Origin of the sequence: Marinobacter sp. KM021 (assembly GCF_050707965.1) — a bacterium.
GTDB lineage: Bacteria > Pseudomonadota > Gammaproteobacteria > Pseudomonadales > Oleiphilaceae > Marinobacter > Marinobacter shengliensis.
In genome coordinates, this window is record NZ_CP136129.1 from 3,150,900 (window position 1) to 3,208,570 (window position 57,671).

General features: G+C 59.2%; 48 protein-coding genes (1 of these 48 only partly in view). 20 read left to right on the plus strand and 28 right to left on the minus strand.

Annotated features, from left to right (window positions below; translation table 11 throughout):
• A protein-coding gene (gene phoR / locus RVM24_RS14860; RefSeq protein WP_061330846.1) for a phosphate regulon sensor histidine kinase PhoR crosses the window boundary here: on the plus strand, positions 1 to 1,267 show its 3' portion. Its footprint begins 53 nt before the window's first position; the window shows 1,267 of its 1,320 coding nt (coding positions 54-1,320); its start codon lies off the left edge, out of view; it ends in the stop codon at positions 1,265 to 1,267.
• 28 nt (positions 1,268 to 1,295) lie between these two features.
• Here the strand turns inward: phoR and RVM24_RS14865 are convergent, their stop codons facing one another.
• Positions 1,296 to 2,186, minus strand: a complete 891-nt coding sequence (locus RVM24_RS14865; protein ID WP_152439272.1) for a response regulator — start codon at positions 2,184 to 2,186, stop codon at positions 1,296 to 1,298.
• 313 nt (positions 2,187 to 2,499) lie between these two features.
• Between RVM24_RS14865 and RVM24_RS14870 the strand changes: the two genes are divergently transcribed.
• From RVM24_RS14870 to RVM24_RS14885, 4 genes are all read left to right on the plus strand, one after another.
• Positions 2,500 to 3,636, plus strand: coding sequence for a lytic murein transglycosylase (locus tag RVM24_RS14870; RefSeq protein ID WP_374787518.1), 1,137 nt, complete (start codon positions 2,500 to 2,502; stop codon positions 3,634 to 3,636).
• A gap of 160 nt (positions 3,637 to 3,796) precedes the next feature.
• The gene (locus RVM24_RS14875; RefSeq protein ID WP_374787488.1) at positions 3,797 to 4,534 is read left to right on the plus strand and encodes a THxN family PEP-CTERM protein; all 738 of its coding nucleotides are present in this window, start codon (positions 3,797 to 3,799) and stop codon (positions 4,532 to 4,534) included.
• A 113-nt stretch (positions 4,535 to 4,647) separates the two neighbouring features.
• A complete protein-coding gene (locus RVM24_RS14880; RefSeq protein ID WP_431474279.1) occupies positions 4,648 to 5,676 on the plus strand; it encodes a metal-dependent hydrolase in 1,029 nt (342 codons plus the stop codon).
• On the plus strand, positions 5,676 to 6,377 hold the full coding sequence (locus RVM24_RS14885; RefSeq protein ID WP_431474280.1) for a pseudouridine synthase: 702 nt from the start codon (positions 5,676 to 5,678) through the stop codon (positions 6,375 to 6,377). The genes RVM24_RS14880 and RVM24_RS14885 overlap by 1 nt, the downstream gene beginning before the upstream one ends.
• Here RVM24_RS14885 and RVM24_RS14890 read toward each other — a convergent pair.
• Both RVM24_RS14890 and pbpG read right to left on the minus strand, forming a co-directional pair.
• Complete coding sequence (locus tag RVM24_RS14890; protein ID WP_061330852.1) at positions 6,374 to 6,862, minus strand: asparaginase domain-containing protein; 489 nt, start codon at positions 6,860 to 6,862, stop codon at positions 6,374 to 6,376. The genes RVM24_RS14885 and RVM24_RS14890 overlap by 4 nt on opposite strands.
• 16 nt (positions 6,863 to 6,878) lie before the next feature.
• Positions 6,879 to 7,808: a D-alanyl-D-alanine endopeptidase gene (pbpG, locus tag RVM24_RS14895; RefSeq protein WP_431474281.1), complete on the minus strand. Its 930-nt coding sequence runs from the start codon at positions 7,806 to 7,808 to the stop codon at positions 6,879 to 6,881.
• 335 nt (positions 7,809 to 8,143) lie between these two features.
• On the opposite strand from pbpG, the gene RVM24_RS14900 reads away from it, so the two are divergent.
• Positions 8,144 to 9,943: an EAL domain-containing protein gene (locus RVM24_RS14900; protein WP_431474282.1), complete on the plus strand. Its 1,800-nt coding sequence runs from the start codon at positions 8,144 to 8,146 to the stop codon at positions 9,941 to 9,943.
• Here the strand turns inward: RVM24_RS14900 and RVM24_RS14905 are convergent.
• Positions 9,930 to 10,220, minus strand: coding sequence for a type VI secretion system PAAR protein (locus RVM24_RS14905; protein ID WP_058091541.1), 291 nt, complete (start codon positions 10,218 to 10,220; stop codon positions 9,930 to 9,932). The genes RVM24_RS14900 and RVM24_RS14905 overlap by 14 nt on opposite strands.
• Before the next feature lie 194 nt (positions 10,221 to 10,414).
• Here RVM24_RS14905 and RVM24_RS14910 point away from each other — a divergent pair, with 194 nt between their 5' ends.
• On the plus strand, positions 10,415 to 12,835 hold the full coding sequence (locus RVM24_RS14910; protein ID WP_431474283.1) for a xylulose 5-phosphate 3-epimerase: 2,421 nt from the start codon (positions 10,415 to 10,417) through the stop codon (positions 12,833 to 12,835).
• 19 nt (positions 12,836 to 12,854) lie between these two features.
• Positions 12,855 to 15,617 carry a cation-transporting P-type ATPase gene (locus RVM24_RS14915; RefSeq protein ID WP_431474284.1) on the plus strand — a complete coding sequence of 921 codons (2,763 nt, stop codon included), beginning with the start codon at positions 12,855 to 12,857 and terminating at the stop codon, positions 15,615 to 15,617.
• Positions 15,618 to 15,651: 34 nt separating this feature from the next.
• Here the strand turns inward: RVM24_RS14915 and RVM24_RS14920 are convergent, their stop codons facing one another.
• Together RVM24_RS14920 and RVM24_RS14925 are read right to left on the minus strand one after the other, a co-directional pair.
• Positions 15,652 to 17,394: an alkaline phosphatase D family protein gene (locus tag RVM24_RS14920; protein WP_431474285.1), complete on the minus strand. Its 1,743-nt coding sequence runs from the start codon at positions 17,392 to 17,394 to the stop codon at positions 15,652 to 15,654.
• A 217-nt stretch (positions 17,395 to 17,611) separates the two neighbouring features.
• Complete coding sequence (locus RVM24_RS14925) at positions 17,612 to 18,223, minus strand: Yip1 family protein (protein WP_072676108.1); 612 nt, start codon at positions 18,221 to 18,223, stop codon at positions 17,612 to 17,614.
• A 245-nt stretch (positions 18,224 to 18,468) separates the two neighbouring features.
• Between RVM24_RS14925 and RVM24_RS14930 the strand changes: the two genes are divergently transcribed.
• On the plus strand, positions 18,469 to 19,272 hold the full coding sequence (locus RVM24_RS14930; protein ID WP_431474286.1) for a dienelactone hydrolase family protein: 804 nt from the start codon (positions 18,469 to 18,471) through the stop codon (positions 19,270 to 19,272).
• Positions 19,273 to 19,362: 90 nt separating this feature from the next.
• Here RVM24_RS14930 and RVM24_RS14935 read toward each other — a convergent pair whose 3' ends face one another.
• From RVM24_RS14935 to cysZ, 5 genes are all read right to left on the minus strand, one after another.
• Complete coding sequence (locus tag RVM24_RS14935; RefSeq protein WP_008172950.1) at positions 19,363 to 19,569, minus strand: cold-shock protein; 207 nt, start codon at positions 19,567 to 19,569, stop codon at positions 19,363 to 19,365.
• 261 nt (positions 19,570 to 19,830) lie between these two features.
• Positions 19,831 to 20,211, minus strand: coding sequence for a fluoride efflux transporter CrcB (gene crcB, locus RVM24_RS14940; RefSeq protein ID WP_431474287.1), 381 nt, complete (start codon positions 20,209 to 20,211; stop codon positions 19,831 to 19,833).
• Between the two features lie 14 nt (positions 20,212 to 20,225).
• Positions 20,226 to 22,673: an acyl-CoA dehydrogenase gene (locus RVM24_RS14945; RefSeq protein ID WP_197463800.1), complete on the minus strand. Its 2,448-nt coding sequence runs from the start codon at positions 22,671 to 22,673 to the stop codon at positions 20,226 to 20,228.
• 137 nt (positions 22,674 to 22,810) lie between these two features.
• Positions 22,811 to 25,672, minus strand: coding sequence for an RNA polymerase-associated protein RapA (gene rapA, locus RVM24_RS14950; protein ID WP_431474288.1), 2,862 nt, complete (start codon positions 25,670 to 25,672; stop codon positions 22,811 to 22,813).
• A gap of 18 nt (positions 25,673 to 25,690) precedes the next feature.
• A complete protein-coding gene (cysZ, locus tag RVM24_RS14955) occupies positions 25,691 to 26,440 on the minus strand; it encodes a sulfate transporter CysZ (RefSeq protein WP_106694004.1) in 750 nt (249 codons plus the stop codon).
• 95 nt (positions 26,441 to 26,535) lie between these two features.
• Between cysZ and RVM24_RS14960 the strand changes: the two genes are divergently transcribed.
• The gene (locus RVM24_RS14960) at positions 26,536 to 26,940 is read left to right on the plus strand and encodes a VanZ family protein (protein WP_152439286.1); all 405 of its coding nucleotides are present in this window, start codon (positions 26,536 to 26,538) and stop codon (positions 26,938 to 26,940) included.
• Between the two features lie 472 nt (positions 26,941 to 27,412).
• Here the strand turns inward: RVM24_RS14960 and RVM24_RS14965 are convergent, their stop codons facing one another.
• Complete coding sequence (locus tag RVM24_RS14965) at positions 27,413 to 28,072, minus strand: 50S ribosomal protein L11 methyltransferase (protein ID WP_319635745.1); 660 nt, start codon at positions 28,070 to 28,072, stop codon at positions 27,413 to 27,415.
• 106 nt (positions 28,073 to 28,178) lie between these two features.
• On the opposite strand from RVM24_RS14965, the gene mnmH reads away from it, so the two are divergent.
• The 5 genes from mnmH to RVM24_RS14990 all read left to right on the plus strand — a co-directional run bounded on the left by mnmH (position 28,179) and on the right by RVM24_RS14990 (position 32,756).
• Positions 28,179 to 29,288, plus strand: coding sequence for a tRNA 2-selenouridine(34) synthase MnmH (mnmH, locus tag RVM24_RS14970; RefSeq protein WP_431474289.1), 1,110 nt, complete (start codon positions 28,179 to 28,181; stop codon positions 29,286 to 29,288).
• Positions 29,289 to 29,424: 136 nt separating this feature from the next.
• The gene (locus tag RVM24_RS14975) at positions 29,425 to 30,258 is read left to right on the plus strand and encodes a mechanosensitive ion channel family protein (protein WP_431474290.1); all 834 of its coding nucleotides are present in this window, start codon (positions 29,425 to 29,427) and stop codon (positions 30,256 to 30,258) included.
• 160 nt (positions 30,259 to 30,418) lie between these two features.
• Positions 30,419 to 30,976 (plus strand): aminoacyl-tRNA deacylase, encoded by a 558-nt coding sequence (locus RVM24_RS14980; RefSeq protein ID WP_431474291.1) that lies wholly within the window; start codon positions 30,419 to 30,421, stop codon positions 30,974 to 30,976.
• Between the two features lie 77 nt (positions 30,977 to 31,053).
• Positions 31,054 to 32,349 carry an FAD-dependent monooxygenase gene (locus RVM24_RS14985; RefSeq protein ID WP_431474292.1) on the plus strand — a complete coding sequence of 432 codons (1,296 nt, stop codon included), beginning with the start codon at positions 31,054 to 31,056 and terminating at the stop codon, positions 32,347 to 32,349.
• Positions 32,350 to 32,390: 41 nt separating this feature from the next.
• On the plus strand, positions 32,391 to 32,756 hold the full coding sequence (locus RVM24_RS14990) for a histidine triad nucleotide-binding protein (protein WP_061330868.1): 366 nt from the start codon (positions 32,391 to 32,393) through the stop codon (positions 32,754 to 32,756).
• Positions 32,757 to 33,131: 375 nt separating this feature from the next.
• Here the strand turns inward: RVM24_RS14990 and phoU are convergent, their stop codons facing one another.
• From phoU to RVM24_RS15015, 5 genes are all read right to left on the minus strand, one after another.
• Positions 33,132 to 33,854 (minus strand): phosphate signaling complex protein PhoU, encoded by a 723-nt coding sequence (gene phoU, locus RVM24_RS14995; RefSeq protein ID WP_072676097.1) that lies wholly within the window; start codon positions 33,852 to 33,854, stop codon positions 33,132 to 33,134.
• Between the two features lie 30 nt (positions 33,855 to 33,884).
• Positions 33,885 to 34,772: a phosphate ABC transporter ATP-binding protein PstB gene (gene pstB / locus RVM24_RS15000; protein ID WP_374787246.1), complete on the minus strand. Its 888-nt coding sequence runs from the start codon at positions 34,770 to 34,772 to the stop codon at positions 33,885 to 33,887.
• Positions 34,773 to 34,783: 11 nt separating this feature from the next.
• Positions 34,784 to 36,061, minus strand: a complete 1,278-nt coding sequence (gene pstA, locus RVM24_RS15005) for a phosphate ABC transporter permease PstA (protein ID WP_061330871.1) — start codon at positions 36,059 to 36,061, stop codon at positions 34,784 to 34,786.
• Positions 36,054 to 37,442 carry a phosphate ABC transporter permease subunit PstC gene (gene pstC / locus RVM24_RS15010; protein ID WP_138435950.1) on the minus strand — a complete coding sequence of 463 codons (1,389 nt, stop codon included), beginning with the start codon at positions 37,440 to 37,442 and terminating at the stop codon, positions 36,054 to 36,056. The genes pstA and pstC overlap by 8 nt, the downstream gene beginning before the upstream one ends.
• 144 nt (positions 37,443 to 37,586) lie before the next feature.
• Positions 37,587 to 38,636 carry a substrate-binding domain-containing protein gene (locus RVM24_RS15015; RefSeq protein ID WP_061330873.1) on the minus strand — a complete coding sequence of 350 codons (1,050 nt, stop codon included), beginning with the start codon at positions 38,634 to 38,636 and terminating at the stop codon, positions 37,587 to 37,589.
• Between the two features lie 191 nt (positions 38,637 to 38,827).
• On the opposite strand from RVM24_RS15015, the gene RVM24_RS15020 reads away from it, so the two are divergent.
• Positions 38,828 to 39,232, plus strand: a complete 405-nt coding sequence (locus tag RVM24_RS15020; protein ID WP_061330874.1) for an acyl-CoA thioesterase — start codon at positions 38,828 to 38,830, stop codon at positions 39,230 to 39,232.
• 47 nt (positions 39,233 to 39,279) lie between these two features.
• On the opposite strand, the gene RVM24_RS15025 is transcribed toward RVM24_RS15020, so the two are convergent.
• From RVM24_RS15025 to RVM24_RS15055, 7 genes are all read right to left on the minus strand, one after another.
• Positions 39,280 to 40,281 carry a dihydroorotate dehydrogenase-like protein gene (locus RVM24_RS15025; RefSeq protein ID WP_431474293.1) on the minus strand — a complete coding sequence of 334 codons (1,002 nt, stop codon included), beginning with the start codon at positions 40,279 to 40,281 and terminating at the stop codon, positions 39,280 to 39,282.
• A complete protein-coding gene (gene nifJ, locus RVM24_RS15030) occupies positions 40,274 to 43,870 on the minus strand; it encodes a pyruvate:ferredoxin (flavodoxin) oxidoreductase (protein ID WP_431474294.1) in 3,597 nt (1,198 codons plus the stop codon). The genes RVM24_RS15025 and nifJ overlap by 8 nt, the downstream gene beginning before the upstream one ends.
• 82 nt (positions 43,871 to 43,952) lie before the next feature.
• On the minus strand, positions 43,953 to 45,044 hold the full coding sequence (locus RVM24_RS15035; protein ID WP_286921188.1) for a tRNA-queuosine alpha-mannosyltransferase domain-containing protein: 1,092 nt from the start codon (positions 45,042 to 45,044) through the stop codon (positions 43,953 to 43,955).
• A 42-nt stretch (positions 45,045 to 45,086) separates the two neighbouring features.
• A complete protein-coding gene (locus tag RVM24_RS15040; protein WP_286921187.1) occupies positions 45,087 to 46,322 on the minus strand; it encodes an MFS transporter in 1,236 nt (411 codons plus the stop codon).
• 17 nt (positions 46,323 to 46,339) lie between these two features.
• Positions 46,340 to 47,137, minus strand: coding sequence for an ABC transporter permease (locus tag RVM24_RS15045; protein WP_061330877.1), 798 nt, complete (start codon positions 47,135 to 47,137; stop codon positions 46,340 to 46,342).
• Positions 47,124 to 47,732, minus strand: coding sequence for an ABC transporter ATP-binding protein (locus RVM24_RS15050; RefSeq protein WP_061330878.1), 609 nt, complete (start codon positions 47,730 to 47,732; stop codon positions 47,124 to 47,126). Before RVM24_RS15050 ends, RVM24_RS15045 begins: the two co-directional genes overlap by 14 nt.
• A 7-nt stretch (positions 47,733 to 47,739) precedes the next feature.
• Positions 47,740 to 48,411 carry an SDR family oxidoreductase gene (locus RVM24_RS15055; protein ID WP_061330879.1) on the minus strand — a complete coding sequence of 224 codons (672 nt, stop codon included), beginning with the start codon at positions 48,409 to 48,411 and terminating at the stop codon, positions 47,740 to 47,742.
• A 115-nt stretch (positions 48,412 to 48,526) separates the two neighbouring features.
• Between RVM24_RS15055 and RVM24_RS15060 the strand changes: the two genes are divergently transcribed.
• Positions 48,527 to 49,153, plus strand: coding sequence for an outer membrane beta-barrel protein (locus RVM24_RS15060; protein WP_058091567.1), 627 nt, complete (start codon positions 48,527 to 48,529; stop codon positions 49,151 to 49,153).
• A gap of 7 nt (positions 49,154 to 49,160) precedes the next feature.
• Here RVM24_RS15060 and arsJ read toward each other — a convergent pair whose 3' ends face one another.
• The 3 genes from arsJ to RVM24_RS15075 are packed head-to-tail and all read right to left on the minus strand — an operon-like array spanning position 49,161 to position 52,170.
• Entirely contained in the window at positions 49,161 to 50,354 is a 1,194-nt protein-coding gene (gene arsJ, locus RVM24_RS15065; RefSeq protein WP_061330880.1) for an organoarsenical effux MFS transporter ArsJ, read from the minus strand.
• 1 nt (position 50,355) lies between these two features.
• The gene (locus RVM24_RS15070; protein WP_431474295.1) at positions 50,356 to 51,360 is read right to left on the minus strand and encodes an ArsJ-associated glyceraldehyde-3-phosphate dehydrogenase; all 1,005 of its coding nucleotides are present in this window, start codon (positions 51,358 to 51,360) and stop codon (positions 50,356 to 50,358) included.
• 45 nt (positions 51,361 to 51,405) lie between these two features.
• Positions 51,406 to 52,170, minus strand: coding sequence for a metalloregulator ArsR/SmtB family transcription factor (locus tag RVM24_RS15075; RefSeq protein ID WP_431474296.1), 765 nt, complete (start codon positions 52,168 to 52,170; stop codon positions 51,406 to 51,408).
• Between the two features lie 91 nt (positions 52,171 to 52,261).
• Here RVM24_RS15075 and arsH point away from each other — a divergent pair, with 91 nt between their 5' ends.
• From arsH to RVM24_RS15090, 3 genes are all read left to right on the plus strand, one after another.
• Positions 52,262 to 52,978, plus strand: a complete 717-nt coding sequence (gene arsH / locus RVM24_RS15080; protein ID WP_431474297.1) for an arsenical resistance protein ArsH — start codon at positions 52,262 to 52,264, stop codon at positions 52,976 to 52,978.
• Between the two features lie 9 nt (positions 52,979 to 52,987).
• Positions 52,988 to 54,052, plus strand: a complete 1,065-nt coding sequence (gene arsB / locus RVM24_RS15085; protein WP_342631334.1) for an ACR3 family arsenite efflux transporter — start codon at positions 52,988 to 52,990, stop codon at positions 54,050 to 54,052.
• Positions 54,053 to 54,186: 134 nt separating this feature from the next.
• The gene (locus RVM24_RS15090; RefSeq protein ID WP_431474298.1) at positions 54,187 to 54,984 is read left to right on the plus strand and encodes an undecaprenyl-diphosphate phosphatase; all 798 of its coding nucleotides are present in this window, start codon (positions 54,187 to 54,189) and stop codon (positions 54,982 to 54,984) included.
• A 332-nt stretch (positions 54,985 to 55,316) separates the two neighbouring features.
• Here the strand turns inward: RVM24_RS15090 and uvrD are convergent, their stop codons facing one another.
• Positions 55,317 to 57,482, minus strand: a complete 2,166-nt coding sequence (gene uvrD, locus RVM24_RS15095; protein ID WP_374812583.1) for a DNA helicase II — start codon at positions 57,480 to 57,482, stop codon at positions 55,317 to 55,319.
• Between the last annotated feature and the right edge of the window lie 189 nt (positions 57,483 to 57,671).

Here is a 57,671-nt window from a genome sequence, read left to right on the forward strand (position 1 = left end):
CACCACCCTGGTGGGCTGGTATTTCGGCTACCCATTGTATGGCCTGCTTGCGGGACTGATGGCCTACCTCTGGTGGACACTGGGCCAGGCACGCCACCTCTACCAATGGCTGGCCAACCCCAGCGCCACCGGCGAGCCCCCCAAAAGTATCGGCCTGTGGGGTGACATCTTCGACAACCTGCACAAACTTCACCAGGGTCACCTGCTAACCCAGGACCGCCTGCGTGCCCGGATCAACCGGGTGCAGGAATCCACCAACGCCATGCGCGACGGGGTCATCATGACCGACGCCCGGGGCGCCATGGAGTGGTGGAATGGCTCAGCGGAATACCTCCTCGGTTTCAGGCGCAGCACCGACCAGGGGCAATACATTCACAACCTGATTCGCACACCGGCCTTCAAAGCCTACTTCGACGCCCGGGATTACCGGGAGCCGCTGGAAATTCACTCTCCTGCCCGGCCCCACATCCACCTGCAGATACAGATCAGCCTGTTTGGCGATGACGACCGGCTGATCGTCGCCAAGGACGTCACCCGACTTTATCAACTGGAACAGATGCGCAGGGATTTTGTCGGCAACGTTTCCCATGAAATGCGCACCCCGCTGACCGTCATCAGCGGTTATCTGGAAACCCTGGTTGATCACGGTGACGAACTGCCCCCGAAGTGGCGACGGGCCATCAACACCATGGCGGCGCAGTCCTCACGAATGGAAGCCCTGATAACCGACTTGATCCTGCTGTCAAAGATTGAGACCGGAGAACACACCGGCGACGATGCCCTGACCGATGTCGAACATCTAATCAATCAAATCTGCCACGATGCCAGGGCGCTCAGTGGCGACAGAAATCACAAAATTCTGGTAGAGGTCACAGACCACCGGCTGTTACGGGGCGATGAGAGTCAGCTCAGAAGTGCCTTTTCAAACCTGATTTTCAATGCGGTGAAATACACCCCGGCCAACGGCAGCATTGAAGTCTCCTGGAGTACCAACCGGGACGGCGCGCACCTGCGAGTAAAGGACACAGGTATCGGCATTGACCCGGTTCATATTCCCCGACTGACCGAGCGCTTTTACCGGGCAGACCCGAGCCGACACAAAGATACTGGCGGTACTGGCCTGGGGCTGGCCATCGTCAAGCATGTACTGATCAATCACGACGGCAATCTCGAAATTCGCAGTAAGGTTGGAGAAGGCAGCGAATTCATTTGTCATTTCCCCCGGGAACGACTGGTGGAGCGGGTTCCGGAAACCAACGACAGCTGACTCGCCAGGCACCAGGATGCGCGAGCAACTACCTACCGGCGCGGAACCGCGCCACAAACCGTGACAGATCTTCCAGTTTTTTCGGGTCCTCATCGACAAACCGGATGGTGACACTGACAAAGTCGGTATCCTGGCGTTTATCGACTGCCTGCAGCTGGTGAACATAACCATTCAGCCGAGCCATCTGCCCGTCGCCAATATCAATATCCACCACCGCCTGATCCAGAATGCCGGGAAACTCCTGGTCCCGCTTGGCAATCACCCGAACTTCCGTCAAGTTGACATCTTTCACCACAGATTTCAGCGTGCTGTCGGAAAACCTGACCGAGGCCAGGCTCATGGGCCCGCGAGCAGCCGGTCTGGACGAGGCTTCTCGCCGCCCCCCGGCCAACAGCGGGTTGTCCTGTTCCGCGGCAGCAGCGGCCGGGTCTTTTCGAGGCTCCGGAGCATCCCGTTTCTGGGTTAGCAGCGCCGCGGATTCCTTGAAGGCATCCGCCGGCCCCTCCATGGATTTGCCGCCTTTCTCCATGGCGTCTTTCAGGCGCCGCCCCATAACCTTGATAATCTTCTTGCTCAACCCTTCGGGACTGAACGGCTTGCCCAGGTACTCGGACACCCCTTCCTTGACCGCCTCAATCACATGGTCCTTATCGCCCCGGCTGGTAATCATGATGAATGGCACTTTCTCGTACTGAGGCTGCTGGCGCATCCACTGCAGCAGTTCCAGCCCGGACATCTCGGGCATTTCCCAGTCACACAGAACCAGATCAAAATTGCTCCGGGACATCAGCGACTGGGCCCGGCGACCATTCTGGGCGTCGGTAGTCTCGATCACCGGGAACCGCTGGCGTACGGTGCGCTTTACCAGATCCCTTACAAAACTGGCGTCGTCCACCACCAGCGCTTTCAGTGTTGCCATAAAACCATCCACTCCGGGCTTGCGTGCATCCGTAAACTATAGAACATCACGGGCTCAGCGTGACCCACCCGCAACAAAAAGACGACAAACACGACAGATGCCATCAGGCATTAAAGAATTGTCACACACCTGGCCCTCAGGCAGTGTTTTCCCGGCTGGAAAACAGGCTAACATGGCGACATCGATCGCTTACCTTCGTCCCGAGAGGTTTACTGTGGCTCATCTGATTACACGGCCGAACATCCGCCGTACCCTGGCTGCCCTGTCGCTGTCGGCCCTGGCCTTTGGTGCTCAGGGCCAGAGCATACCGGTCATGACCGACGAGCAATTTGCCGAGTGCAAACAAACCCTCGAGGCCAGGGCTGTGGGTGCCGGCGTCAGCGAGGCTACCGCCCGGGACGTTCTGGCCAACGTTAACTATATTGAACGCGTGATTGAACTCGACCGTCGGCAACCGGAGTTCACCACCACATTTGCCGATTACTTCAACCGCCGCGTGAATGAGTCCCGAATTACCAAAGGCCGGGAGTTGCTCGAAACGCATCGGGATCTGCTCAACCGGGTTACCCGGGAAACCGGCGTTCCGGCGCCCTACCTGCTGGCGTTCTGGGGCCTTGAGACCAACTATGGCAGCTACTTCGGCAAGATGCCGGTGCCCAGCTCGCTGGCAACCCTGGCCTGCGACCAGCGTCGCAGCACATTTTTCACCGAGCAGTTCGTTGCGGCCCTGAAGATCATTGACGAAGGGGCCATTCCCGCGGAGCAGATGGAAGGCTCATGGGCCGGCGCCATGGGCCACGTCCAGTTCATGCCCACCGTGTTCCTGCAACATGCGGTCGATGCCGATGGCGACGGCCGCCGGGACCTATGGAACAGCCTGCCGGACGCCATGATGTCTGCGGGTAAGTTCCTCCAATCCATGGGCTGGGACGGCGAGTATCGCTGGGGCCGGGAAGTCCTTCTGCCAGCCAACTTTGACTTCAGCCTGTCCGATGGACGCCGCTTACCATTGGCTGAATGGCGTGGCATGGGCATCACCGATGCCTTTGGCAACGCCCTGGCAAGCGAACCTATTGAGGCGGCACTGGTGGTGCCCAGCGGCCATCGGGGCCCGGCGTTCCTGGTTTACAGCAACTTCCGGGTCATCATGGGCTGGAACCGTTCGGAGTTCTATGCCGTTTCCGTTGGCCACCTGGCCGATCGAATTGCTGGCGCCGGCGGGCTTCAGAATCCGCCGCCGGAAGATCAGCCCACCCTGTCCCGTGACCAGATCATCCAGCTTCAGGAGAACCTCAACACCAAGGGCTTTGCCAGCGGTAACCCTGATGGCATCCTCGGCTCAAACACCCGCAAGGCCATTCGCGAGTTCCAGAAATCCCAGGGCCTGATTGCCGACGGCATGCCGTCGGAACTCCTGCTCGAGACACTGAACGTGATCAGTGGGAGCTGACCCTTCCTGACCGTCAGCTATTTTTACACCTTGCCACCCAGCCAGAAAGCTAACCCCTAATTAACAAAGGGTTAGCTATCTGGCACGGATCTAGCTAAGTGTTCCAGCGATTCCCGAAGGTAACGGGAAAAACTGACTAGCTGGTAACAAGGTGAAGATCATGAACACATTGGTGAAAGGACTCGTTGCAAGTGCGGCCATGGGCTTTGCGGCGACAGCAGCAGCATTCCCGGTTAACCTTGAAAGCGTGGAAGGCACTTGGGGAACCCCCACGGGTGGTAGCAATATCCAGGGTGTGGGCACCAGCGAAATTCGCTGGGGTACCGGAGAAAAAACCTGTTCAGGATCCCTGTGGTGGAAACATTGTGAAAATGGCCCCCAAAGTGGTTACGGGTTTCAGGGCCCGGCCGACTTGCCGAAGGCTATCACCTCAGACGACGAGTTTGTCTTAGGGACCTTTACCCATTACAACAATCCAATCACCGGCGAAGCCATCACTGGCGTGAACCTTGACGTCTACGCTACCTTCGCAACAACTGGTGATAACGGTACTGTCACCGGCCCTTACACCTTCGAATTTCTGCACAACGAAACCCCTAACGTGGGGCAAAAGTGCATTCTCATTTTCTGCTGGGATGTAGAAAAGGATGTTGATGACATTGTGCGCCTGGACAACATGATCGAAAGCTCCGAGTTCCAGTTCGGCTCCAACATCTACTCCCTGTCCCTGCTGGGCTTCGCCACTGGCGAAGATGAACTCGAAACCGGGGAACGCAAAGCCACAACGGTTGACCTCCTGGCCAAGCTCAACGTTCGTTCAGTACCGGAACCCGGCACCCTGGCCCTGCTCGGCCTTGGCCTGGCCGGTCTTGGCCTGGCCCGTCGCCGTAAAGTCTGATACTCCCACACCGGCGGCCCGACCGCCGGTGTCTTTCCTCCCAACCAGTGACCTGATTCCGGAATCAGCGCATAATATCTGCCATATCCCTCACGATATTGTCGCGGAGATTCATGGATTCCATTACTCAAGCCGCTCTCGGCGCCTCCATTGCCGGTGCGGTTGCCGGCAAGACACTCGGTCGCTCTGCTCTGCTCACCGGCGCACTGCTGGGCACCCTGCCTGACCTGGACGTGGTCATCGACTACGGCAGCGCTGTGGCCAATTTCACCCAGCACCGGGGCTTCAGCCATTCCCTGTTTATCCTGATCCCGCTGTCGTTTCTGATTGCCTGGGGCTTATGGCGCTGGAAACCCCAGCTTTCCTATCAGCGGTGGCTGGCCCTGGTGGGCTTGATCCTTGTCACCCACCCCCTGCTGGATGCCTTTACTACCTATGGCACCCAACTGTTCTGGCCCCTGGGGGACCCGGTAGCCCTCCACAGCATTTTTATTATCGACCCGTTGTACACCCTACCCCTACTGGCAGGCTGCCTGGCCTTCCTGATTCGCCCCCCGGCAACAAACGCCGTTACCGCCGGCCTGGTGCTGTCGACCCTGTACCTCAGCTGGACCCTGGTTGCCCAGCAGTGGATCACCGACAGGGTTCAGCCAGCGTTGGCGGAGGTTGGTATGAAGGACGCGTCCTTGCTGGTTCAGCCGATGCCATTCAACACGATTTTATGGCGGGTAACCGCCATCACGGACAAACACAGGATTGAAATAGTCACCGGGTTTCTTGATGGCAGCGATGAACTGACCCTGGAGCACTTCCCCCGCCGGCCCGAACTGGCGCAATCGGTTGCCTCCTTGCCGGAAGCCCGCCGTCTTGAATGGTTTACCCGAGGCTTTCTGGACTACCGGCTAGCCGGCAACCAGATCACCGCCACAGACATTCGCCTGGGCATTCCCGGCGCTCACCCCTTTACCTTCATTCTGGCAGAAACCTCCGAATCCGGCGTAACCCCCATCCCCAGCGGTCGGATGCCGCGACCTTCGGTTAACCGAGACGCCCTGCCACTGCTCTGGTCAAGACTGACAGGGCGAACGCCGGTGCTCTGCCTGGCAACCTTGTCTACGCCTCCGCAAGGGCACAGCTGCTGATGCGACTGGATCAGTTTGTCAGTAACAGTAGCGGGCTTTCCCGCAAGGACAGCAAGCGAGCGATTTCGGCCGGGCGGGTCCGGGTGGATGGGAAAATGACCAAGGGTGCCAACAGCCGGGTGCCGGAGCACGCAAAGGTGACATTGGACAACCAGGCGCTGACTCTTCCCGGCGGCCTGTACCTGATGATGAACAAACCGGCTGGCGTTATCAGTGCCACCAACGACAGCAGTCAGCCTACCGCCATTGACCTTCTGCCCCCTGAGCTGGCGAGACAGGTTCATATCGCTGGCCGGCTCGACAAAGACACCACCGGACTGCTGCTACTGACCAGCGACGGCCAGTGGTCTCATCAGGTAACGTCACCACGCCGGGCTTGCCCGAAAACCTACCGGGTCACCCTGGCCGAACCGCTGGACGAACATGCCTGCCAGGCACTCGAGCAAGGCATCGAACTGAAAGGCGAGCAAAAACCGACGCTACCCGCCCAGGTGCTGCAACACTCGGCAACCGAGATCGAACTGACCATCCGGGAAGGCAAGTACCATCAGGTAAAGCGCATGCTGGCCGCGGTGGGCAACCACGTTGTGTCACTGCACCGACAGAGCATTGGCGATATCATTCTCGACCCGGCCCTGGCACCCGGACACTACCGCTCATTGACCGCGCAGGAAATACAGTCTGTGGTCGAGCCCGATTAGTCAGCGGCGATACGTTCGAATTTCTGGGCCTCGAGGTTTTTGCGCACTGCACCTGCCTCAAAAACTTCACCGTTCATGGCGATATAGACCCCCGATGGCAGAAGCTGCGCCGCCGCCCAGGCAAAACCGACGTTAAAGATGGCGTCGGTACGGCGCATGCGGGCGGGCTGCATGGCACCGGTCAGCACAATGGTGCGATCAGCCAACGGCTTCAGAACCTGGGCGGTTTGGGCCATGGTATCGGTACCATGGGTAATCAGGATTCTGGAGCAGTCCGAGGTACGAACAGCCTCCAGAATGGTCGCCCGGTCATCGTCAGTGAGCTCCAGGCTGTCCTTGCGCATCAGCTCGCGGATGATGTAGCCATCGTGGATATTGGACTCCCGGAGCAACTCCGGGAGCAGGCTCTCACCAATTTCAAACTTGCTGTTGGCATCAAAGTACACCTTATCGATGGTGCCGCCGGTCGTCAGTATCTGGATCATCGTCAGCTGAACCCTGTTATTGGTTGATACGCGCTGTCTGGCTTCCCTCGGTCGCCGCCCAGGCAGCGTTTCTCTCCTGCTCGTAGCGCTTGGCGGCAGCCGCCACAGACCCGGGGTCGCCACTCACCAGCCAACGTTTGATTCGGCCGGCGTCGCCCATCGGCGATCGGGTGCCCAACGAATCCAGCAGCACCGTAATCACCGGCTTGCTGTCCATGTCCGAAACCATGATCAGGCAGCGGCCGGCGTCCGTCAGGTAGCCTGTCTTGCTCAGCCCCACCCCCCAGCTTTGACGATGCACCAGGGCATTGGTGTTACCAAACGACAAGCTGTACCTGGGGTTTCTGAATTCAGCACGGTAATAGCCGGTGGTCGAGTACTCGCTAATCAGTGGGTGCGCCAGTGCCGCATTGGCAAGACGTACCAGGTCAGAGGCACTGGACACATTCTCGATAGACAGCCCGGTAGGATCAACAAACCGGGTGTTATCCATACCCAGTTCGACTGCCTTGGCGTTCATCGCCGCGACAAAGCCATCGAAACCATCGGGATAGGATCGCGCCAGGGTGTAGGCGGCAAAATTCTCTGACGACATCAGGGCAATTCTCAGCACGTCACTCCGCTTCAATCGCGAGTCCACGCGAATACGGGTCCAGGCGTTTGCTGCTGCGGGCACGTGGCGCTCTTCGAAGGTCAGCCATTCATTCATGTCCTGGCCGGATTCCACAACCACCAGGGCAGTCATCAGCTTGGTGATTGACGCAATCGGAACCGGCCGATCGGCATTCTTGCCAAACAGCAGCGCGTCGTCTCCAGCAACCGCGGCGGCGGCATTGACCGATGCCAGTGCCGGCATTCCCTGACTGCTCGCCAGTACCGGGTTTGCCGACAACAACGTGACCGCCAGCAGCACCGGCATGATGAATAACCGCTTGATGAAAATCATACTGCGTTGCACTCCCGAACCTTATCCTGTCGCCTCACCGAAACGCCTACTATACCAGCGCCAACCATCTGTTGCGCAGGTCTCATTTTAATCATGCGTTTTAAACAGCAAATGCAAAATACGATTAAATACATTAAAATTTGTTGAAATTCATATTGTTACAACGCGTTAACGGTTGTAATTTTAGGTAACCTTCAGCCGACCACGTTGCCAGGATGCTCACCGAATGGATTCCGAACCCGCAAACCAGACCAGCCGCCCCCCGCTGACCAGGCTGCCTTTTTTGCAATCACTGAATCGCTGGCTCCCCTTCCTCATCCTGTTTCTGGCCGGGCATGCCAGAACTCAACTCACTGCTCTCGGTCAGCCTGTCGCTGTGCCTGATCGCGCTGTGCGAATTCACCCCCCATTTCATGGCCATCCACCGCACGGGCCGCAGAATTCTCCGGGGCTTCAGCATGGCTGCCGGGCTGCATTTGCTGGCCGCCCCGTTACCACTGCCATTACTCGGACAAGACGTTTTTCTGATCATCAGCGCTGCCGGTGGCGCCTTCATCCTGGCCCTGGTCCTCAGCCAGCTTCGCAAACACGTTTACGCCCGCTATTACGCACTGTCGGTGCTTGCCATTGTCCTGGGTGCCGTCATTAGTTCTCTGAGGACCATCGGCTGGTTACCGGTCACACCGCTGACCGACTCCGCCTTCTTTCTGGGGGCAGCCGCCGGATCGCTGATACTGACCAGCGGTGTTGGCCGTCTGCTGCTGGAAGAGCGTAAGCGTCGCCTGAGCTCAGACATTCGGGTGCAGGAGGAACAGAAGCTGCGAGCCCGCATCGAGCGGGATTATGACCGGGTACTGAAAACCCATCGGGTTACCGGCAAACCGAACCGGCCGATGCTGGAAGAAACCCTGGGCAACATCGACTGTCAGCAAACCCCCTACACGTTGTGCCTGATCCGCCTGGCGCGGTTCAACGAACTGGAGCAGGCCCTGGGCTACCGGACAGCCGAAGACCTGCTCAAACAATACCTGCGTCTATTGAACCGCTACCTCAAACGCACTCTCGGTGATCGGCTGATCATGATCAATGGCTACGGCATCGCCACACTCGACACCGTCAACCACGCCTTCGCCATGGATCGCGGCAGTGATCCGGCACAGGATCGCGAATTACTGGAAACCGTCAGTCACTGGCTGTCAGAGAACTTCCGTGAGGGGCGGTTTTCGTTCTCCTGGGCGGCATCGATGGGGGTCGCCTATGCGCCTGAGCATGGTACCGATGCCGCCAGTGTGCTCTCCTCCGCCGGTTTTGCATCACTGGATGAAACCCGCCCGATGGCGATCTACGACCCGGCCATTGCCGACTGGCAGTACCAACAGCAAATCCTGATGCTGGATGTTGAAGATGCCCTGCGCTGCGGCGACATGTGGCTGGAATACCAGCCCAAGGTGAGCATTCGGGATGGCAAGGTGCGCTCAACCGAGGCGCTGATTCGCTGGCAACATCCGGAATTTGGCCGGATTCCCCCGGATCACTGGATTCCACTGGCCGAACAGGTGGGTATCATTCATTCCGTGACCTTGTGGGTACTGGACCAGGCCTGCCAGGATTTTACAGCCTTGCGACAGCGTTACGGAGATAGCATCGGTGTTGCGGTTAACATCTCTGCCAAAGACGTTGCCCACCCACTGTTCCATGAGGAAGCCGGCGCCATCACCCGCCGGCACGGGGTCAGCCCGGACCGGGTCATTCTGGAAATCACAGAAACCGCCGCCATGGCCGACCCGGAAGTGGCCCGGAGCGCCATCCGCACCCTGAGTAGCATGGGGTTCCGCATTGCCCTTGACGACTTCGGTTCCGGGCACTCATCCCTGGGCAACCTGGCCAGCTTCCCGCTGGATGAATTGAAGATTGACCGCAGTTTCCTGCAAGACATACTGCTTTACCCGGTCCGCCAGAAAATTCTGAGAGCAGCCCTGGAGTTAGGCGAGGCGCTGGACCTTGATGTAGTTGTTGAAGGGGTAGAGGATGAAGCCATCGCCCTGTGGCTGCAGCAGTTCCCCGGCCTGCACGGCCAGGGCTACTACTGGGCACGACCCGAAAGGGTCAGAGCAGCGCTGGTCAGCCCCCGATAATCACAGAGCCGCTGCCAATCGTCACCCCGCCGCAGGATACAGCGCTACCCGTAATGGCAGCCGGTTTGCCATTGATCATCACCGACGATGACCCTTCGGCAATCACTCTGGGGTGGTTGGAATGCTTGGGCTTGGAATGGGGTGCCAGGGGGTCACCAAGGCGGGCAACCGGTTTGCCATCCACAAGCACATCCGGAGAACCGGCGAGAACCGGGGTAGGCGGAAATCCCTGGTGGTCTGAACCGAGATCTCCCAACAGCACGATAGCTTTGCTCATTGTCTGATTCCTTTCAGGACAAGATTGGAAGAAACATCCTATAACGTTTCTACCGATAACCCAACCCATCGCTCGTGGCTTTGTGACGCTTCCGAAAAGATGCAATTACGACTGACCTGAATCAAGGGCTCTCCGGGCCGGGCGTTTTACACTTCTTTCACACTCTCAAGCTCAAAAGCCATGGAGGCCGCACCATGCCATCGCCCAACGTACAAGCTCCATCGCCGACTGCTGCAGACAACAGTGCAGCCTACCAACGCTGGCAGCAGGGCTATGGTGTTATCCGCCACTCGGAAGACACCGAAGCCAGGGTTCAGGCCCTGGCCCGAAAACTGGTGGCGGATGGCCTCCAGCCCGATACCGATACCGTCTACCAGAAACTGGCGTACCTCGACCGGCTAACCAGCGCAGGGCTCTGGCTGGTGGTGCACATGACCTACTGCAACCGAGTGGACATTTCCGGGGCGCCCCTGGCTGCCCAGGATTTCAAAGCATCACCTGAAGGCCATACCGGTGGCGCCCTCAATATGGTGCCTGCCTACGCCGCTTATCTGGCCTTGAACAACCTGACCGGGCAAACCCGGAGCTGGCTGATGGGCCAGGGCCATTGCGTTGCCGCCGTCGACGCCCTCAACGTGTTGACGGGCAACCTGCATCCGGAACAGCGGGCGCGCTACCTGGCACCTGAAGGTTTGTCGCGGCTTGCCGCTGACTTCTACAGCTACCGCCAGAAACCCGACGGTGCCATGGCCTCCCCCCTTGGCAGCCACGTCAATCCGCATACCGCCGGGGGCATCCTGGAGGGCGGCTATCTGGGCTTTGCCGAACTACAGTACGCCCACATGCCGCTGCCGGGCGAATCGCTGGTGACCTTCCTCTCGGACGGCGCCGCCGAGGAACAGAGAGGCAGCGACTGGATTCCGCGCTGGTGGCGGGCAGACGATTGCGGGCAGGTTCTGCCGATCATGATTGCCAACGGCCGGAGAATCGAACAGCGCACCGAACTGGGCACCCGGGAAGGGCTGGAGCGCTTCACCGAACTGCTTGAGGCACACGGATTTGAGCCAGTACGTTTCGATGGCAAAGATCCGGCGGCGTTCGTCTGCACTTTATTTGATATGGAGCGGACACTGGCCGCCCACGGCGACGCCGCCAGCCGGGGTGAAGCCAGCTACCCTGTCCGTATTCCCTACGGTATCGCCGAAACCACCAAGGGTTTCGGGTTCTACGGTGCCGGCCAGAATTCCGCCCACAACCTGCCCCTGCCGGGCAACCCACGGCTGGACACGCGGGCCCGGGACCTGTTCAACGAGCACATCCAGCCTCTGTGGGTGTCACCGGAAGAACTTGAATGGGCCGTCGCAGCACTTAATGAGCACCGCCAGCAACAGCGCCCCCTTGAGCGGGATCACCCCCTGGCACTGCGCAACCCACGCGAACCCCAGGTTCCGGTATTGCCTTACAGTCAGGACAAGTCATCACCGATGACGGCAGTAGACGCCTTCTTCCGGGCACTGACCAAGAGCAATCCGGATCTTCGGCCCAGAGTAGGCAATCCGGATGAACTGGCAAGTAACCGGCTGACGGGTGTTCTCAAGGACCTCAGGCATCGGGTAAACGATCCGGAAAGCGATGACGAATCCATTCACGGCCATATCATCACTGCCCTCAACGAAGAGGCGGTGGTCTCCGCCTGCCTGGGGAACAAGGCAGGCCTGAATCTGGTCGCCAGTTATGAGGCCTTCTGCGTAAAAATGCTCGGTGCGGTGCGACAGGAGCTGATCTTTGCCAGGCACCAGAAAGAGGTGGGCAGGCCCGCCCGCTGGCTTGGCTTCCCGATCATAGCCACCTCCCACACCTGGGAAAACGGCAAGAACGAGCAGTCCCATCAGGACACCACGTTCTGCGAGGCCATGCTGGGTGAAATGAGCGATGTATCCCGGGTGCTTTTCCCTGCCGACTACAACAGCACCCTCGCGGTTCTGCCGTCGGTTTTCACCGAACGCGGAAGAATCAGCTGCATGGTTATCCCGAAGCGCGACCGGCCCTGTGTGTTCAATGCCAACGAGGCTGAACGCCTGGCCAGGCACGGCGCCCTGGTAGTCGACGAAGACACCTCCGCCGGTGAGGAGCCCCTGCTGCTGATTGCCAATGGTGCCTATCAACTATCAGAGGCCATTCGCGCCTGCGAACGTTTGCGGGAAACCGGAACGCCGTTCCGTCTGGTCTACCTGCAGGAACCGGGCCGGTTCCGCCAGCCCCGGGATCCCCTCGAAGCGGCAGCCTGCCTGACCGAGTTCGAGCGGGAACGGCTGTTCCCGCACCGGATGCAGCGGCGAGTGGCACTCACCCACATGCGCCCGGAAGTATTCCGGGGACACCTGCACACTCTGTTCCCCCAGCCCGCCCATTCACGGGTATTGGGATACATCAACCGCGGCGGCACCCTGAACGAAGCCGGCATGCTGTTCGCCAACCAGTGTTCCTGGGGCCACACCCTGGCGGCCTGTGCCGACGTCATGGACAAACCACCGGGGGAGTGGCTGTCCAGCGCAGAGCTGGCAGCCGTGGAAGGTCGCGGAGATCCTTCGGTGATAACCCGGGGCTTGCCCTGAGCACCCGGAGGGACCCCACATGAGCGAAGTTCCGACTCAGCCATCATCGGCAGGAGCACCAGGCCACACCACTGACTTGAATCGTCCCTGGCATAGCATCGGGTCTGAAGAGGCCCTGATCGCCCTTGAAACCGATCATCGCGGCCTTGCGGAGTCCGAGGCCAGCCAACGCCTTGCCAGTTATGGCTATAACCGGCTGCCTGCGGTCGATGGCCCTGGCCCACTCATTCGCTTCTTGCGTCAGTTTCACAACATTCTGATCTACATCCTGGTTCTGGCTGCGCTCGGCACAGCTTTGCTTGGGCACTGGGTGGATACCGGTGTCATTCTCGGTGTCGTTCTGATCAATGCCCTGGTCGGTTTCTTCCAGGAAGGCAAAGCCGAGCGCGCCCTCGGCGCCATTCGTAACATGTTATCACCGACCGCCCAGGTCATTCGTGATGGCAAGCGCCAGGAAGTTGCCGCCGAAATGCTTGTGCCTGGCGACATTGTCAGACTCAAGGCCGGCGATCGTGTACCGGCGGACATTCGCCTGATCGAAAGTGCCGACCTGAGAATCGAAGAAGCAGCCCTGACCGGTGAATCCGAAGCGTCAGATAAAGAGGAGGCTGAACTGGAGGAAAAACTGCCCCTCGGGGATCGGGCGAATATGGCTTACTCCAGCACACTGGTCACCTTCGGCAATGGCTACGGCGTTGTGGTGGGCACCGGCCAGCAAACAGAGATTGGCCGCATAAGTGAGCTGATGGAGTCGGTAGAAGCTGTCACAACACCCTTGCTGCGCCAGGTCGCCATCTTCGGACGATGGTTGAGTGCTGTGATCGTGATGGTATCAGCCCTGACGTTTGCTATCGGCTACTGGGTTCGCCAAACCGAACTCGCAGAGATGTTCCTTGCGGCGGCCAGCCTGGCCGTAGCGGCCATTCCAGAGGGGATGCCAGCTATCCTCACCATCACGCTTGCCATTGGCGTACAGGAAATGGCGCGCCGAAACGCGATCATCCGACGATTGCCTGCGGTCGAAACCCTAGGTGCCGTAACCACAATCTGCTCGGACAAAACCGGCACTCTGACCCGCAATGAGATGAAAGTCGAGACGGTAGAAATGGCTCACCGGAGCCTGACCGTCAGCGGTGTCGGTTACGAACCCGTCGGGGAGTTTGAGGAATCCGGCAAGCCGTTCGATCCAAACGACGACCCGGCCGTGATCCAGATGTTACGGGCAGGACTTCTTTGTAATGATGCCGAAATTGCAGAAAAGGCCGGCGATTGGATACTCAATGGAGAGCCGACAGAAGGCGCTCTGGTGGCAGTCGCGCGCAAGGCGGGGCTGAACCCTGACAACCTGAACCATCGTTGGCACCAACTGGATCGCATACCGTTTGCCTCAGAGCATAAGTTCATGGCCACCCTGAACAGGGACGACGAACATGGAACGGGAAACTGGATCTTTCTAAAAGGCGCACCCGAACGAGTTCTGGAAAGGTGCTCCACACAGATGGGCACCACTGAACCGGAGCCACTGGACAACGATTACTGGCATGATCGGATGCAGGCTATCGCCGATGAAGGCCAGCGAGTTCTGGCGGTGGCCTGCCGAAAAGTGCCAGGTGACCTGACTCATCTGGAATGGCACGAAGTCGAGTCTGACCTTGTACTGCTGGGCTTGTACGGCATCATGGATCCCCCAAGGCAGGAAGCCATTGAGGCGGTGTCACAGTGTCAGGCAGCGGGAATCCGGGTCGTGATGATCACCGGCGACCACAGTGGCACCGCGCAGGCTATCGGCCGCCAACTCGGAATCGCCGGGGAGGAACCGGCAATGACGGGGCAGCAGCTTGAGGCCCTATCGGAGCAAGAACTGGTCGAAGCCGTTTCCCGGGTAACCATTTTTGCCCGCACCAGTCCGGAGCACAAACTGCGGCTGGTCCGTGCGCTCCAGGCCCATGAAGATGTCGTGGCCATGACCGGTGATGGCGTAAACGACGCACCAGCGCTGAAACAGGCCGATGTCGGTGTAGCTATGGGCAAGAAAGGCACCGAAGCTGCCAAAGAGGCCTCCGAGATGGTGCTTGCCGATGACAACTTCGCCACCATCGCCCGCGCCGTGGAACAAGGCAGAACGGTTTACGACAATATTCGCAAAGCCATTCTTTACCTGTTGCCGACCAACGCGGGCCAGGGACTGACCATTTTCATGGCGGTCCTGCTTGCGATGCCATTACCACTGACTCCGGTTCAGGTACTCTGGGTCAATATGGTGACGGCTGTCACGCTGGCCATGGCTCTGGCCTTTGAACCCACCGAACCCGGCACCATGGCGCGCCCTCCCCGCAGTTCTCGCCAGGCCCTGATGTCCGGTGGGTTTCTATGGCGCATACCGTTTGTCGGGCTATTGCTGTGGGCAGGCACTTTCGGTCATTTCTACTGGCTCACCGGCCTGGGAGCGGACCTTGAACTGGCCCGTACGGCAGCCATCATGACGCTTGTAGCCGGGCAGATTTTCTACCTGTTCAATGTGCGCCACCTGTATTCCTCGGTGCTCAACTGGCGCGGCCTGTTTGGCAGTCCTCCTATCTGGATCGCCATTGGCATTCTGGTGATTTTGCAAGCCGCCTTTGCCTATGCGCCGCCCTTACAGTTGCTGTTTGGCACCACGGGGCCCGGTGCAACGAACCTGTTACTGAGCCTGACGTTCGGGGTTTTTCTGCTCTTGGTGGTAGAGCTGGAGAAGTGGATTATCGCCCGCCTTTCCACGGGCACGAGCGACAACCGTGATTGAACTGACCCGGGCAATGCCCGGGCCCATCGTGATATCACCCTGCAGATTGCTCCAGGCGGCGCCCCTCGGAACCAGGCAATGTGCGCAGAGAAATCGTGGCCTGACTGAGGCTCTCATAGCTCCGGCTTTTCACGGTATCCAGAAAATGCCACTCTGAACGCGCCTCGGTCGGGGTAAACGTCACCAACATATAGCCTCTTTGGCTGATATTGAGGCTCTCCAGATCATCAACCAGTAACGCGATGCCCTGCTCAGCTTGCGGAATCATCTCTGCCGGCAGCCCCAGATACCCCTCAAGCCCAGGCGAGGTCACCGAGGCCGTGGCGAACTCCACGCCAATCTGTCGCCCTTCAATATCCCGGAGGTTGTTGGCCCACGCGTTGTGGGTATCACCGGCCAGCACCACCAGGTTCCTGTCCAGCTGCCGGGCGGTGGCGAGAACCACTTCCCGTTCGTACTGGTAGCCGTCCCAGGCATCCAGGTTATAGGGTGCTGCCAGTTCAAGCCGTGCCAGTTCCTGCTCGGTAAGCGTGGGATCACCCTGCAGCGCCCGGGCTTTCAGCGTTGCCAGTTCGGCCAGTGATGCCGGCAGGTTTTCCAGATTCTGTGTCGCAATGGCCATCAGCAGCTCGGCGGGCAGGTTCATGCGCCCCATCAGCACCTGCTGGCCAAGGACTTGCCAGGTACCTGTCCCCTGCGCAAGTGCCGACTGCAACCACAAAAGCTGTTCGGCGCCCAAAAGGGTGCGGTTCGGATCTCCCACGGCCAACCGGAAAGCATCCACATCCAGGCCACTCTCCCCGAGGTAGTTCATGTAATCCAGCTGCTGGTCACGGCCAATAATGCGGGTATCCAGCATATGCAGATCAACCAGGTCGCCAAACCGGAAACTCCGATAGATGGTTTCGTTACTGCCCTGAATCACCGGGCGGATCGGCATCCACTCAAAGAAGGCCCGCAAGGCCGCCATTTTGCGTTCCCCGAAATCACCTTCGCCGAGCTCCGGATTGTGATTCTCTGCACCCTCGCGCCAGGTGTCGTTGGTGACCTCATGGTCATCCCATACCACGATGAACGGCATAACGCGGTGCAGTTCCTGAAGGTCATCGTCCTTGCGATAAATGCCGTAGCGTTGGCGGTAATCCTGCAGCGTAATCAACTCCCGATTATTGGCCTCCGGGAAGGTGCGCCCCAAGGCCTCGGCATCAGCTGCTGCGTAGCTGTCGGCCTCACTGCTGTATTCGTAGATATAGTCTCCCAAATGAACAAGGGCATCCAGATCCTGTCGGGTGGCAATCTCCCGATACACATTGAAATAGCCCGCCGGATAGTTGGAGCACGAGACAACAGCCAGCTTCACTTGATCAATGCTGCCCTCAGGGAGGGTTCGGGTAGTACCAACAGGCGATGTGCTGTTGGCGGAGCGGAAACGGTAGAAGTAGCGCTCGCCATCGGATAAGCCCCGGGCATCCACCTTCACCGTGTAATCATGCTCCGCGCTGGCCTCGGCAGTGCCGGAGTGTACGATCTCATCAAACTCGGCATCCCGGGCAATTTCCCAGCCCACGTCTACCGAGGTACCCCGATCCGGCACCGCACGCGTCCAGAGTATGACGCTATCCTGCAACGGGTCGCCACTGGCGACACCATGGGTAAATTCAACACTGCGCTTATCGCTGCTGTCGAACACACAACCCGCCAATCCGGTTGAGACAGCTACTGCCCCCATCCCCAAGGCCGAGGCTTTCAGAAAATCCCTGCGTGTTAACCGTGCCATTCTGTTCCCCTTATTATTCATTCTGAGCTTGTCCTGTTGTTGGCAGCCGCACGACTTGCGACCACAGATCAAACGCTAGACTGCTCAGATGAAAACCGCGTTGCCGGATTGCGACATCCCTGTGGCAAATGCCGACAACTGGGGAAAGGCAGGCACCAGGTCACAAAAAAAGGGAGCCGAGGCTCCCCTTTGATAGCTGATGATTGGCAGGTTGTGGCTACCCGCTGACAAACACCGGGCCGACACCGAAGTTCCAGAGAATGACTGAGCCAACACGAGTAGAAACGAGAATCACCAAGGCAACGGTCAGCAGGGCCCCGCCGTACATGACCGCACGCTCTTTCTCGATCCCCATCACGATGGGCAGGCCGTCATACATCAGCCAGGCACCGTAACAGGCTGCCGCCAGAAATACGGCCGCGTTGAACCATGGCACCGGGTACAACAGCGCAAAGCCAGCCAGGAACAGCGGAGTGCAGGAATAAGCCGCAAGGGCAATACCGTTAGAAGGTACGTGTTCCTCTTTGGCACCGTAGGTTTTTGCCATCCAGTTAATGGCGTAGCCCAGGGCAAAGACGCCCACCAGCATCGCAATGTATGTCAGGACGCTCAGCTGCAACGCACTGATTTCCGTTAGCTTGATCAATCGCTCGTTGCCGACGGACCAGCCAAAATGCGCGGTTGAGATGTAAGCACAGATCGGCGCGATGGCTGCCAGAATAACCACATAGGCAACATACAGCCGGGTTGGATGTTCGTGTTCTTTCTTTATGGATGCCCACTCTTGGTCCGGGTGGGTAAACAGACCAAACGCGTGTGACAGGAGCATAGACCACCCCCTCGTTATTGATGTTATTGGTATGGGTGGATACGGTGCCTGAACGAGTTCAGACTTATCACCGTTCCTGTTCTTAACTATAGTCAAGAACGGTCAGGTTGAAAGCGGCACCTGATGCCATTTTGTTCGCGAATCCGGTGCTCTCAGATCATTTGGTTCTGTAAAGCAGTATTCATCGGGTGTGTCTGAACACTCGTATGACAAGGAATCCGAAATCACACAAGGAGATGACCCACATGTCTGGAATCAGAAAAACAACATACCTCACTGCGCTCGCCCTGGCTATTGCCAGCGCCAGTGCCAACGCGGAACTTCGCACCGAAACGGTCACCTATGAAGTGGATGGCCAGACCTTTAGCGGCTACATGGCCTGGGATGATGAGGACGAGGGCAAACGGCCCGGCGTTCTGGTGGTTCATGAATGGTGGGGCCATAATGCCTTCGCCCGTGAGCAGGCAGAAAAGCTGGCCGCAGCAGGCTACACAGCCTTTGCCCTGGACATGTACGGTGACGGCAAGCTGGCTGAGCACCCGGATACCGCCCAGGAGTTCATGCAAGAAGCCACTAAAGACATGGATCAGGTGAAAGCCCGTTTCATGAAGGCCAAAGAGCTGCTGCAGAACCACGAAAGCGTGGATGCCGGCCGTATTGCCGCCCAAGGTTACTGTTTCGGTGGTGCCGTGGTATTGAACATGGCTCGGCTTGGCGTTGATCTGGCGGGGGTGGTCAGCTACCACGGGGCACTGGCCAGCCCGATTCAGGCAGAGGCCGGCAAGGTAAAAGCTAAAGTGCAGGTTTACACCGGTGGCGCCGACCCGATGGTGCCTTCAGAGCAGGTGGCAGGATTGGTTCGGGAGATGCAGAACGCGGAAGTGGACCTGACGCTGGTGAGTTTCCCCGGGGTTACCCACTCTTTCACCAACCCTGGCGCAGACAAGGTTGCCGAACAGTTCGGGATGCCCATCGCTTACGATGAAACGGCCGCTGCCCGGTCCTGGAACGGCACCATGCAATTCTACAGTGAGATTTTCACTCGCTGACCCAGTCGGGCCGGGTTAACGGCCCGAAATGCCAACAAAAAAGGCAGCCGAGGCTGCCTTTTTCTTGGTTATTGCTGAATCCCGTGGGGATTACAGAGCAACAACGTTCTCCGCCTGAGGACCTTTCTGGCCCTGAGTTACGGTGAACTCGACCTGCTGGCCTTCGGCCAGGGTCTTGAAACCAGAGCCCTGAATGGCGCTGTAGTGAACAAATACGTCCGGGCCGCCTTCACGAGTGATAAAGCCAAAGCCTTTTGCTTCGTTGAAGAACTTAACAGTACCGGTAGTAGTAGACATACTTAAACTTCCTGAAATCAATCATATTATCTGCTGCCACACACCTTCGTGGTGTTGGTCAGCGTTTGACGGAAAAACTGAACTCGCGGGATCAAAAACAGGACGGTCACTACTAACTGCGGAGGTACGTCTTATTCATGAACTGCTTGGCTAATCTTTCCTACGCGAACCACTCTACTCTGGAATTCCCGGCTTGCCAAGGGGCTTTTCAATAATTTATGTAGGTAGTCATACCCAGTTCCGGCGGCGCCTACGTACTGTTCAGCCCTTGATCAGACTGAAGGTATAAAAGCCCAGGGCAGTCATAAGAATAGACCCCACCACATGGGCGACAATGCCGGTGAGTGCCATGGCCCACTTGCCTTCCTGCAGTGCACCGAACATTTCCAGCGAGAAGGTCGAGAAGGTGGTCAGCGCACCACACAACCCGGTGATGGCAAACAAACGCCATTCCGGCGCCAGAGCGTTACTCTGGGTAAAAAAACCAATCAACAGGCCAACCAGCCAGCCGCCACTGAGATTGGCCACCAGAGTGCCCCAAGGTACCGCGTGGTAACTGGCATTCAGCCATAAGCCGAGCACCCATCGAAGGTTGGCGCCGATCACGGCGCCAACGCTGACTGCAACCACTGAGAGCCACATCTCATCCCGCTCCGTCAGGCCGGGTTGTGGTCAATCAGGGTGTCCTTGTTGCGGGCAAACTCATCAAACGGGAAGTCATCCACGGTGAGCATCTCCAGCACCACCTGTTCATACTGACGCATGAAATCTGCTTCTTCCTTGGTGTAGATGCCCGCTTCCAGAGCCGCTTCAAAGCGCTCTTCCGGGTGCAATGCCGTCATCGGCAGCTCACCCTTGGCATAGGCCTTGGTGGCTTTGCGGTACAGCTGCTCGGCCTTGTCGTAATCCTTGAGCAGACCGTTGTAGCGGGCTACCGGATTTTCCACGGTACCTTCCCCATCGGTGGTCCAGGCACCCGCCATCAGCTTGTTGCGGATGGGCGTATCGGTAGAGATCGCCCGCGCCAGCTTGCGCGCCAGATCATCATGAGGCGCGTCCCAACGACATCCCAGCGGCAAGGTTACCGCCCGCAGAGCCAAGGCCACAGGACGATTCGGCAGGTTTTGCAGGAACTCATCCAGGGCCTGTTCAGTACGGTGTAGCAAAAATGCCAGGCTGTACTGCATCAGTTCTTTCTCGCCTTCCACTGGCTGGGTCTCATGCCAGTTTTTCAGCACCATGGATGCCAGGTAGAGATTGGACAGCATGTCGCCGAGACGGGCGGAGATCAACTCACGCATTTTCAGCTCACCACCCAGGGTGGTCATGGCGGCATCGGCACACAGCCCGAAGGCGGAGCTGAACCGTGCCAGGGCCTGGGCATACTTGCGCGAAGCGCTGTCAAACGGCACATCGGCCTTGCCGACGCCCAGGGCCTGGGTGAACGCACGGGCGGCGTTGCCGAAAATCAGGCCGGCATGACCAAAGAATGCCTCATCAAAGGCCTTGATGTCGTCGTTATCCTTTGCGGCAAGCTCTTTCAGAACGTAAGGATGGCAACGGATCGCACCCTGGCCGAAGATCATCAGGCTGCGAGTCATGATGTTGGCACCCTCAACGGTGATCGACACCGCCGCACCACTGAAACCAATCCCCAGATAGTTACGGGGGCCGAGGGTAACCGTTTTACCACCGTGAACATCCATGGCGTCGGTCAGAATTTCACGCTGGAACTCGGTCAGGTGGTACTTGAGGATCGCCGACGGCACCGCCGGTTTCTCGCCCCGGTCGATCATGTTGGCGGTGTGGTTCACCGCCGACTGGGCAATGTAGGTTTTTGCGGCAATACGGGCCAGGGGCGCCTGCACACCTTCCATATCCGCCACCGGCGTATTGAACTGACGGCGAATGCGGGTGAAACCGCCAGCCGTGCCCACGGAGTACGCGGCCGCACCAGCCGCACCAGACGGCAGGGTGATACAACGGCCGACAGACAGACACTCAACCAGCATACGCCAGCCCTGGCCGGCCATTTCCTGGCCACCGATGATGTAATCCAGCGGGATAAACACGTCTTTGCCCTTGATCGGTCCGTTCATGAACGGAGTACCAATGGGGCAGTGGCGACGACCGATTTCCATGCCGTCGGTGTCCCGGGGAATCAGCGCACAGGTAATGCCATAGTCTTTGGTGTCACCCAGCAGACCGTCCGGGTCAAACATTCGGAACGCCAGACCCACCACGGTGGCCACCGGCGCCAGGGTAATCCAGCGTTTCTCGAAGTTCAGGCGGATGCCCAGCACTTCCTTGCCATCCACTTTCTGTTTGCAGACGATGCCGGTATCCGGCAGCGACGTTGCATCCGAGCCTGCCCGCGGGCCGGTGAGGCCAAAGCAAGGCACTTCACGGCCATCGGCAAGGCGTGGCAAATAGTAGTTTTTCTGTTCTTCGGTGCCGTATTTGACCAGCAACTCGCCGGGGCCGAGGGAATTGGGAACACCTACGGTCACCATCAGCATTTCGTTGGCCGCCAGCTTCTGCAGCACGGCGGTTTGGGCTTTCGCCGAAAACTCCAGGCCACCGTATTCTTTCGGAATGATCATGCCGAAGAACTTCTCTTTCTTGAGGAAGTCCCACAACTCTTTCGGCAGATCAGCCCGCTCCACCGCCAGATCCCAGGCATTGCACATGGAGATCGCCTGGGTACATTGATTATCAACGAATGCCTGCTCTTCGTCGCTCAACCCTGTATGACGGTTGATCAGCAGGTTGTGCCAGTCCGGGCGGCCGGTAAACAGCTCGCCGTCCCAGCCGACGGTGCCGGCTTCCAGCGCCACCTTTTCTGTTTCCGAGACCTTGGGCGCCACCTTCTTGAACATGGCAAACACCCGCGGGGTAAGCCAGTTGATCCGGAACTGCGGCAGCCCCGCCATCGCGGTAATGGCCGCACCGACAAATAACACCAGTGCGAGCCAGCCAGAGCCCGAGAAAAGGGCGATCACACCCACCACCGCCATAACACCAATAGCAGGCTTTGCACCGGATTCGCGGCGCAATACAAACAGCAGGCCGCCCAGTGCGATCAGAAACAGTATCAACGTCATCACAGGTTCTCTCTGTCTTCCGTGGATTGGAGTCTTTGGACAATAACCAAAGCCTTATAACACTTCGTTACGTTCAACTTACTCTATCAGATGCCATGTTGCCAGATAACGCCCGCAACTCAGCCAGTTAGTCCACTTCAGGAGGTAACAATCACCCGAATACCTTCCAGCGCAAGACTGGCGTGGCCCACCGCTTCCCGGGCAGCATCCAGCTGGCCGCGCAGATAATCGATTTCTTCACTGCGAATGGCCGGGTTTACCCGCTGTAATGCTTCCAGCCGGCGCACCTCGGGAACAAAGCCCGCCTCAACCTGCGCCAGGGCTTGCGCCTGCAGCTGCGCCAGGTGCGGCTCTGCCAGTCGCTCAACGTGGTCCACCATGGTTTCCACCTCGGCCCGGATCTTTGGCACGATGGCCTGTGCCGTGCGCCGGCGAATGTTGGAGCACAGCTCATTCAGGCGATCATGAGGTAACGCGTTGGACAGGTCCCGGCCATTCACATCCACCACCAGGCGCAGCGGCGAAACCGGCAGATAGCGGGTCAACTGCAGGGACTCCGGCGCCGGGCAGTGTACGGCAAACAGGGCCTCCAGCAGCAGGGTGCCGGGCGGCAGTGCCTTCACGGACAGATTGGCCAGCGCCGCTTTGCCCAGGCCCGAGCTGGTGACAGAATCCATCACGCCGGTCACCATCGGGTGCTCCCAGCTCATGAACGCCATATCTTCCCGCTGCAGGGCCTGTTCACGCTCCCAGGTGACGGTCAGACCGTCCTCCGGCAGCTCGGCAACATGGCCCGCCTGGTATTGTTCGCCAGGCTTGAGCACATCGGCATGCTCACTGTGGTCTTCAATATCCACACCCAGAATATCGAACGCCTGCACCATGTAATCACGGACCTGGGCCGAGCTTTCCTCCTGCTCGATACTGGCAATCAAGGCTTCGGCTTCATCCCGGCGGCAGGAGTTGAGCTCAATCAGGGCATCCCGGCCGTTGTGCAGCAGGGTTTTCAGCCGCGCAGTTTCCTCTGCACTGCTTGCCAGCATGGGTTCAAGGGCGGCGTCATCGCCGTCCAGGGCCTTCTGCCACTCGTCACCCACCTGGTCGTGAACCGCCACACCGACGGCACAACTCTCGGCAAAGGCGTTCAGCCCTTCCTGGAACCAGCGGTACTGTACTTCCTGGCTGGTGCCCTGCAGGTAGGGTATGTGAATCCGGATGGCCTCGGTCTGGCCGATGCGGTCCAGCCGGCCAATCCGCTGTTCCAGCAGGTCCGCGTTGGCGGGCAAATCAAACAGCACCAGGTGGTGGGCAAACTGGAAGTTACGGCCCTCACTGCCGATTTCCGAACAGATCAGCGCCTGGGCGCCCTGCTCGCTGTCGGCAAAATAGGCGGCAGCACGATCCCGTTCCAGCAGGCTCAGGTGCTCATGGAAGGCGGCACTGCGAATGCCGGCCCGCAACTGCAGGTAATGCTCAAGCGCCATGGCCGTATCAGCCCGGGCGCAGATCACCACCACTTTGGCCGGGCGCAGGCTGGCCAGTTTTTTCTCCAGCCAGGCTACCCGGGGATCTTCCGCCAGCCATTGCTCTTCCGGCACGTTTTGCTCCGGGGCCAGGCCCACATCGCCGTACCGGCAATCGTCATACAGAGCGGGACACGGCAGGGGTTCCGGCAGCGGCTGGCGCTCCGGGAAGCCCTGAATCGCTGCCCGGGTGTTGCGGAACAGCACCCGGCCGGTGCCATGGCGGTCCAGCAACGCATCAATCACCGCCTGGTGGGCGCCATCCCGGGCCAGAAGCTCCTCCAGCTCATCACCCAGCCAGCCGGCAAGGGCCGCTTTATCTTCCGGGTCAATATGGTCCGGGGTTTCAAGCAACCGGCGCACCACTTTGTTAATGGCCTCATACTGCTGTTCTTCCTCCCGGAACGCGCCCAGGGAGTGGAACCGTGCCGGGTCCAGCAAGCGCAAACGGGCGAAATGACTGGCCACACCCACCTGTTCCGGCGTAGCGGTCAGCAGCAACAGGCCTTTGCTGGCCTCAGACAGGCTTTCAACCAGCTGATATTCCGGGCTGGCCTGTTCCGGCGACCAGGCCAGGTGGTGGGCTTCGTCCACCACCATCAGGTCCCAACCCGCCGCCAGGGCATGGTCACGGGCCTGTTCGCTCTGCACCAGAAAATCGAGACTGCACAACACCAGCTGGTCCGCCTCGAACGGGTTGACGCTGTCGTCGTCACCGAAGATGTGGTTTACCAGGGCGTCTACATCGTCTTCCTGGGCTTTGATGTCGTCGTAGCGGCTCTGGTCCACTATCGAGAAGCGCAGATTGAAGCGGCGCAGCATCTCCACCAGCCACTGGTGAATCAGTGAATCCGGCACCACAATCAGTGCCCTTCGGGCCCGGCCGGTGTGCAGCTGATAGTGCAGAATCAGGCCAGCCTCAATGGTTTTGCCCAAACCCACCTCATCGGCCAGTAACACTCTGGGGGCATGGCGGCGCGCCACTTCGTGGGCAATGTATAGCTGGTGCGGCAAATGCTGGGTACGGGCGCCAATCAACCCCTGAGCCGGCGAAGCTCTGAGCCGATCGAGATGCTGGAGCGTGGAGACCCGTAACCGGAAGGCACCGTTACGGTCAAACTGACCGGCGAACAGGCGCTGGTGCGGTGCCGAAAAATTGACCGAACCGGCCAGCTTTACCTCGGAGATCTGCTGAAGATTCTCGCCGTCATCGGCGTGGTACATCAGAACACCGTGGAGATCCTCAACGGCGCGAACAATGTAGCGCTCGCCGTCGTAGGTCTCTATCTCCTCACCCAGCTGATAGACAATACGCGACAAAGGCGCATTATCGATGGCATAGGTGCGCTCTTCATCGGCCGCCGGAAACCCCAGGGTGACTCTGCGCCCCGAGATGTCGGTAACGATACCCAAACCCAAAGCGGTATCGCTGTGGCTGACCCAACGCTGACCGATGACAAATTCCGATGTTTCCAAGAAACCTCCGCAAGTAAGTTACTGTTGATTCGATGTATTTTCCCGTACCCAGTAGGCGGTTGCTCCGCACACCGCGGCCGGCACCACCACCAGGTTAAGCACCGGCACCATGGCCGCCAGGGCCACCGGCAAGCCGAAACCCAGTGCTGACAGCCGCTGGGCCGCAAGATCCCGGCGCAGACGGGCAAAACTGACTTTATGGTTGTCCGCCGGATAATCCACGTACTGCAACGCCATCATCCAGCTGTTGAACAGGAACCAGAGTAAGGCCGCCACCAGGTTGACGACCGGAATCAGGCCTATGATGAACAGGCCCAGGGCGCGGGGAAGGTAATAGGCGATCTTTTGGACCTCGCGCCAGAGAATTCGTGGGGTATCCTTCAGCAGCGCCGCCCAGCCTTCGTCCGGATTGACTTCCTGGCCGGTCAGATGCTTTTCGGTAAGTTCGGCCAGATAACCGTAGAACGGCGAGCCGATAAGATTGGCAACAATCACAAAACCGTAGGCCAGCATCAGCAGAATCACCACGCCGTAAAGTAACCAGAACAGCCAGTCCAGTGCCTGCAACCAGGCCCAATCCGGCAGCCAGGCCATGGCCCCGGCGATCAAGACCGAAAACAGCTCCGCCATGAAATAGAACATCAAACCAAACAGGAGGATGTTGATCACAAGGGGAATGATGACAAACAGGCGCAGGCCCGGCAGGCGGATCAGCCTGAAACCTTCACCCAGATAACCCAGTCCTCTGAAAAAGTTACCCTTGAGCATCGCTGATGATCCTCCGCTGCCATGACAAAAACGGGGCGCAAAGCATATCATGTCAGGATCGTTCCCACAGCCTGCAACCACACCCGGATGACTTGATGCTCCCATTTCAGCAAACCGTCTCTACCCTTCTGCGCATGCGCCGGCTCTGGCAGGCAGTCTTGCTGATCTCGGTGGCCGCCATCCTGTACCTGGCCACAACCAGCTCCAGCTACCCCATCCCTGCAGCCGCCAACGACAAGGTCAACCACATTATTGCGTTTATCGAATTGACCATTGTCACCCGGCTGGCCTGGCCTCGCCTGAGTGCATTCTGGTACGCCCCTGCCCTGCTGGGCTTCGGCCTGGCGCTCGAAGCGGTCCAGGCCAACCTCCCCTATCGGGATTTTTCCATGGCCGATGTTCTGGCGGATGCCCTGGGCATCGCGATCGGCATGCTGCCCTGGCCGGGCATCCGCAATGCCGGTGAAGTGGATTTGAGAAATTCGCCCGACTCTGTGTGAGACATTTCCTACAAGCATGTAAGAACATGTAGCCGCGTAGCGTGCGCAGACGCGAGCGCTCACCCAGGAATTCAATATATCTTAATGATTTTTAACAAAAAATATTGATGACCGCAGTTTCGTGTTCAACAAATCGTGCACAGTTCACACGTCTGTAAAGGTGGGATTGGTATGATGTTCAACGTCAAGGATGACAGGGAAAAGGACGACGCACTGGACGCACCCCTGCATGGATTGTGGGGAGAGGCAAGGACACAGGGACGCCTCGCTTAAGGGATAACGAATTGGATGGCTGGCTCGGACGCCGGCACCATGGAACGGACGCAAGGACTGGCAACAAGGCAGTTGCCCACCGCGCACGGAGGCGCCAACCTGTTCCAAATCTGAACTGCTCAGGATGGCGGTTCAGTACCTGCGAAGGGCAGCCCGAGGGTTGCCCTTTATTTTTTCTGCCATGCCTCACTGCTCTCAGCTACAGACTGCCCTGCGCAAGATAAATGCGCACCTTGTTGAACTCCTCGAATTCGTTCAGATCCGGCCAGGTTCTAGCCTCGATCACCGCCTGCTGTTCATAGGCCGGATTGGCCAGGTTCCTGACTCTGGAGTCTGCCAGCAACACCTGGTCAGCGGAAGCGCGAAAGGCCTCCAGCAGCGGCCGGTTTTCCGGGTCGTACAGCACATCAGCCGCGGTGATCAGGTCCACGTGCCCGGGCCGCTGCGCCCAGTCCGCACACAGCTCCACCCGCACGCCGTTCAACTCAGCGTTGGCTGCAGCAGCATCCAGCGCTACCGGATCGATATCGCAGGCAATGGCCCGCGCGGCCCCCGCCCGGGCTGCCGCTACCGCGACCACACCCGATCCGGAGCCGAAATCCAGAACCGTCTTACCCGCCACCAACGTCGGGTGGTCCAGAATCCACTGGGCCAACACCTGGCCACTGGCCCAGCAAAACGACCAATAGGCCGGCTCCGCCACGACCGCCTGGGCCTCGTCATGACTTAGTGGCCCCTCAAGCACAGACGGGTCAAACAGGTAGAGCGGTATCTCCGGGCAGCCGGCCGGCGCCGATTGGGCCACCCGGCCGCGACTAAGGGTTTTGCGCAGGTGCAGATTGAGTGTTTCCGGATTCATCACTGGTCCTTTCAGGCCGTTTCCAAGGCGGCATTGTACCCTTTGGCCGGGATATCAACAGTCCGGTATACTGCCGCCTCACTCTGAGTAACAGCGATTCGTGGAAATGGCCAGCAGACCCGACACCGATGACTACCTCAACCTGTTCCTGAACGACATCCCGTTAATGGATGTGCGGGCACCGGTGGAGTTTGCCAAAGGCAGTTTTCCCTGTGCTGAAAATGCACCGCTGATGAACGATGAAGAACGGCACCGGGTGGGTATCTGCTACAAGGAGAAAGGTCAGGACGAAGCCATTAAACTGGGCCATCAACTGGTCTCTGGCGACATCAAGGCGCAGCGTATAGAAGCCTGGAACCGTTTCATCGCCAGGCACCCCGAGGGATACCTTTTCTGCTTTCGTGGCGGGCTACGCTCACGGCTTACGCAGCAATGGATCAAAGACGCAGGCATTGACTACCCCTTGGTGAACGGTGGCTACAAGGCGCTTCGGCGCTTTCTGATCGACAGCCTGGACCAACTGATTGCCAACGGTGATTACCGGATTCTCAGCGGCCGCACCGGCACTGGCAAAACCCGCGTCCTGCTTGACCTGCCCAATCCGGTCGACCTTGAGGGACTGGCTAATCACAGAGGCTCCAGTTTTGGCCGACAGGTTACGCCGCAACCTTCCCAGATAGACTTCGAGAACCGTTTGGCGGTTGCCATGCTGAAGGCGCATCACCTGACCGGTGGCTCGATCTACCTGGAAGATGAAAGCCGACTGATCGGCCGCTGCGCCCTGCCTGAATCCCTGCGGGCGCGAATGGCGGAATCGCCGCTGATGATCCTTGAACAGCCCATGGAAGAACGGGTTGCGATTATACGTACCGACTATGTCGAGGCCATGCTACAGGACTACCTTTCAAGAGACGGTGAAGAGGCCGGCTGGCTCAACTTCCGGGATTACCTGCTCAGCGCCCTGGACCGGATACGCCGGCGCCTGGGTGGTGAACGCTACCAGCAGCTCCGAGACTTGATGACCCAGGCGCTCGACCAGCAACAGGCGACCGGCGCCCTGGACGGCCACCATGCCTGGATTGAAAGCCTGCTCAACGACTATTACGACCCGATGTACGACTACCAGCTCAGCCAGAAACAGGGGCGAATTCTTGTGCGCGGTAATCCGGAAACCATTCGCGACTACGCCAGAAACCACCACAAGTTCCTGAAATAAAGCGTTTACAACATCTCTGCGCAATGCAGGTTTAATCCATTTGTGCTCTATACTGCGTAAAGTCAGATTCTCTTGCGGCAATCGATTGTCCAGGCAGTTACACCCCAGAAAACACTAACGAACAAGGAGCTCCCCTATGGAAGACCTCTTCAGTGCCGACGGGCAGGCCACCCAATGGATGGACCAGGCAGTTGCCCTGACCATGGCCTATGCCCCCAAAGTGTTGCTGGCCATTATTACCCTGATCGTGGGTATGTGGCTGATCAACCGTTTTGTTTCGGTTCTTGACAAGAAACTGGGGCAAAAAGACCCCACCCTGAACAAATTCCTGTGCGGTTTGATTAGCGCCGTGCTCAAGATCATGCTGCTGATTTCGGTCGCCTCCATGATCGGCATTGCCACCACGTCGTTCATCGCGGTTATCGGTGCCGCCGGTCTGGCTATTGGCTTGGCGCTGCAAGGCAGTCTCGCAAACTTTGCTGGTGGTGTCCTGATTTTGATCTTCAAGCCCTTCAAGGTGGGCGACACCATTGAGGCCCAGGGTTACCTCGGTGCGGTCGCCGAAATCCAGATTCTTTACACCGTGGTAAACACCTTCGATAACCGTCGAATTGTGATCCCCAACGGCAGCCTGTCCAACGCAACACTGGTTAACGTGAGCATCTACGACAAACGCCGTTGCGACATGACCTTCGGCATTCACTATGACGACGACATCGACAAGGCCAAAGCCATTCTTCAACGCCTGTTTGACGAAGATGAGCGTTCACTCAAAGACCCGGCACCGCGAATTTGTGTTGGTGCCCTCGGTGACAGCTCTGTTGACCTCATGTTCCGTGCCTGGGTTGCCACTGACGACCTCTGGCCATACTACTGGGACATGCAGGAGAAAGTGAAAAAGGCCTTTGACGCAGAGGGCATTACCATTCCGTTCCCTCAGCGCGATGTACACATGTACAAAGCCGAATGACGCGAACGGTTACACACAAATACAGATGGATACTCGCAAACAGCTCAACCTGGGCTAAGCTGACGGTAAGAAGGGGCACCAGCCCCTCTTGCCATCGGGGCCAAGCCCGGGAAGGCGGATGGCTCCACAACACCGACCATGCTGTCAGGAGGTTGTGACTATGCCGGTGAAGCAGTTAACAGAGTTCCTGGACGAGGCAGGTGTGGAATACATGTGCCTCTCCCATCCCCCTGCCTTCACGGCCCAGCAGCTGGCTCACCACGTCAAGATCGCCGGCGACCGGGTTGTCAAAACCGTCATCATCGAACTCGATGGCAAAATGGCCATGCTGGTGATGCCCGCTACCTGGCGGGTGCGCTGGGATCGGCTCTCCCGGGTGCTGGACACCGATTTCGTGGATCTTGCTGACGAACAGGAATTCCAGGACCGGTTTCCCGAGTGCGAGGTGGGCGCCATGCCACCGTTCGGCAACCTGTTCGGCATGACGGTCTATTGCGCCGAAGTGCTGACGGAGCAGCCGGAACTGGCCTTCGCCGCCGGCACCCACACCGAATCCATTCACATGAAAACCGCAGACTTCCTGCAACTGGTTCACCCCATGGTGATCAACCAAGGCTTCACCCGGCCAGGCGCCCAGAAACCGGCCTGGCTGACGAAAGGCCGTCAACGGCCGGAAACCACTGAGGAGAAGGCCGTCTCCAGACTCGCGGGGTACTGAAACCCGCCGGATTGATCCCGGTCGCTTGTCTGGCCCGTGGCATCGCGTAAACTGATGCCATCAGACAGGAACCGGATATGAACCAAGCATTTGACATCATCATCGTTGGCGCCGGCATGGTTGGCGCCGCCCTTGCCAATGGCCTTGGCCAGCAGGGCATCAAGGTCGGCCTGATTGATAAGGCCGAGCCCTCGGACTTTGACGCGGATGCCAGCCCCGATATCCGGGTATCAGCGCTCAGTGCCGGCAGCGAGCGCTATCTGCAAAGCCTGGGCGCCTGGCCTCGCATTCAGGCCATGCGCGCCACACCCTATCGCCGCCTGGCCGTGTGGGACGAGACCCCGCACCCGCTCAGCCGCCTGCTGCCCGGCTCGTTGACCGAAGTGGAATTCAGTGCGGCCGATCTCGGCGCAGGCCATCTGGGCCATATCGTCGAAAACAGCATCACCCAGAACGCCCTGTGGCAAACCTTACAGGACGAACCCGACGTCACGCTGATTACCGGCCAGGGGCTCAAGGCACTGACACAGAATGCCGAGCGTGGAACGATAACCCTGGATGATGGTACAGAACTGAGCGCCCAATTGATTGTCGGGGCCGACGGCGCCATGTCCAGAGTACGGCAACTGGCTGGCATTGGCGTGACCCGTGACCAGTACGAACAACAAGCCATGGTGATTTCAGTCCGCTACCTGGGCCAGCCCGAGGACATTACCTGGCAGGGCTTTTACCCCAGCGGCCCCAGAGCCTTCCTGCCGTTACACAGTGCAGGTGAGCAATACCCCGGCGAAACCTGGGGATCACTGGTGTGGTACGACAGCCCGGCAAGGCTGGCCGAACTCAAAGCCATGGACAACAGCACCCTGATGACGGAAATCCGCAAGGCCTTCCCGGCACGCCTGCCGCCGCTGACCCACATCGACGCCAAAGCCAGTTTCCCCATCGCCCGCCAGCACGCCAGGCACTATTTCCAGAACCGCGTGGTGCTGGCCGGCGACTCCGCCCACACCATCAACCCCCTGGCCGGCCAGGGGGTAAATCTCGGCTTTCAGGACGCCCAATGCCTGCAGGGCCTGCTGAAAGAAGCTCGCCGCAGCAGCGATGACCTGGCCAGCCAGCACTGGCTGGCGCTATACGAACAGAAACGCCGGCCCGCCAACCGCCGCATGATGCTGGCCATGGACCTGTTCTACCATCTGTTCAGCAACGCCATCCCGCCGGTACACCTGGCTCGCAACCTGGGCCTGGGCGCTGCCCGCGCTTTGCCCTTCGCCCGCAACGGTGTAGCCCGCTACGCCATGGGCCTGGATGAAGAGCTGCCGGCCGTGGTCAGGCAGATCACTTCCCGGATTCCGGGTCTGAACCAGCTTTAACACCGAACAATAATCCCAAAGACAATCGAAAAGGAGTCACCATGTCAGAGACGATTTTCACCAAGATCATCAACCGGGAAATCCCCGCCGATATTCTCTACGAGGATGACCTCGCCCTGGCGTTCAGTGACATCAATCCTCAGGCGCCGGTGCATTTCCTGGTTATACCGAAGAAGGCCATTGCCACGATCAACGACATCACCGAGGATGATCGGGAACTGGTGGGGCATCTGTATGTGGTGGCAGCGAAGATTGCCAAAGAGAAGGGGTTTGCCGACGATGGCTATCGGGTTGTCATGAACTGCGGCGAAAATTCGGGGCAGACAGTGTTCCATATCCACCTGCACGTTCTTGCCGGCAAACCGCTGGGCTGGCCGCCTTATACTGACAAGATGAAGCAGGCCTGATTCTCTACCTTCTTTCTCCGGCACGCGGCTTAGGAGTAGGCATCCGAGCCGGTAGTGCTGTTCGGGAGACGCTCAAGGCATCCATGCGCGCTTAGCTTTGGCCATCCATGGCCAAAGATACTCCCGAACAGCACTACCGGCCCGGCTGCACCAGGCCTGGTGCCAAGCCTTCCAAAGCATCGAGTCTCAGGCTAGGGAAACCCATGCCTTGGTTCGGCTGGCTGGTGTGCGGGTTGGCTTTACGGGACTATCTTTCGCCAGGGATGGCGAAAGCTAAGCGCCCACGGACGGCTTGAGCGTGTCCCGTAAAGCCAACCCGCATGCCAGCCCTCCTCCAAAGCCCGCCCCCACGACAACGGGAACGGGATTTTAACGTTAACGGCCAACTACCTTCTCGGCTTCTTCCACAGGCGTATGGCGAACATCTTCGCCTTTGACCATGAAGATAACGTTCTCGGCAATGTTACAGGCGTGATCACCCACCCTCTCCAATGCCCGCAGAACCCACATCACCGACATACAGCGTGAAATGTTGCGAGTATCTTCCATCATGAACGTCAGCAACGTACGAGCCGCTGCCTGATACTCCTCATCTACCCGCTTGTCTTCCTTCATCACCCGCAGCGCCTGCTCCGAATCCAGACGCGCAAACGCATCCAGCGCATCGTGCAGCATGCTCAGCACATGAGTGGTAATGTGGCGAATTTCAACATATCCACGGGGCGCCTGACCTTCCTCGGACAGCTTGATGGCCATCTTGGCGATCTTCTTGGCCTCATCGCCAACCCGCTCAAGGTCCGCCACCATCTTGATCACCGCAATCACCAACCGTAAATCCCGAGCCGTGGGCTGGCGGCGGGCGATGATCAGCGTGGCCTCCTCATCCAGATCCACTTCCATCCGGTCAACCTTCTTGTCTCCCGCACGGACGTCTTCGGCCTGGTGACCATCACCGTCTACCAGCGCCTGAACTGCGCGCTCAACCTGGCTTTCAACCAGACCACCCATGTTCAGAAACTGGGTTTTCAGTTCGGTCAGCTCGTCATTGAACTTGTGGGAAATGTGATCCCCGTATACATCGTCCTTTTTATTCGGCATATCTGATATCTCCAGTGTTCCCCGGTGCCCTTAACCAAAGCGGCCAGTAATGTAGGATTCGGTCAGCTGGTGCTCCGGCGAGGTGAATACCTTGTCAGTCTCATTCACCTCCACCAGGTGGCCCAGATGGAAATAGGCTGTACGGTTAGAAACCCGGGCTGCCTGCTGCATGGAGTGGGTCACAATCACGATGGTGTAACTCTCCGACATCTCGGCAATCAGCTCCTCCACTTTTGCGGTGGCGATCGGGTCCAGGGCCGAGCATGGCTCGTCCATCAGGATCACTTCCGGACTAACAGCAATGGCACGGGCGATGCACAGGCGCTGCTGCTGGCCGCCGGACATACCGGTGGCCGTAGCATCCAGGCGATCTTTCACCTCATCCCAAAGACCGGCTTTGCGCAGGCTGTTTTCAACAATCTCATCAAGATCGGATTTACGGTTGGCAAGGCCATGAATTCGTGGGCCGTAGGCCACGTTGTCGTAGATCGACTTGGGGAACGGGTTCGGCTTCTGGAACACCATGCCCACCCGGGCTCTCAGCTCAACGACGTCCCGCTTCGGGTCGTAGATATCATGCTCGTCGATCATCAACTGACCTTTGACCCGGCAGATATCAATGCTGTCGTTCATCCGGTTCAGGCACCGCAGAAAGGTCGATTTGCCGCAGCCGGAAGGCCCGATAAAGGCAATGACTTCGTTACGGCCAATGTCCAGGCTGACGTTCTTTATGGCCCGATCCTGACCATAGAACACTTCTACATTACGCAGCTTGAACTTGGGATCATCAGACAGAGGAACCCCAACGGTCGTACCTTCTTCAATGACGGTTTCCGCTGGCCGCTCGTCTTTTACCGGGATAATAGTGTCTGCCGGCATGTCCGCCTCACTCGTGATTGTCGGATTCATGGTATTCATTAGTACTCTCCTTACCACCGGCGCTCAAGACGTTTGCGCAGCCAAATGGCTAGTGCATTCATACTGATCATGAAGGTCAGCAGGATCATAATGCCCGCTGACGCCAATTCGATAAAACCCTGTTCCGCGCTGCTTGCCCACAGATAGATCTGTACCGGCAGTACCGTGGCGGAGCTGAAGAAGCCGTCCGGAATCTCCACAATAAATGCGACCATCCCGATCAGCAGCAACGGGGCAGTCTCACCCAGCGCCTGCGCCATACCGATGATGGAACCGGTCATCATGCCCGGCATCGCCAGGGGTACCACATGGTGAAGCACCACCTGCATCTTGGAAGCCCCGATGCCCTCAGCTGCCTCGCGAATGGAGGGCGGCACACTCTTGATGGCGGCACGGCTGGAGATGATGATGGTAGGCAACGTCATCAGCGCCAGTACCAGACCACCCACCACCGGCACCGAACGGGGCATGCCAAACAACCCGATGAACACCGCCAGACCCAGCAGACCGAAGATGATCGACGGCACCGCCGCCAGGTTGTTGATGTTCACCTCGATGAAATCGGTCAGCTTGTTCTGGGGCGCGAACTCTTCCAGATAGACCGCTGCGGCCACCCCGACAGGGAAGGCAATCAGCAGGGTCACCACCATGGTCAGTAATGAACCGATGATAGCGCCCAGAATACCGGCGTTAGACGGCTCCCGGGAATCGCCAGACTGGAAGAATACGTCGTTGAACGCCGTCTGGATAACGCCACGCTCCACCAGATAGTCCACCCATTCAATCTGGCGCTCAGACAGTCGAACGCTGTAATTATCGTTGTCGGCATGCTTTACATACACCGATACACGATCGTGGGCCAGGAAGGTCAGGGTCTGAGTGGTGCCCAACAGTTCCGGCTGGCTACGGAGCAGGTCGCGGATCTGATTGGCGCCATAACTTCCCACCAGCCGGCTGAGCTCGCGCTGGGCAGCACGATCCTCAACACCCGGAATCAGATCACCGAGGGCGGTGATGATCGGTGCATTGAAATCGGCCATGGAGCGCTGGTCTGCATCGGTAGGATCGTCCAGATACATGGCCTCACCATCCAGATGCACATCCAGCGTAATGGTGGTTTTGATAAACCCGGTGTAGCCCTTGCCAATGATATCGGCAAACAGGATCACCAGGGCCGACAGGGCGATGGCAATGGCCAACATACCGTAGGCGCGGAACCGCCGTTCCTTGCGATACCGGCGTTTCAGGGACTGGCGGACAATCTCCGCCTGGGAGCGTTGATCAGTCATACTGTTCCCTATATTTACGCACAATCTTGAGAGCAATCACGTTCAGAATCAGTGTCACCACGAACAGCATCATGCCCAGGGCAAAGGCTGCCAGGGTCTTGGCGCTGTCGAATTCCTGGTCGCCGGTCAGCAGGGTGACGATCTGTACGGTGACGGTGGTGACAGAATCCAGCGGGTTGGCCGTGAGGTTGGCTGCCAGGCCTGCGGCCATCACCACAATCATGGTTTCACCAATGGCGCGGGAAGCGGCCAGCAGAATACCGCCCATAATGCCGGGCAGCGCTGCCGGAAAGATCACCTGCTTCATGGTTTCAGATTGGGTGGCACCGAGAGCCAGAGAGCCGTCACGCAGAGTCTGGGGCACCGCGTTGATCACATCGTCAGACAACGAGGACACGAACGGGATAATCATCACACCCATCACCAGGCCAGCCGCCAGGGCGCTCTGGGATGACGCATTGAGGCCTACGGTCTCGGCCAGGTCCCGGATAAACGGCGCCACGGTCAAGGCGGCGAAGAACCCGTAAACCACCGTCGGAATACCCGCCAGCATTTCCATCAGCGGCTTGATCACAGAGCGAGCCTTTTTACCGGCGTACTCGGAAAGGAAGACCGCCGACAGCAAACCAACCGGCACGGCCACGATCAATGCAATGGCAGAAATCAGCAGCGTACCGGTAAACAGCGGAATCATGCCAAAGGAGCCATCGGCACCTACCTGGTCAGCCCGGAGCGCGGTCTGCGGGCTCCAGTTTGCACCCAGGAAGAACTCCCAGAAAGGCACCTTGCCAAAGAACCGGATGGTCTCGAAGATCACCGAAAAAATGATGCCCACCGTAGTCATTACTGCGACGGCGGCGCACACAAAGAAGATTCTCCGCAGAGTGGTTTCGACACTCTCACGGGCGTTAATATGAGGCGCTACCCGGAACCAGGCAACAACCGCACCCAGCACCGCAATCAACAGCACCAGTATCGTTTTGAAATTCTTACTCTGGTCACGCAACGTCTCCAGTAACGACGCAGCACCTGCAATATGCTCCGGCACGAACTCCGGGTTGAGCTTGCCCGCCGCGACATTGCCAATCTGGGAAACTACCAGGCTGGCCTGCCCGGCCGACTGGGGCATGGCCTCCGGAGGCAGGGACCCGATCACAATATTTTGGATAACCTTGCCTTCAAAGCCCGCCCACAAAGCGAGCGTAATCAACGCGGGAATTCCGCACCACAATGCCGCCCGTGCAGCATAGTAAAACGGCAGTGATTTGAGATTGCGTATACCACCGAGAGGCTCCGCCACGGCGCGCGATCGCATATAGGCGAGGCTGTACGCCACCACTGCGAGCACCAGAACGATAGGCAACAAATTGGCCGATTGCATAACTGTCTCTTTCCTGAAAGGGTTTCACGCTGACCTATTGTGCCAGCAAACCCGAAGGATCTTTACTGAATACAACAAAGGAACGCAGCCTGCCGGCTGCGTTCCTCTCATTTTCGATCATCCCTGACCTTTCGCTGCAGAATCTTACAGCTCGTTTCCAGTCATGGACTTCAGAGCCTTGGCATCCTTGGCCGCCTGCATACGAACGTTGCGCGGGTTCGGGATCAGGCCTACGTCTACCAGGTAGCCGTTGTCACCCCAGGCGCCTTCGCTGGTGAATTCGTTGACGTATTCCTGGATGCCAGGAACCACACCCACGTGGGCTTTCTTCACGTAGAAGAACATGGAACGGGCAACCGGGTAGCTGTCGTCACCGATGGTTTCCTGAGTCGGCTCAACGCCACCGATGGTGCTGGCCTGGATCTGACCACGGTTTTCGTCCAGGAAGCTGTAGCCGAAGATACCGAAGGTGCCGGTGTCGCGGGCCAGACGCTGAACGATCAGGTTGTCGTTTTCGCCAGCTTCAATGAAGGCACCGTCTTCACGGATGTTGTGGCAGATGGCGCGCATATCGCCCTTGCTCTTGGACTTGATCCAATCGTAAGTCTTGCAGCCACCTTCCATAGCGATTTCGACGAAGGCGTCACGGGTACCGGAAGTCGGAGGCGGACCCATTACGCTGATGGCCATATCCGGCAGGCTGGAATCGATATCGCTCCACTTCTTATAGGGGTTCGGTACCAGATTCTCGCCACCCTGCGGGTTGGGAACGTCTTTCGCCAGGGCCAGGAACAGCTGGCGCAGGGAGATATCCATCTTCTCAGCCTGTGAAGAGTTAGCAAGCACAATGCCGTCTGAACCGATACGAACTTCGGTAATGTCCTTCACACCGTTGTTCTGGCAGTCCTGGAACTCACTGGTCTTCATGCGACGTGAAGCATTGGTGATGTCCGGGTGCTGGGTGCCAACACCGGCGCAGAAAAGCTTCAGACCACCGCCGGAACCGGTAGATTCCAGTTTCGGGGTCGGGAAGTCGGTGTTACGACCAAAACGCTCGGCAACCACAGTGGCGAACGGGTAAACCGTGGAAGAACCCACGATGTTTACGGTATCACGGGCCATGGCCGGGGTAGATACCGCCGCAATGCTGCCAGCCAGGGCAACAGAGGCAAGAGCTGCTTTCAGTTTCATCACGTTGAGTCTCCAATATCGGTGGACGTTGTGTATGGATCTGCTTTACCGATGAGTGCATCCTAAGGAGTGTCTGTGACAACTTTGTTACAGCATTTGAAATATAGACGTCATTGTTCAAATTTTCTTGCAGCACGCCGCCAGCCCGTTACCATGCAGGGAAAACAACTCATAAGTATCTACAGGCGACTCCCATGACTGCATACGATGACGACAAACCCAAACCCCGCGGGGAACTCACCCTGCAGGTGGTACCCCTGCCCTCAGACACCAACCCCAACGGCGATGTGTTCGCCGGCTGGCTGGTCAAGCAGATGGACATTGCCGCCGCCACCATGGCCGGGCGTATTTCACAGGGCCGCAATGCCACCGTGGCCATGGACCGGATGGAATTTCTCTCACCCTTGCGGGTGGGCTCCCAGGTGGGCTGTTACTGCGAGCTGGTGGATATCGGCCGCAGTTCCATGAAAATCAATGTAGAGGTGTGGACCCTCGACCGCACCTCTAAAAACCCGCGCAAGGTGACCGAAGGCCTGTTCGTGTACGTAGCCATAGATGAGCATGGCCGCATCCGGGAAGTACCGGACCAGAGCCACTGATGTTCCGCTGATGGCTCAGGGCCGGTATGCATCCCGGCCCTGGCTCCCTATCGGGACGACTGCCATCCGTGCAGCAGCCGGGCATAGTTCAATCGCTCCCAGGTGCCGGCATCCGGCACATTATCCAGTGACAAGGCGCCACGGGCCTCCTGCAGGGATTGATAGCCTATGCTGGCCAGGCGCGTGGTGAGTTCACCCCCCAGCCGCTCGAAGGCGGCAGGGCCGTGTTGCAGAACCGTCGAAACCAGCTGTACCACCGTGGCACCAGAGAGGATCGCTTTGGCGGCATCGTCGCCCGTGTGAACGCCCCCAGACGCTGCCATGTCCAGGCCGGTGCGGTTATACAGCCTGGCCATGGCGTGCAGACGCAGTGGCAGCTCAGCACTGGTCGAAAGAACCACCTCACGACTCAACGCCAGCTGTTCCAGGTCGATATCCGGCTGATAGAACCGGTTGAAGAGCACCAGCCCCTTGGCCCCTGCCGCCTCAACGCCCGCCACAAACGCCGGCAATGCCGAGTAGAAAGGCGAGAGTTTAACGCTGACCGGCACCGACACCTGCTCTACGACCGAACGAATCACCGCCAGCTGGCGCTGTTCCAGGGTATCGGCGGTATCGCCGGCATCAGTGGCCAGGTCGTACAGGTTGAGCTCGATGGCATCGGCCCCGGCCTGCTCCAATTCCCTGGCGTGCTGAGTCCAGCCGCCGGGAGAAATGCCGTTGAGGGAGGCAATCACCGGCACCCCCAGCTCCGTTTTCAACTGTTGCAGCCGTTGCAGGTAACTGCCGGAGCCCATCTCGAAGATCTCGGATTCCGGGAAAAACGAGCGAGCCTCAGCATCCATGTTGATACGGGAATCAATAAACCGATGCGCGGCCATCTGCTCCGCCACCAGCTGCTCTTCAAACAGCGAGTGCATCACCACCGCCCCGGCGCCGGCCTGCACGCAGGCCTTGAGGGTATCCAGCTCATCGGTCAGTGGGCTGGCGCCCAGCACCAGGGGCGATTTCAGCTCCAGGCCCAGCCAGCGGGTTGTCAGGTCAGTCATGGCGCTCTCGATCCCTCGCAGGTTTTTCATTCACGGGGTCATGGGTTTCAAAATGAATACCGGCCAGCTGCATATACAGCTCCCGTTGCTCCTTCGCGGCCTCGCTGGCTTTGGCCACCAGCAATTCATAGCGCTGAGGGTCCCGCAGTTCCAGCATGCGGAAGCGGGCCTCTTCCTGCATATAGGCTTTCATGGGCACTTTCTGGCGCACGGAATCCAGTTGCAGCGGCGGGAGGCCTTGCTCTATTCGGCGCGGATCAAACCGGTACAGCGGCCAGGCCCAGCTGTCCACCGCCCGCTTCTGCTGCGCCGGGGAGTGCACCAGGTCGTAGCCGTGGGCAATGCAGGGGCTGTGGGCGATGATCAACGCCGGGCCGTCAAAACTCTCGGCCTCCTGCAACGCCTTGGTGGCCTGGTTACTGTGGGACTGCATGGCGATCTGGGCCACGTAAACATGGCCATAACTCATGGCCAGCAGGCCCAGGTCTTTCTTGCGGGTTTCCTTGCCGGCTGCCGCAAACTTGGCCACCGCCCCCATGGGCGTGGCCTTGGATTGCTGGCCACCGGTGTTGGAATAGACTTCGGTATCCAGTACCAGCAGCTTGATGTTCTGGCCCGAAGCCAGCGCATGGTCCAGCCCGCCGTAGCCGATGTCGTAGGCCCAGCCGTCGCCACCAATCACCCAGACGCTCTTGGGACAAAGTTCATCCGCCAAGTTATCCAGCTCCTGCGCTTCTGAGCCTTGTTGGCTTTCGAGCCAGTTACGCAGTTGGACGACGGCTGCGCGCCGGGCCGCCATGGCGCTCTCGTCGAGAGTGACACAGGAGCTGGTCAGGGCCTGGTAGAGTTCAACAGGGAGCTGCGCTTTCATATCTTCCAGCAACTGCCTGGCCCGGCCAGCCAGTTTGCCCAGGCACATACGCATACCCAGGCCCAGCTCTGCGGCGTCCTCAAACAGCGAATTGTTCCAGGTGGGCCCCCGGCCATCGGCATTCACCGTGTAAGGGGTGGTCGGCAGGTTGCCGCCATAGATGGAGGAGCAGCCGGTGGCATTAGCAATCATCAGCCGGTCGCCCAGCAACTGGGTGAGCAACCGAATGTAAGGGGTTTCACCGCAGCCGGCACAGGCCCCCGAATATTCGAACAGGGGGATCAAAAGCGGTAAGGATTTGAAGTCCCGGGGAATTCGGTCTCGGGGTACATCCGGCAGGTTGCGCAGAAACGCCAGATTCGTGGCCTCAACTTCCAAATGCTCCTCAACAGGGCGCATATTGATGGCCTTGCGCTTGGGCTGGGTACGATCCTTCGCCGGGCACACTTCCACGCACAAGCCGCAGCCGGTGCAGTCTTCCGGCGCCACCTGAACCCGGTAGTCCAGCCCTTCCAGCTCCGGCGTGTGGGTTTCCGGTACCGCAAGGAAGCTATCGGGAGCATCTATAGCACTGTCCGGCTCGAATACCTTGCTGATAATGGCGGTATGCGGGCAAATCATGGTGCAGAAATTACACTGCACGCACAGGTCCGATTCCCAGATCGGAATCTCCTGGGCAATGGCGCGCTTCTCGTACTGGCTGGTGCCGGTGGGCCAGGTGCCATCCACCGGGAAGGCACTGACCGGCAGTTTATCGCCCTGGCCATCCATCAGCAGCCGGGTAACTTTCTGCACGAAGTCCGGGGCATGCTCCGGCACTCTCGGGGGCCGGGTCCGGGTGGCGGTTACTGAACCGGGCACCGGCACTTCGTGGAGATTATCCAGGGCGGAATCCACCGCCTCCACATTGCGCCGCACCACCTCCGGCCCGCGCCGGCCCCAGGTCTGGCGAATGGATTCCTTGATATGGGCAATGGCCTCGTCACGGGGCAGGATATCGGCCAGGGCAAAGAAGCACACCTGCATCACCGTGTTGATTCGCCGGTCCAGCCCGGCCTGTTCGGCCACGCTGGCGGCGTCGATCACGAACAATCTGGCTTTGCGCTCCACCAGCACCCGCTGGGCTTCCACCGACAATTGGTCCCAGGCCTGCTCTGCTGGCCAGGGCACATTCAAGAGCACCGTCGCCCCTGGCGCAGCGTGTTCCAGCACATCAAACTTCTCCAGAAACTGCGGCGCGTGCACCGCCACAAACTGGGCCTGACTAATCTGGTAACTGGAACGAATGGGATGCGGCCCGAAGCGCAGATGGGAGACGGTGGTGGCACCGGATTTCTTGGAATCGTAAACAAAGTGCCCCTGGGCGAACAGATCGGTGCCCTCGCCCAGAATCTTGATGCTGGCCTTGTTGCTGCTGACCGTGCCATCGGCACCAAGGCCAAAAAACAGCGCCCGCCGGGTTTCCGGCGATTCGATATCCAGCTCGCTGTCCACCTCCAGCGACAAATGGGTAACGTCATCCCGCACTCCCACGGTAAAGCGGGTTTTTGGTGCCGGCTCCTGCAGTTGCTCAAACACCGCGCAGACCATAGCCGGCGTGAACTCCCGGGAGGACAAGCCATAACGCCCGCCGATCACCCGGGGCAGATTGGGACGCTCACCCCGGCTGAACGCCTCCATCAGGGCGCCGCTGATTTCCAGCAGCAAGGGTTCACCCTGGGCGCCGGGTTCCTTGGTGCGGTCCAGCACGGCCAGATGTTGCACGGTATCCGGCAGCGCCTGAAGGAAGCAGTCCGTTGCAAACGGCCGGAACAGGCGCACTTTGAGCACACCCACTTTTTCGCCTTTGGCCATCAGCCATTCCACGGTTTCATGGGCACATTCCGCCCCGGAACCCATCAGGATCAGCACCCGCTCGGCTTCCGGATGCCCAACGTAATCGAACAGCTTGTACTGCCGACCGGTGACGTCGGCAAAGCGGGACATCACCGCTTCCAGATGGTCCGGGAAGGCTTGATAAAACCGGTTGGCCGCTTCCCGGGACTGGAAAAAGGCGTCGGGATTCTGTGAGGTGCCTCGCAGCACCGGGTGGTCGGGCGTCATCCGGCGGTTACGATGTGCCTCGATGCCCTGATAAGGCACCAATGCTTTCAGTTCATCGTCGCTGAGCGGAACAATCTTGGCGATTTCATGGGAGGTACGAAAGCCGTCGAAAAAGTGCATTACCGGCACCCGGCTTTCCAGCGTAACTGCGTGACCAATCGCGGCCATGTCCTGGGCTTCCTGCACTGAACCCGAGGCCAGCAGGGCGAAGCCGGTACCCCGGGCACTCATGACATCGGAATGGTCACAGAAGATCGACAAGGCGTGAGTGGCCAGGCTGCGGGCGGCCACGTGCATGCAAAACGGCGTCAGCTCGCCAGCAATTTTATACAGGTTGGGCAACATCAGCAGCAGGCCCTGGGAGGCAGTGAACGTAGTCACCAGTGAGCCCGCCTGTAAGGCGCCGTGCATGGCGCCGGCCGCGCCGGCTTCGGACTGCATTTCCACCACACCCGGTACCTGGCCCCAAACGTTTGTTTTGCCCAGGGCCGCCCAGTCGTCGGCATGCTCCCCCATGACAGAGGCCGGAGTAATCGGATAGATGGCGATGGTTTCACTCAACCGATAGGCCACTGAGGCAACGGCTTCGTTGCCGTCGAGGGTGCGGAACTCCATGGATACCATCCTTGTTGAAACGGCGGGATAATATCCAGTCTAGGCAGGGCCTGTGAGGCCCGCAAGTTGGCGCCAGACCAACCTAACGGCCAGCAATCAGGTCATCCAGCAGGGCCTGGTAACGCCCCGCCAACCGAGACGCCCGCCAGGCATCAGGGGAAGTAGAAGCGGGTTTATCCACCATGATCTGTTCCAGGCAGTTAACCCCAGCCCTGGCTTCCTCTTCCGGGCTCGATTCATCACTCCGGTAACGGCAATGCTCGGGCACATACTCCCGGTACGCCAGCCGGTCCGGCACCAGGGCCACACAGCCCGACGCCATGGCTTCCAGCACCGCCAGGCCCTGGAAGTCGTGCAAAGCTGTGGACAAAACAACGTCTGCCTCGCGCAGCAACCGGTCGTACTCATCGCGACTGTCCATATAACCCCAGTGCTCGATGTAACCAGCAAATTGATGGTGGATCCGGTCAAATGCCTCCGGGTAACGGCGGAAGCCCTCACCCACCACACTCAAACGAAAGGGCATGGACCGGCCCGCCAGCGTCTGCAAAAACGTCAGCAAGCGATCCGGCCCCTTATCGTATTCCCAGCGATGGTTCCAGAGCAGGTGTGGGCACCGCCAGTTCAAGGCGCGCCCCTGGTCGACAAACAGGCGGTCTTCAATCGGCACCGGCAGCACCCGGGATTTCTCTGTTAAAGCCTGCACCACCCCCGGCGGCACCGCATCGGGCATTTTGTTCAGTAAGGCGTCAACGCCCCTCAAGAAGCTGTCACGGTTCCAGGCGCTGTTGAACGCTACCGCGTCCGCAGCCAGCGCGCTGTATAGATTCACCATCTGCGGCTCCAGCCGACCCTGCTGCTGTTCGCTCACCGGAAAGGCAAACTGGTTTTCATGCATGTAGAGCAGGCACGGAGTGGTTGCCAGCTGGGGATGCAGACCCCGCAGGGTGGCCAGATCCACCATGGACGTGGCGACTATCAGGTCCCAGGGTTGTGACAGGCATGGCTCGGCCAGCCAGCTTACCGGGTTACCGCGAATGCGCCACTGGAAGAACCGGGGAGGAAGCGTCAGGGTCTGCCAGTGATAGTCGGGACACATCGCCACCAGCTGGTTCCGCCAGCGCTGGTGGCTGGCGGCGTCGTAGGCGGACAACAGAAGAATTCGCGGGGTCATGGCGATCCGTAACAGATGGGGCGGCTGAATCGGGCTATTGTATCAGGCTGGCGCCTTGCCTCGGCCCAGCGATAGCAATCCGAATACCGGCCCCGGCAGCAACAGCAGCGCCACCCACACCCCCCAGGGGCTCCAGAGCCCGCTGGTGATCCAGATAGCGGGCAGCGTCAGACCAAACCCGACGGCATTCATCACCGCCAGTGAGGAACCGACCGTTTCTTTCGGTGCGGTAGCCGCCGCCAGAGCCGAGAACTGGGGCGAATCCGCCACCACGGCAATGCCCCAGATCATCAGTAAAGCGATCAGCAGTATTGGCGACAGGCCGTGCAACCAGGGGTACAGCAGGCACAGCGCCCCGGAGACCATCAGCGCCCGCCGCGCCACCCACTCACTACCCCGGGTCCGAATAAGCCGGCCACCGCCAATGCAACCGGCCGCGCCGATACCGATCACCACGAACGATAGCCAGGGCACCAGCGCCTCACCCTGCCCCAGTCGGTTTAGTTCCCGGGCAATCAGTAACGGCACCAGGGTCCAGAACGCATAGAGCTCCCACATGTGGCCAAAGTAACCGCCGGCCACCGCCCGGAACCGGGGAATTCGCAGGGCTGCCAGGCCCTGAGTGATGGGCAGCCCGCCATTGGCTTTGGGCAGGTGCGGGCCATCACCGAGCAGGAACACCAGCAATCCACCCGCCAGCGCCAGAACCGACGCCGCCAGCAACGGCCACTCCCACGGCAGGCCCAGGGTTGCACCCCGCATTAAATGAGGCAGCGCAGTCCCCAGCGTGAGCATGCCCACCAACCACGCCAAAGCGGCGCCTGCGTGCTTGGGCGTCCAGGCAATGACCAACTTCATGCCCAGAGGGTAGATACCAGCCAGGCACAGGCCAGTGGCGAACCGCAACAGGCTATCCACCGGAAACACCCCCGCAACCAGGACAAAACCGGCATTGGCCAGGGCGCCCAGGACGCTGGAGACCAGAAAAATCCGACTGGCGCCAAAACGGTCGGCCAGCCCGGTAACCGCCAGGGTCAGCGTACCGACAATAAATCCGGCCTGAACCGACAGGGTAAGCCGCCCCAGATCCGATTCCGCCAGCCCCAGCTCACCAGCCAGGGATAACCAGACCCCATTGATACTGAACCAGAGGGACGTGCCAAACAGTTGTGCCAATACAATCACTGGCAGGGGATAACGTTGCAGTAGTCCGATCATCTTGTTGTCTTTATTGCGGGTGAAGCCCAAGCCTAGCCCCAAAACCGCTCGAGTACCCATGCTACTTTGGTGCCCGGTCAGGGTTCTATCAAACGATCCAGCCGCAGCCGCTCCCGCTCATCGAACAGCCGGCGACCACCCCAGCCCACCGCCATGACGGCTCCAAAACCGGTGCCGGCGGTAATGATCAGCATCACCAGAATCTGGTATTTCACCGCCACCGCCGGTGGGCTGCCCGCCAGAATCTGACCGGTCATCATGCCCGGCAGGCTGACAATCCCGGCAGCAGCCATGGCGTTGATGGACGGCATCATGCCACTGCGCATGGCGTCCCGGCGGATATCCTCCAACGCCTGCTGCCAGGTCTGGCCCAACATTAGCCGGTTCTCGATCACTGCCCGCTGGCGCCACACCGAGTCATTCAGGCGATCCAGGGCCAGGCTGACACCGGTCATGGTGTTGCCCAGCATCATTCCCAGCAACGGAATGGCGTACTGGGGCGCATACCAGGGGTCGGGGCCTATCACCACCGTCAGCGCAAGCACCGTCACAGTAAAAGAGGACACAAACATGGCCCCGGTACCGATGCCAAACGCCCACCAGCCACGCAGGCGCCGGCCCTGGCGCGCCACCACCTCCCGGCCAGCCACCAACAGCATGATCAGCGCCAGCAGGGCAATCCAGTAGAACGCCGAAGAGGCAAAGAGCGCTTCCAGTACCAGCCCAATCAGGGCCAGCTGGATAACCGTGCGGACAGTGGCAATCAACAGACTGCGGGACACACCCAGCCGGGCCATATGACTGGTTAATGCCAACGCCAGGATGAGCAGCGCCGCCAGCCCCAGCTTCCACCAGGCCAGATCAATCACTTCCATGTTCGGGCTCCAGTGCCGTTCCGCGAATCCCATAGTGGGCATCCGCCACGCGGCGAATCTGGGCCGGGTCGTGGGCTACCCATAAAGTTGCAATCTGCTGGCGCTGAATCTCGTCCAGCAGCCAGTTTTCAATGTTGAGGGTGCTGTCGCCATCAAGATTCGCCGTCGGCTCATCCAGCAACAGCGCCTGTGGCTTAAGGGCCAATGCCCGCCACAATGCCAGCCGCTGCCGTTCACCGGATGACAGCCGGCTGACCGACCAGGCCATCACGTCCGCAGGGAACCCCAAAGCGGCAGGCAGCCGTTCGCCAGCCCCTTCGGGAAAGTGGGCACTCACCTCGTCAAACCACCACTGACTGTCCGCCGGCACCATCACCACCTGGCGTCGCCACTGATGGGCCGGCACCGCGCCCTGGCTGGTGCCATTCAGGGAAATCTCTCCACCGTGGGATTCCAGGTCTGCCGCTGCCCGCAATAACCGGCTTTTACCACTGCCGGATGGCCCGGACACACAGACTACCCGGCCAGCGGGTACCGCCAGTGACACCCCGGTAAGGGCACCAACGCTGACCTGATCCAGCAACAGGCCCGTCAAAACCGGCTCACCAGGGCAGTTCCTCACCGTTGCTGTGCCAGAACGAACCGGAGTTCTCCAGGTTCAGGTTGGCAATGCGCTCGGCCAGCCCTTTGGCGGACTCTTCCGGAGTGATCAAACCACCAAAATTCACCATTCGGGTCTTCACATAACCGGGATGCAACTGAGCCACCGCAATGCCCCGTGGTTTCAGGTCTACTGCCAGTGATTTGCCAAAAGCGTTGAGGGCCGCCTTGGAGGCGCGATAGCCGTAGCGGCCGCCGGAGTCGTTGTCGGCAATGGAACCCATGCGGCTGGTGATGTTGGCGATCTTGCCGCCTTCACGGATTTGCGGCACCAGGGCTTCGGTGACCCGCAGGGGTGCGTAGGCGTTGATTTCCATCTGAGTGCGGATGGAATCGAAATCGATACTGCCCAGCTGTTCATCCTGCAACAGCCCGGCGTTGTTGATCAGCAGGCTGATGGACTTGCCCGCAAGGCCGGTTTTGAGTGCGTCAATACCGGCATCGGTGGTGACATCCACCCCGTCAATCACCTGGTTCGCAACCGCGGCCAGCTCGTCCGAGGACTGCCGGCATACGCCGATCACCTCACAGCCCTCCCGCGCGTAATGCCGGGCCAGTTCCAGGCCAATGCCACGGTTGGCACCGGTAATCACAACCACTTGGGGTTCAGACATAACACCTCCCTTTTACACGGTTTGTTCAGCCCTATTGGCAGGGTCTGCCGAATCTGTAATGGTTACACCATTGCACACCATCTTGCCAGTAACCCACCGCAGAGTATCGGCGCCCATGAACATTCGAACCCTCACCGCTGTCACACTCACCCTGGCGCTGGCCTCATCACCGGCGGCGGCAGACATCGGTTTGTCACCCTTTGCCGGTTACCGCATGGGTGGCTCGGTAGATATCGAGACGGCCGGCGCCAGCACCGATGACCAGATCCGCTTTCGCGATTCCGTGAGCCATGGGCTGGTGGTCAACTTCGACCTGCCGGAAGCCGGCAAACAGGGGGAGCTCTATTTTGGCCGGCAAAGCACCTCGGCCAGGCTGGACAACGGGTTGTTCGCACCGGGCACCCGCTCCATCGACCTGACCATCTACCAGTTGCAGTTTGGCGGGCTCTACTTTCCGGGCGGTAAAACCTATGGCGGGTTTGTCTCCGGCGTGCTGGGCGTTACCCGGCTGGAACCGGACGATTCCAGTTACGACACCCACCACCGAGCCGCCCTGTCGCTCGGCGGCGGCTACCAGTTTTTCCTGAGTGAACAATTGCGCCTGCGACTGGACCTGCGGGGTGTCTACACCGCCCTGGATTCGGGCGGCTCGGTGTTCTGCTCCGGGGGATGTGAGCTCAAGTTCCGCAGCAGCGGATACCTGCAGGTAGAAGCCAGTGCTGGCCTGGTGGTGCGTTTTTAATACCCACTCAGGCCATCACCTGCCGCCGCTCAGGCAGCAGCATTGACAACAGAGCCGCCATGGCCACCAGCCCCGCCGAAATCCACAAACAGGCCTCCAGCCCATACACCTGATACACCCAACCGGACAGGATAGTACCCAACAACCGGCCGGCAGCGTTGGACATGTAATAGAACCCCACATCCAGCGACACGCCGTCGCCCCGGGCATAGCTGACAATCAGGTAGCTGTGCAGGGAGGAATTGATGGCAAACAGCACGCCGAACAGCAACAGCCCCCCGACAATGACCACCTGTGGCGACCAGCCCGCCATCAGGCCACCGGCAATGGCTGCCGGGATAAGCGCCAGGAACGCCGCCCAGAGTACCGCCGGTTTCTTGCCTTCCATGTTGCCGGTAATCCTGGGGGCTATGGTCTGGATAAAGCCATAGCCGATGATCCAGCTGGCCATAAAGCCGCCCACTTTCCAGTGGTCCCAGCCAAATACCGTGTGCAGGTAAACCGGCAACGCCACCACAAACCACACATCCCGGGCGCCGAACAGGAACATTCGTGCGGCAGACAGCACGTTAATCGCCCGGCTCTTGGACAGAATATCGGTGAACTTGGGCTTGGCCTTGCTCTTGCCCAGCTCCTGTTTAAGCAGGAACAGGCTGGCCAGCCATACCAGCCCCAGAGCCACCGCCATGATCACCACGGCACCTGTAAAGCCGGCCGCCATTAGCAGCACGCCACCCAGGAAGAAACCTACCCCTTTAAGGGTGTTCTTGGAGCCGGTGAGAATGGCCACCCACTTGTACAGGGTGCCCTGTTGCTCATCCGGCACCAGCAACTTGATGCCACTCTTGGCGGACATTTTGTTCAGGTCTTTGGCAATGCCGGACAACGCCTGTGCCGCCATCACCCAGGGCACGGTCAGCATGGCCGCCGGCACCGCCAGCATGGCCAGGGCCACAATCTGCAGGAACAGCCCGATGTTCATGGTGCGGTTCAGGCCCATACGGGCCCCCAGATAACCGCCCACCAGGTTGGTTACCACCCCGAAGAACTCGTAGAAGATGAACAGCAGGGCAATTTCCAGGGGTGAGTAACCCAGCTGGTGGAAATGCAGTACCACCAGCATCCGCAGGGCTCCATCCGTGAGGGTGAAGGCCCAGTAGTTGCCGGTGATGACCAGGTACTGGCGAATGGCGGCATTCATATCAGGCCAGGCCCACCTTGCGCGCCAGCTCGGCGGTACGGTTGGCATAACCCCACTCGTTGTCGTACCAGGCGTAGATCTTTACCTGGGTGCCGTTGATAACCAACGTGGACAGCGCATCAACGATGGATGAACGGGGATCGGTTTTGTAATCGATGGACACCAATGGACGCTCTTCATAGCCCAGGATGTCTTTCAGCTCGCCCTCGGCGGCTTCTTTCAGCAGCCTGTTAACCGTCTCCACGTCTGTGGGCTTTTCCACTTCGAAAACACAGTCGGTCAGTGATGCGTTGGTGAGCGGAATCCGCACCGCGTGGCCGTCCAGCCGGCCCTTGAGCTCCGGAAAGATCTCGATAATCGCGGTCGCAGAACCGGTACTGGTGGGAATCAGTGAACTGCCACAGGCCCGGGCCCGGCGCAGATCCTTGTGGGGCGCATCGATGATGGTCTGGGTGTTGGTCAGGCTGTGAATGGTGGTGATGGAACCGTGCTTGATGCCCAATTTCTCATGGATCACTTTAACCACCGGGGCCAGGCAGTTGGTGGTGCAAGAGGCCGCGGTGATAATCCGATCGGTGGCCGGGTCGAAGATGTGTTCGTTCACCCCCATCACAATGTTCTTGGCGCCCGCTTCCTTTACCGGCGCGGTGACGACCACCCGCTTCACCCCCTGGTCCAGGTAGGCCTGCAAAACCTCGACTTTCTTGTTCACGCCGCTGGCTTCAATCACCAGATCACAGCCAGACCAGTCGGTATCCGAAATGGCCCGGTTTCGGGTAACGCGCAGGGGCTGTCCTTCAATCACCATGTCGTCGCCATCGGCACTGGCTTCATGGCTCCAGCGGCCGTGGACACTGTCGAAGTTCAGCAGGTGCGCGAGGCTTGCCGCGTCTGCTCCCGGGTCATTGATGGCAACGAACTCCAGTTCCGGCCAGCCCCAGGCAGCCCGCAGCGCCAGCCGGCCAATGCGTCCAAATCCGTTGATACCTACTTTAATCTTGCTCATCGTGATCTCCTTGCGACCTTCGCAATCCGTAAACTTATTAAGTGATCAGGGGCACTGTACAACCGGGCGATCCGCCATGGCCTGCAATTGCGCCAGGGGGCGCTCGATCAACGCCCCGTTACTCAGAGCGGTCTCATCCAGAACCCTCGCCACCCAGGCCGGTAGCCGGGGGTTAAGGTAATAATAGACCCATTGGCCACGACGCTCGGTTTCCAGAAGCCCGGCATCCCGCAGGCTCGCCAGGTGGCGGCTGACTTTTGGTTGCGACACCTCGAAGGCTTCGGTCAGCTCACATACGCACAGTTTTTCCTGATCCTTGATCAGTAACAGCGCGGCCAGGCGCAGGTCGTCGGCCATGGCCTTGAAGATCGCAACCGGGCTGTAGTCGGCGGGTTTCAGGCCGGTTTCTTTCTGGTGCACCAGGGTAAAGAGGCCAAGGCGCTCCTTCAGCTCTTTCAACGTCAGGGCAAACGTAGCGTGGCGGTTGGTCTCTGCCGGGTCCGGAAAGTCCCAGGCAATCTGCTGCGCACCCTGGCAAGCGGCGGTGCATTCCCGGGCGGCTTTTTCACACAGGGTGATCACGTAGTCCCAGTACTGACCCTTCAACTCGGCGAGCTGCTTGCTATACAGCCCTTCGGTGGCAATACCGGCCTCGGACAATACCTGCAGCGCCAGCGGATGCGGCTCGGTGGGCTGGGTACCAGCGCTGGCCACTTCAAACTGGTCTCCGGCCACGTGCCGGAGCAAAGCCTCTGCCATGATGGAACGGGCACTGTTTGCGGTACAGATAAACAGAACTCGGCGCTTCATATCCACATCCCCACATATACGTTTTTACGAATATCTAATTTTATGCATAATAGTGTGACAAGATGATGTCGTAAAGGACGAAAACGGAATCATGAAACTCCAGAACCTCCCCAACGTTGACGCCGACCTGTTCGAGACACCGACAACCGGCAGGGTATTCTCGGCGCCCCCCTCAGACCACCCAGCCCGAATCCTGCTGCTATACGGCTCCCTGCGCGAACGCTCGTTCAGCCGCCTGGCGGTGGAAGAAGCCGCCCGCCTGCTGGAAGCCATGGGCGCGGAAACCCGCGTCTTTAATCCTAAGGGCTTGCCCCTGGCCGATGCCGAAGATGCCAGCCACCCGAAGGTTCAGGAGCTGCGGGAACTGGTGCAGTGGAGTGAAGGCATGGTGTGGTGCTCTCCGGAGCGGCACGGCGCCATGACCGGCATCATGAAAACCCAGATCGACTGGATACCGCTGTCCCTGGGCGCTGTGCGCCCCACCCAGGGCAAAACCCTGGCCGTGATGCAGGTGTGCGGTGGCTCCCAGTCGTTCAACGCGGTGAACCAGTTGCGGGTGCTGGGCCGGTGGATGCGGATGCTGACCATTCCGAATCAGTCCTCGGTGCCCAAAGCATTCATGGAATTCGATGACAACAACCGCATGAAGCCGTCGGCTTACTACGACCGCATCGTGGATGTCATGGAAGAGCTGGTAAAGTTCACCCTGCTGGTGCGGGACCGCAGCGATTACCTGACCGATCGTTATTCCGAGCGCAGGGAAAGTGCAGAACAATTGTCCAAGCGCGTGAACCAACGTTCCATATAAGGAAGTGCAATGAGCAGTAACGAGCTGGCCGCGGAGGCTTCATCCGGCGGCATGGGTGTTTTCGAGCGCTACCTGTCTGTCTGGGTAGCCCTGGCGATTGTTGTCGGCGTAGCCCTGGGCCAAATGGCGCCCTCCGTGCCGGAAACCCTGTCCCGGTTTGAATACGCACAGGTATCCATCCCCATCGCCATCCTGATCTGGGCAATGATCTTCCCGATGATGGCCCAGATCGATTTCAGCGCCATTGTCGGGGTACGCAAAGAGCCCAAGGGGCTTGCCATCACCACCACGGTGAACTGGCTGATCAAGCCCTTCACCATGTTTGCCATCGCCTGGTTCTTTTTGATGGTAGTGTTTGAGCCCTTCATCGCACCAGATCTGGCGAGCGAATACCTTGCCGGCGCCATCCTGCTGGGTGCAGCCCCCTGCACCGCCATGGTGTTTGTCTGGAGTTACCTGACCCGTGGCGATGCCGCCTACACCCTGGTGCAGGTTTCCCTGAACGACATCATCATGCTATTCGCCTTCGCACCGATTGTGGTGTTCCTGCTGGGGATTTCGGATATCCAGGTACCCTGGGATACCGTCCTGATATCGGTACTTCTTTATATTGTGATTCCGCTGACCGCCGGCTATTTCACACGCCGCATCCTGATTGCCCGCCACGGCCAGCGCTGGTACGACGACGTATTCATGAAACGCTTGGGGCCGGTGACGCCGGCGGCCCTGATCGTCACGCTGGTGCTGCTGTTTGCCTTCCAGGGTGAAGTCATTCTGCAGAACCCGTTGCACATTGCCCTGATTGCCGTGCCGTTGATCATCCAGACGGTGTTGATCTTTTTCATCGCCTACGGCTGGGCAAAGCTTTGGAAGGTACGCCACTGCATTGCTGCGCCCGGCGCCATGATCGGTGCCAGCAATTTCTTTGAGCTGGCGGTGGCGGCCGCGATTGCCCTGTTTGGTCTGCAATCGGGTGCCGCGCTGGCGACCGTTGTGGGGGTGCTGGTGGAAGTGCCATTGATGCTCATGCTGGTTCGCATCGCCAACAAGACCCGTGGCCACTTTCCTGCCTGAGCAAGATAAACATTACCCGCAAGGGCTCCTGTCCTGCGGGTAATCCACACCGCCTGTTCAGCCCCGCCCGCGCCTGATACTATCGCCCGCTGGCAAACCGGGAGAGATTTCTTCCACCAGACGGACAGGACCACATGGACTTTTTTCAGGCGTTTTTTCTCGGCATTCTTCAGGGGCTGACCGAGTTCCTACCCATCTCCAGCTCCGGCCACCTGATCCTTATCCCCGCCTTTTTCGAGTGGACTGACCAGGGTGTCGGCTTTGACCTCGCCGTGCACGTGGGCACCCTGCTGGCGGTGGTGCTTTATTTCCGCAAAGACGTTTTCGCCATCACCCGGGATGGACTGTTATCCCTGAGTAAACGCCAGATGATTGGCCAGGGCAATATGGCCTGGTTCCTGGTGATCGGCACCATCCCTGCGGGCCTGGCCGGGCTGGCCTTGCTGGACATGATCGACAACGAACTGCGGGCGGTGGAAGTGATTTTCTTCACCACCCTGATCTTTGGCCTGCTCCTGGGCTGGGCCGACTGGCGCCCGAACAAAGGCCGGACCCTGGATTCACTGACCTGGAAGGATGCCCTGCTGGTAGGCTGCGCACAGGCCCTGGCCCTCATCCCCGGCACCTCCCGCTCCGGCGCCACCATCACCGCCGGCCTGCTGCTGGGCATGAGCCGACAGACGGCATCCCGGTTTTCCTTTTTGCTGGCGATTCCGATTACCGCGCTGGCTTCGGCGGTGAAGCTTCTGGAGGCTGCGACGTCTGATATTACCGTGGACTGGACCGGGTTTCTGGTCGGTGGTGTAACGGCGTTTATCATGGCGATCACCGCCATTCATTTCTTCCTGAAGTGGCTGAACAAGGTAGGCATGTGGCCCTACGTTCTCTACCGTATCGCATTGGCGGGTGTGATTTATGCCGTCTTGATGTAGGCCTTCCCGGTTTTGGTGCTCGCACAGAGCTGGTAAGGCTTTCCAAAACACGCTCCTTCGGCACATCCATGTGACGCTTGGGCTCCGCCATCCCTGGCTCCGCACAGTTTTGGCAAGCCTTACCAGCCCTGTGCGCCAAACTCTTTGCGGGCCTCAAACGACTGACTGAAATCAACCCGTTAACCTGTTGCGGACTGCACCCACGTCAGAGGTTCGGGTTGGGGATGGCCTGTTTAAAACTGTGCGGAGCCAGGGATGGCGGAGCCCAAGCCGAACAGGACGTCTTGAGGCGTGTTTTAAACAGGCCATCCCCAAGCCGGACCAAACACCAACTAGCAGGCTTCCAACGGAGCATAAGCCAACACCAGCCACTTGGCCCCTTCATCAAAGTTCACCTGCACGCGGGTGTGGTGCCCCGTCCCCTCGGAGTTCATCACGATGCCCTCACCAAACTTCGGATGACGAACGCGCTGGCCGAGGCTGAAACCGGACTGCTGGGCCGAATCCTGGCTGAACATGCTTTCATTGGGGCGCCCCACCATCGCCGGGCGCGTCACCGTATTGCGCAACCGCACTTCCTGCAGACAATCCGCCGGAATCTCCCGAACAAACCGCGACAGCGCATGGAACTTTTCCTGCCCGTACAAACGGCGGGATTCCGCGTAAGTAAGCACCAGCTTTTTCATCGCCCGGGTAATGCCCACATAGGCCAGCCGACGCTCCTCTTCCATGCGCCCCGGCTCTTCCAGCGACATGCTGTGAGGGAACAAACCTTCCTCAACACCCGCCAGGAATACCAGCGGGAATTCCAGGCCCTTGGCCGAGTGCAGAGTCATCAACTGCACGCTGTCTTCATGGGCATCGGCCTGAGCTTCACCGGCATCCAGTGCTGCCTGGGCGATGAACTCCGCCAGCGGGTCGACACCGTCTTCCACTTCAAAATCCGACAGCGCGTTCACCAGTTCTTCCAGGTTCTCTACCCTCGCCTGGCCCTTCTCACCTTTTTCGCTGGCGTGGTAGTCCTTCAGGCCACTGGCTTCGATGGCCTGTTTCATCAGGCCCTGCAATGACGCCTCACCGACCATTTCAGACAAGCCGTTGATAATCTCCATAAACGACTGCAACCCGGTTTTCGCCCGACCTTTTACCTGGCCCGCCGCCAGTAGTCGCTCGGCGGATTCCCACAGGGAAATGCCTTGCTCGGTGGCGTATTCCCGCAATTCCGCCAGGCTCTTGGCACCGATGCCCCGAGTGGGAATGTTTACTACCCGTTCAAAGGCGGCGTCGTCCCGGTGGTACTGCACCAGGCGCAAGTACGCCAGGGCGTTGCGGATTTCCTGGCGATCATAGAAGCGCAGGCCGCCGTATACCCGGTAAGGAATGCCCTGTCGCATCAGCGCCTCTTCCAGCACACGGGATTGGGCGTTGGAGCGATACAGGATCGCGGATTCGCTACGCAGATTGCCGTCGTTAACCCAGGCATTGATGGAATCGGCAATGTAGTTGGCTTCATCCTGCTCGTTGAACGCCGCGTACAGGCTGATCGGCTCGCCATCCGGGCCGTCGGTCCACAATTCCTTGCCCAAACGGCCCTGGTTGTTGGCGATCACCGAGTTGGCGGCCTTCAGGATCATCTGGGTGGAGCGGTAGTTTTGCTCCAGCCGCACCAGGCGGGCGTTGGGGAAGTCCCGCTGGTACTGCTGGATGTTCTCGATCTTGGCGCCACGCCAGCCGTAGATGGACTGGTCATCATCACCCACCACGGTCAGCGGAACGCGATTGCTGGCCAACACCTGCAACCAGGCATATTGAATGGTGTTGGTGTCCTGGAACTCGTCCACCAGAATGTGCTGGAAACGCTGCTGGTAATGCTTCAGCAATTCCGGCCGGTGCAACCAGAGTTCGTGGGAGCGCAGCAGCAGCTCGCCAAAATCCACCAGGCCGCCCTGCTGGCAGAGCTTTTCATACTGGCGGTAGATCTTGAGCATGGTGCTGGTGAAATGATCGCCCGGGTTTTCCTGGATGTGATCCGCGCGCAGGCCTTCGTCTTTCTGGCTGTTGATGAACCACTGGGCCTGCTTGGGCGGCCACTGGCTTTCATCAATCTGGAACTCCCGCATCACTCGCTTGATCATGCGCAGCTGGTCGTCGCTGTCCAGCACCTGAAAATTCTCCGGCAGGCCGGCGTCTTTCCAGTGGGAACGCAGCAAACGGTGAGCAATGCCGTGAAAGGTACCGAACCACAATCCCCGAGACGGAATATTCATCATCTCTTCAATGCGGTAGCGCATCTCTTTGGCGGCCTTGTTGGTAAAAGTCACCGCCAGAATGCCGGTGGGCGGCACCCGGTCTACCGTCATCAGCCAGGCAATCCGGTGTACCAGCACCCGCGTCTTGCCACTGCCCGCGCCGGCCAGTACCAGCAGGTGATCGTTCTGGGCGGTAACGGCCTCGCGCTGGGCGTCGTTCAGAGGGTCGATAATGTGGGAGACATCCATGGAGATCGGCTTCATCACTGGTTAAATTTACAGGCATTGTATCAGGCCTGAACGTATTCGTCCTTTGTCCTGCCGGCTACCTACAAATAGGTATATCACCAAATAATTCAATGACTAGGGATTAAGACAGCGGACCTGCCGCCGATACACGCCTTAACACACTGACACAGTAATTCTGTGTCAGACGTT

Bases quoted from the DNA above. Each gene is read 5' to 3' on its own strand.
- RVM24_RS15075 (WP_431474296.1), bottom strand. From the start codon at position 52,170: ATGAAGCGCCGAGTTCTGTTTATCTGTACCGCAAACAGTGCCCGTTCC.
- RVM24_RS14990 (WP_061330868.1), top strand. From the start codon at position 32,391: ATGTCAGAGACGATTTTCACCAAGATCATCAACCGGGAAATCCCCGCC.
- RVM24_RS14915 (WP_431474284.1), top strand. From the start codon at position 12,855: ATGAGCGAAGTTCCGACTCAGCCATCATCGGCAGGAGCACCAGGCCAC.
- RVM24_RS14980 (WP_431474291.1), top strand. From the start codon at position 30,419: ATGCCGGTGAAGCAGTTAACAGAGTTCCTGGACGAGGCAGGTGTGGAA.
- phoU (WP_072676097.1), bottom strand. From the start codon at position 33,854: ATGCCGAATAAAAAGGACGATGTATACGGGGATCACATTTCCCACAAG.
- RVM24_RS15060 (WP_058091567.1), top strand. From the start codon at position 48,527: ATGAACATTCGAACCCTCACCGCTGTCACACTCACCCTGGCGCTGGCC.
- uvrD (WP_374812583.1), bottom strand. From the start codon at position 57,482: ATGGATGTCTCCCACATTATCGACCCTCTGAACGACGCCCAGCGCGAG.
- RVM24_RS14885 (WP_431474280.1), top strand. From the start codon at position 5,676: ATGCGACTGGATCAGTTTGTCAGTAACAGTAGCGGGCTTTCCCGCAAG.
- pbpG (WP_431474281.1), bottom strand. From the start codon at position 7,808: ATGATTTTCATCAAGCGGTTATTCATCATGCCGGTGCTGCTGGCGGTC.
- RVM24_RS14865 (WP_152439272.1), bottom strand. From the start codon at position 2,186: ATGGCAACACTGAAAGCGCTGGTGGTGGACGACGCCAGTTTTGTAAGG.
- arsB (WP_342631334.1), top strand. From the start codon at position 52,988: ATGAGCAGTAACGAGCTGGCCGCGGAGGCTTCATCCGGCGGCATGGGT.
- RVM24_RS14875 (WP_374787488.1), top strand. From the start codon at position 3,797: ATGAACACATTGGTGAAAGGACTCGTTGCAAGTGCGGCCATGGGCTTT.
- mnmH (WP_431474289.1), top strand. From the start codon at position 28,179: ATGGCCAGCAGACCCGACACCGATGACTACCTCAACCTGTTCCTGAAC.
- RVM24_RS15020 (WP_061330874.1), top strand. From the start codon at position 38,828: ATGACTGCATACGATGACGACAAACCCAAACCCCGCGGGGAACTCACC.
- RVM24_RS14910 (WP_431474283.1), top strand. From the start codon at position 10,415: ATGCCATCGCCCAACGTACAAGCTCCATCGCCGACTGCTGCAGACAAC.
- nifJ (WP_431474294.1), bottom strand. From the start codon at position 43,870: ATGGAGTTCCGCACCCTCGACGGCAACGAAGCCGTTGCCTCAGTGGCC.
- RVM24_RS14880 (WP_431474279.1), top strand. From the start codon at position 4,648: ATGGATTCCATTACTCAAGCCGCTCTCGGCGCCTCCATTGCCGGTGCG.
- RVM24_RS14945 (WP_197463800.1), bottom strand. From the start codon at position 22,673: ATGACGTTGATACTGTTTCTGATCGCACTGGGCGGCCTGCTGTTTGTA.
- RVM24_RS14925 (WP_072676108.1), bottom strand. From the start codon at position 18,223: ATGCTCCTGTCACACGCGTTTGGTCTGTTTACCCACCCGGACCAAGAG.
- arsJ (WP_061330880.1), bottom strand. From the start codon at position 50,354: ATGAATGCCGCCATTCGCCAGTACCTGGTCATCACCGGCAACTACTGG.
- pstC (WP_138435950.1), bottom strand. From the start codon at position 37,442: ATGCAATCGGCCAATTTGTTGCCTATCGTTCTGGTGCTCGCAGTGGTG.
- RVM24_RS14935 (WP_008172950.1), bottom strand. From the start codon at position 19,569: ATGTCTACTACTACCGGTACTGTTAAGTTCTTCAACGAAGCAAAAGGC.
- RVM24_RS14870 (WP_374787518.1), top strand. From the start codon at position 2,500: ATGACCGACGAGCAATTTGCCGAGTGCAAACAAACCCTCGAGGCCAGG.
- RVM24_RS14920 (WP_431474285.1), bottom strand. From the start codon at position 17,394: ATGGCACGGTTAACACGCAGGGATTTTCTGAAAGCCTCGGCCTTGGGG.
- RVM24_RS14965 (WP_319635745.1), bottom strand. From the start codon at position 28,072: ATGAATCCGGAAACACTCAATCTGCACCTGCGCAAAACCCTTAGTCGC.
- RVM24_RS14900 (WP_431474282.1), top strand. From the start codon at position 8,144: ATGCCAGAACTCAACTCACTGCTCTCGGTCAGCCTGTCGCTGTGCCTG.
- RVM24_RS15040 (WP_286921187.1), bottom strand. From the start codon at position 46,322: ATGGGTACTCGAGCGGTTTTGGGGCTAGGCTTGGGCTTCACCCGCAAT.
- arsH (WP_431474297.1), top strand. From the start codon at position 52,262: ATGAAACTCCAGAACCTCCCCAACGTTGACGCCGACCTGTTCGAGACA.
- RVM24_RS15045 (WP_061330877.1), bottom strand. From the start codon at position 47,137: ATGGAAGTGATTGATCTGGCCTGGTGGAAGCTGGGGCTGGCGGCGCTG.
- crcB (WP_431474287.1), bottom strand. From the start codon at position 20,211: ATGTGGCTCTCAGTGGTTGCAGTCAGCGTTGGCGCCGTGATCGGCGCC.
- pstB (WP_374787246.1), bottom strand. From the start codon at position 34,772: ATGAATACCATGAATCCGACAATCACGAGTGAGGCGGACATGCCGGCA.
- RVM24_RS14905 (WP_058091541.1), bottom strand. From the start codon at position 10,220: ATGAGCAAAGCTATCGTGCTGTTGGGAGATCTCGGTTCAGACCACCAG.
- RVM24_RS15055 (WP_061330879.1), bottom strand. From the start codon at position 48,411: ATGTCTGAACCCCAAGTGGTTGTGATTACCGGTGCCAACCGTGGCATT.
- cysZ (WP_106694004.1), bottom strand. From the start codon at position 26,440: ATGCTCAAGGGTAACTTTTTCAGAGGACTGGGTTATCTGGGTGAAGGT.
- RVM24_RS14930 (WP_431474286.1), top strand. From the start codon at position 18,469: ATGTCTGGAATCAGAAAAACAACATACCTCACTGCGCTCGCCCTGGCT.
- RVM24_RS15025 (WP_431474293.1), bottom strand. From the start codon at position 40,281: ATGACTGACCTGACAACCCGCTGGCTGGGCCTGGAGCTGAAATCGCCC.
- RVM24_RS14985 (WP_431474292.1), top strand. From the start codon at position 31,054: ATGAACCAAGCATTTGACATCATCATCGTTGGCGCCGGCATGGTTGGC.
- RVM24_RS14960 (WP_152439286.1), top strand. From the start codon at position 26,536: ATGCTCCCATTTCAGCAAACCGTCTCTACCCTTCTGCGCATGCGCCGG.
- pstA (WP_061330871.1), bottom strand. From the start codon at position 36,061: ATGACTGATCAACGCTCCCAGGCGGAGATTGTCCGCCAGTCCCTGAAA.
- RVM24_RS15090 (WP_431474298.1), top strand. From the start codon at position 54,187: ATGGACTTTTTTCAGGCGTTTTTTCTCGGCATTCTTCAGGGGCTGACC.
- RVM24_RS14975 (WP_431474290.1), top strand. From the start codon at position 29,425: ATGGAAGACCTCTTCAGTGCCGACGGGCAGGCCACCCAATGGATGGAC.
- RVM24_RS15035 (WP_286921188.1), bottom strand. From the start codon at position 45,044: ATGACCCCGCGAATTCTTCTGTTGTCCGCCTACGACGCCGCCAGCCAC.
- RVM24_RS14890 (WP_061330852.1), bottom strand. From the start codon at position 6,862: ATGATCCAGATACTGACGACCGGCGGCACCATCGATAAGGTGTACTTT.
- RVM24_RS15070 (WP_431474295.1), bottom strand. From the start codon at position 51,360: ATGAGCAAGATTAAAGTAGGTATCAACGGATTTGGACGCATTGGCCGG.